This window comes from Paraburkholderia sp. Ac-20336 (genome assembly GCF_017105025.1).
GTDB lineage: Bacteria > Pseudomonadota > Gammaproteobacteria > Burkholderiales > Burkholderiaceae > Paraburkholderia.
Genome location: NZ_JAAGPS010000016.1, coordinates 1 through 57,083, shown reverse-complemented (window position 1 = coordinate 57,083; position 57,083 = coordinate 1). Strand labels below are relative to the sequence as shown.

Here is a 57,083-nt window from a genome sequence, read left to right as displayed (position 1 = left end):
TCGACGCGCCCCCCGGCGACCAGATCGATCGATTCCTCGAAGCCGTGCGTGGGGATCACCTGCGCGCCGTGCGCCGCCGCGATCCGGCCGAGATGGCTCGTCGGCGTATTGGCGGATTTCCGGCCCAGAAGGTCGTCGAAGGATTGGATCGTCGTGTTGTCCGAGGCAACGATCAGCACCGCGTGCGACGTGATGTACGGATCGGAGTAATCGTATTTGAGCTTGCGCTCGTCGGTCACGGCGACTTCGTTGATGACCGCGTCATAGCGGTCGATGTCGAGACCGGCCAGCAGTCCTTCCCATCGGGCCTCGATGAATTGCGGCTTGACGCCGAGACGCTGCGCGATCGCCGTGCCGAGTTCCACGTCGAAACCGGTCAGCCTGCCCGCTTCGTCGTGAAAACTGTACGGCTCATAGGTGCCTTCCGTGCCGATGCGGAACACGCCCGAGGTCCGGATCTGCGCGAGTTTGTCGCCGGCGAATACTGGGTTCGCGACCACCTGCAGCAGCACGGCCAGCACCAGCAAACGAATCGGCTTCATCGAGGGCTCCAACAGATTGGCCATGCCGGTGGCCCGGATTGAAATCCGAGAGCGCCGGCTGGCGAGCGCTATCGGGCGGCATGGGCCGACTGTAGCAAACCGGTCGTTTTTTTCAAGAAGCAGGTCCAGGCGGCAAGCGGTGCCGGGCGGCACGATGGAAAGCCAGATCGGCGAGGAAAGAACGCGTCTCGAGTCCGCGACGCATGAATTCGACGCGATCCCCCGCATTGCCGCGCGTCGCCGGAGAGTTTGATGCGCCGTCCCGGAAGCCATTCCGGGACGTCAGTATGTCTCCAGATGCAGCCGCCCTTCGCGCTTCAACTTCGCCCACAGCGCTTCCCAGTCGAGCTGATGCTGCTCGCCGATATTCTTCAACGCCTGCAGCACGCCGTCTTCCATGCCCTTGAGCCCGCATACGTAGATATAGGTGTTGTCATCCCTCAGCAGGTTTGCGACGTCGGGGCCGCGCTCGCGCATCGCGTCCTGCACATAGCGCTTCGCCTGACCCGGCGTGCGCGAAAACGCGAGCGTGGTGTCGATGAAATCCTTCGGCAGATTCGTCAGCGGTCCAAAGTAAGGCAGCTCTTCCTGGGTGCGCGCGCCGAAGAACAGCATCAGCTTGCCGGTCGCGCCCTTCAGACGCTTGCGCCGCCGATACTCGGTCATCGCGCGCATCGGCGCGGAGCCGGTGCCCGTGCAGATCATCAACAGATGCGAGTTCGGATGATTCGGCATCAGGAACGTGCTGCCGAACGGGCCGATCACGTTGACCACGTCACCCTTCTTCAGATCGCACAGATAGTTCGAGCAGACGCCGTCGATCGTATCGCCATGCTGGCGCGACACGCGCCTGACCGTCAGCGACACGTTGTTATAGCCGGGCCGCTCGCCGTCGCGCGGACTGGCAATCGAATACTGGCGCGCATGATGCGTACGGCCATCGGCGGCGGCGCCCGGCGGCAGAATGCCGATCGACTGCCCTTCGAGCACCGGAAACGGCATAGAGCCGAAATCGAGCACGATGTGATGAATGTCGCTCGACGTCGCACTGTCGGTGAGCCGGTAGTTGCCGACCACGGTCGCGGTGGTCGGCGTCTTGTGCGTGTAGAGATTCACGTACGGCTTCGCGGCCGACCACGGCGGCACGACCGCGCCGCGCACGGTATCGACTTCGATGCCGTCCGCTTCGGCGGCGGCGGCGTCGCTCGCGGCGGGCGCAGCTTCTTCGGCCGGCACCGCCATCGTGTTCTGCTCCAGCAGCACGTCCCATGTGAACTGCTCGTCGATCGAATACGCGTCGGCCTTCAGCACCGTGCGCCAGTTGTCGATCGCGCCGGTCGGGCACGGCGGCACGCAGGCCATGCAGCCGTTGCAGACCTCGGCCTTCACGACGTAGTTGTTGTCGTCGTGCGTGATCGCGTCGACCGGGCAAGTCTCTTCGCAGGTATTGCAGCGAATGCAGATTTCCGGATCGATCAGATGCTGCCGCAACACTTCGATCGACACTGGAGCGTTCATGACTTCCTCCACCTGGTGATACAGCGCGCCTCTCGTGCTTCGCCTGCCGCCATCGCTTCAGTTAAAGCGCACATACTCGAAATCGACGGGCTGACGGTTCACGCCCATCGCGGGCGGTGCGATCCAGTTCGCGAACTTGCCCGACTCGGCGACACGGCCCATCAGCGAGGCAACGAACGCGCGGTCCTCCGGCGTGGCGAGCCACTTCGCTTCGTTGACAGCCCATTCGGCTTCGCCAATCACGCGGCCATCGGGCGACACGCGCGTGCCCGCGAAGGTGCCGATCTGCCGGTTGAATGCCTTGTGCGGCACCGTCATGCGGAAATCGATGCCGGCCTTCTCGAGCACCTTGTTCCAGCGCCCGACGCCCGCGACCGAATCCTTGATGTAATCGTCGCGCAGCACTTCGTTCATCGCGTTGAGCATCGGCACCTCGCGCTCGACGAGCTTGCCGTCCTGCACGTCGAGCAGCTTGTAACCATGCTCGCTCAGGCGATGATCGTCGTCGCGCTTGCCTTCTTCATAGCGGCCCTTCAAGCCCGAGCTATAGAACGTCGCCGCGTTCGACGAATGATCGGCGCCGAACAGGTCGATCGTGACCGAGTAGTGGAAGTTCAGATAACGCTGGATGGTCGGCAGATCGATCACGCCGGCCGCGCGAATCTTCGCGACGTCGTCGGTGCCGAGTTCGTTCATCACCTGCGCAGTGCGCTGGATCACGCGCGAGACGCCCGACTCGCCGACGAACATATGATGCGCTTCCTCGGTCAGCATGAACTTCGTCGTGCGCGCGAGCGGATCGAAGCCCGACTCGGCCAGCGCCGACAACTGGAACTTGCCGTCGCGGTCGGTGAAGTACGTGAACATGTAGAACGCGAGCCAGTCCGGCGTTTTCTCGTTGAACGCGCCGAGAATGCGCGGATTGTCGTCGTCGCCCGAACGGCGGCCGAGCAATGCTTCGGCTTCCTCACGGCCATCGCGGCCGAAGTATCGATGCAGCAGATAGACCATCGCCCACAGGTGGCGCCCCTCTTCGACGTTGACCTGGAACAGGTTGCGCAGGTCGTACATCGAGGGCGCGGTCAAACCGAGGTGACGCTGCTGCTCGACCGAGGCCGGCTCCGTATCGCCCTGCGTGACGATGATGCGGCGCAGGTTCGCGCGATGTTCGCCGGGCACGTCCTGCCATGCGGCTTCGCCCTTGTGCTCGCCGAAGTAAATCTTGCGGTCCTGCTCGCCCGGCGTAAGAAAAATGCCCCAGCGGTACTCGGGCATCTTCACGTAATCGAAATGCGCCCAGCCGCCCGTGTCAACGCTGACAGCCGTGCGCAAATAGACGTCGTAGCCGTGCGAACCTTCCGGGCCCATATCGCCCCACCACGACAGGAAGTTCGGCTGCCATTGTTCGAGCGCGCGCTGCAAGGCGCGATCGTCGGCAAGGTTGACGTTGTTCGGAATCTTTTCGCTGTAGTTGATCGTGGACATGGTCGGTTCCCTGAGTCGGTTCCCTGTTCAGAAGCTGCAATCGCGAGAAGCGCATATCGGCGGACGGCGCGATGAGGTCAATCGGGCGTCACGCGCCTCAAACGCGCGATACGTCGAATTGCGCCTTGCTGCCCTTGCCGTACACCTTGAGCGCACCCTTCTCGCCCACCGCGTTCGGCCGGTTGAAAATCCAGTTCTGCCAGGCGGTGAGCCGGCCGAAGATGCGCGTCTCCATCGTCTCCGGGCCGTTGAAGCGCAGATTCGCTTCGAGGCCCGTCAAGGCATCGGGCGACATCGTTGCGCGTTCTTCGAGCGCAATACGGATTTCGTCGGCCCAGTCGATATCGTCGGGCGAGGCGGTCACGAGACCCAGGCGCTCGGCCTCGACGGCCTTGACCGGCTGGCCGATCAGCGCACGCACCGCGTCGAGCGGTTCGGTTTCCTCATAGAAGCGCCGCGCAAGCCGCGACTGCTGCGTGACCATCGGGTACAGACCGAAGTTGACTTCCGACAGCGTGATGGCCGGCTCCTCGTCTTCGTTGGCCGGCAACGCGGCCATATAGGTGCGGTCGGCCGCGAATGCGAATTCGGCGAAGGTGCCCGCGAAGCACGAGCCCGGTTCGATCAGCGTGAATAGCGAACGCGACGACACATCGATGCGCGCGAACGTGCGGCGCAGCAGGCCGATCGTTTCGCGCACGAGCCAGTGGTCCCTGTGCTGCAGCAGCGTCGCATCGACGGCGAGCAGGTTGCGCGCATCGCCTTCGGTCCTGAACACCCACGTGCCGATACCGAGTTCGTTGGTGCGCATCGACAGGATCGCGTCGTCGAGTTCGCGTGCGAATTGCAGCGGCCACCAGTTCGCACCGGCCGCGACGATCGCATCGAGGTCCGCAGGCTGCACCTCTTGCGGCGCGCGCGCGGTGAAGGTCGCCACGCGTTTCGCGCGATCGATCGTGACGTCGACCGTTTGATAGCCGAGGCCGTCTTCGCGCTCGGTGCGCTCGATACGCGTGAGCGCAACGCCTCGCGCATCGGCTGGGCGATCGCTGTGCGCGGCGAGTTCGAGCGCGCGCGCCTGGATCGCCTGATCGAACCGGTTCGGCTTCACGACTTCATCGACGAGACGCCAGGCCTTCGCGCGCTCGCCGCGCACGCCTTCGACCACCGTGCAGAAAATATCCGCGCGATCGTGGCGCACCTTGCGCTTGTCGGTGACGCGCGTGAGACCGCCCGTGCCCGGCAGCACGCCGAGCAGCGGTACTTCCGGCAGCGACACCGACGAGGAACGATCGTCGATCAGATAGATTTCGTCGCAGGCGAGCGCCAGTTCATAGCCGCCGCCCGCGCAGGCGCCGTTCACCGCGGCGAGAAACTTGAGCCCTGAATGGCGCGACGAATCTTCGAGCCCGTTGCGGGTTTCGTTCGTGAACTTGCAGAAGTTGACCTTCCACGCGTGCGTCGAAAGGCCCAGCATGAAAATGTTCGCGCCCGAGCAGAACACGCGGTCCTTCAGGCTCGTCACCACCACGGTCCTGACTTCGGGATGCTCGAAGCGGATGCGCTGGATCGCGTCGTGCAGTTCGATGTCGACGCCGAGGTCGTACGAATTCAGCTTCAGCTTGTAGCCGTCGCGAATACCGCCGTCTTCAGCGATATCGATGCCGAGCGTCGCAACCGGACCGTTGAAGCTCAGCTTCCAGTGCCGGTACTGCGAGGGATCGGTGCGGTAGTCGACCCGCGCGGCCGGCGCAACGGCGGGGTGTGCTGTGGACATGGGGCGTCTCCTGACTGGACGATGCGAATCTGTTTTTTGAACAATAGTGCATCAACATATCCGAGTAAAGAATTTTAGTGCATTTTTAGGTGCAAACCCTGACGCCCCAGCGACCGCTCAGCCGGCCCGCGCCTCGTCGGGCGCTTCCGCCGCGAGGCGCGCGGCAAGCCGGTCGCGCAATTGCAGATAGGCGTCGGCAAGCGTCTTCTCGCTCGTGTCGAAGCTCATGTCGGCACGCCCGTATAGTTCGGCGCGGCCCGCGAGGATACGTTTCAGGTCGTCCATCGCCTCGTTGTTGCCCGACATCGGCCGCAGATCGCCCTGCGCGACGACGCGGCGCATATGCTCCTCGGGTGTCGCCTGTAGCCATACCGTGAAGCAGTGCGACAGCAGCGCATTGAAGGTGCCCGACTCCGACACGAGCCCGCCCGGCGACGCGATCACCGCGCGCTCGTGCTCCTCGATCACGGCGTCGAGCGCGCGCTGTTCGTAGCGCCGGTAAGCGCTCGCGCCGTACAGCGAATGAATCTCCGACGGCGGACAGCCCGCAAGCTGTTCGATCACGCGCGTCAGCTCGATGAACGGCACCTTGCGCTCCTGGGCAAGCATGCGCCCGAACGTCGATTTGCCCGCGCCGCGCAGGCCGATCAGCGCGATGCGGTGCTTGCGGTGCGGATCGCGCGGCGCCTGCGCGAACATCTCGGCCAGCGCCGCGCGCGCGCGTTGCAGCGCCGCCTGGTCGCGTCCTTGCAGCAACTCGCGAATCAGCAGCCATTCGGCGGACGCGGTGGTTTCGTCGCCGACCACTTCGGCGAGCGAGCAGTTCAGCGTGGCCGCAAGCTGGCGCAGCACGAGCACCGAGGCATTGCCGAGGCCCGATTCCAGATTCGCGAGATGCCGCTCCGAGAGGCCGGTTTCGGCCGCGAGCGTCTTGCGGGTCATGCCACGGCGCGCGCGCAGCAGGCGTACGCGCTCGCCCATCGCGGTCAGAAACGGATCGCGCTCTTCACGCTCGCCGCGCTCGGCGCGGGCCGGGTCGGCGGCGGCTTCATCCAGCGGTGCGGCGGAGTATTTTCGATTCATGTTTTGTGACCTCGATACTTCGATATATGTACTATAGTGCTTGACACGCACTAGATGAACAGTTTAATTTTCATCAAAAGCCGCTTCAACTACAAACGCTCACGAAATATCAGAACACCGCCGGCTGGCCCGGCGGCGTAACGGAGACAGCGCGGCAGCACGCATGCAGCAAAGTTCCGGCGGTGGAACGTCTGCCCTGCGTAAACGCGCTTTTCTGGAGGCTCGCATGTTCCCGCAAGAATTCCAGCACCTGATCGCCGGCGTAACGGCACAACTTGACGGGCGCCCGCTCGACGCGTCGCTCGCGGCCTGGCTGAACGCCACCTGGCCGGCCGGCAGCACGACTTTCCGCGAACTCGCCCAGGCCTGCCGCGACGGCGTCGCCGAAGGCTGGCTGTGCAACCGCGAAGCGGGCGGCATCCGCTACGGGCGCATCTTCAAGGCGCTGCCCGAGACCCACGGCTTTTCCGTCGACGTCGTCGCGATGCAGGACATCGCCGGTCCGCACCATGTGCATCCGCACGGCGAAATCGATCTGATCATGCCGCTCACCGAGGGCGCGACGTTCGACGGCCATCCGGCCGGCTGGTGCGTGTACGGCCCCGGCTCCGCGCATCGTCCGACGGTCGCGAACGGTCGGGCGCTCGTGCTGTATCTGCTGCCGCAAGGCGCGATCGAATTCACCGCGACATAAAACCGCCGGCGCGACGGCACAAGCCATAGCGGCAGCAACGTCAGCGCGGCGCATGGCGACGCGAGCATCAGGCATCGAGCGGATCACGAGCGCCAAACAGCCGGACCGCGCCCACCGATGGAGGAGACAATATGGAACCCCCGCTGGAAACGAGCGCGCGAACGAGTGCGCATCAGGCGGCCGCGCCGCCACCCCCGCTCTTCAATTTCGCGCGCTATCTGTTCGAACTGAACGAGGCGCGCGCGAACAAGCCTGCCTATATCGACGACACGCACACGCTGACCTATGGCGAACTCGAACAACGCGCGCGGCGTTGCGCGAGCGCCCTGCGAACGCTCGGCGTGCATCCCGAGGAACGCGTGCTGCTCGTGATGCTCGATACCGTGTCGCTGCCGGTCGCATTTCTCGGCGCGCTCTACGCCGGCATCGTGCCGGTCGTCGCGAACACGCTGCTGAGCGCCGCCGACTATACGTACATGCTCACGCATAGCCACGCGCGCGCGGTGATCGCGTCGGCGGCCTTGTTGCCGAACGTCGCGCAGGCGCTCGAAAGCATCGATCAAGACGGCTGCCAGTTGATCGTCTCGCAGCCGGAGCCGTCGGCGGATGCGGCGCCCACTACCTCGCTCGACGCGCCCCGCTTCGAAGACCTGCTCGACGCCGCGCCGCCCGCCCTCAAAGGCTGCGCCAACAGTGGCGACGACATCGCCTTCTGGCTCTACTCCTCGGGCTCGACCGGCAAGCCGAAAGGCACGGTCCACACGCATGCGAACCTGTACTGGACCGCCGAGCTGTATGGCAAGCCGGTGCTCGGCATCGTCGAGAGCGACGTGGTGTTTTCGGCAGCCAAGCTGTTCTTCGCCTACGGGCTCGGCAATGCGCTGACCTTTCCGCTGTCGGTCGGCGCGACCGCGATCCTGATGGCCGAGCGCCCCACCGCCGACGCGATCTTCGCGCGCCTCGTCAAGCATCGTCCGACCGTGTTCTGCGGCGTGCCGACGCTCTACGCGAGCATGCTCGTCGCGCCAAATCTGCCCGCGCGCGCCGAGGTCGCGATACGCGTATGCGCGTCGGCGGGCGAGGCGTTGCCGCGCGACGTCGGCGAGCGTTTCACCGCGCACTTCGGCGCCGAGATTCTCGACGGCATCGGCTCGACCGAAATGCTGCACATCTTCCTGTCGAATCGCCCGGGCGAAGTCGAATACGGCACGACGGGACGCCCGGTGCCGGGCTACGAGGTCGAGTTGCGCGACGAAGCCGGGCAGCCGGTGCCCGATGGCGAAGTCGGCGATCTGTACATCAAGGGGCCGAGCGCGGCGCTCATGTACTGGAACAATCGCGAGAAATCGCGCGCGACGTTTCTCGGCGAATGGATTCGCAGCGGCGACAAGTACCGGCGTCTCGCCAACGGCTGCTATGTCTACGCGGGCCGCAGCGACGACATGCTGAAGGTGAGCGGCCAGTACGTGTCGCCGGTCGAAGTGGAGATGGTGCTGGTCGAGCATCCGGCCGTGCTCGAAGCGGCGGTGGTCGGCGTCGATCACGGCGGGCTCGTGAAAACGCGCGCGTTCGTCGTCCTGAAGCGCGAGTTCGCACCGTCTGAGATACTCGCCGACGAACTGAAGGCCTTCGTCAAGGAACGGCTCGCGCCGCACAAGTATCCGCGCGACATCGTGTTCGCCGACGATCTGCCGAAAACCGCCACCGGCAAGATTCAACGCTTCAAGCTGCGCGAACAGTCATAAGTCATAAGGTGATCCATTCATGCCGAACCCCGCAACGGCTGCCACTCCCGCCGCTCCCGCTACGCCCGCCCCCGCCGCCGGCGCGAGCCGCTTTGCCGAACTGCCCGCGAGCGCGGCGCATGACGCGTTGCGCATCGAGTATCGCTGGCTCAACGAACCGGCGGCCCAGCGCGCAGACGACACACCGCTCGCGCTGTTCCTGCACGAAGGACTCGGCTCGGTGTCGATGTGGCGCGACTGGCCGCAACGCTTGTGCGAACGGCTCGGCCTGCGCGGGCTCGTCTATTCGCGGCCGGGCTATGGACTCTCGACGCCGCGCGCGCCCCACGTGAAATGGCCGGTCGATTTCATGACCGAGCAGGCCCGCGACATTCTCCCCGCGCTGCTCGACGCGCTCGGCATCGATGCGCGGCAACGCCGGCGCATGTGGGTGATCGGCCATAGCGACGGCGGCTCGATCGCGCTGCTCTACGCGGCGCTGTATCCCGAGGCACTCGCGGGCGCGGTCGTGATGGCGCCGCATGTGTTCGTCGAAGACCTCTCGGTGGCCAGCATCGCGCAAACGAAGCAGCTCTACGAAACCACCGACCTGCGCGACAAGCTCGCGCGCCACCACGCCGACGTCGATTCGGCCTTCTATGGCTGGAACGATATCTGGCTGAATCCCGCGTTCAGACAGTGGCGCATTGTCGATACGCTCGCCTCGATTCGCCAGCCGCTGCTCGCGATCCAGGGCCACGACGACAACTACGGCACGATGGCGCAGATCGACACGATCGCCGCACGCGTGCCGCATGCGCAGCTCGTCAAGCTCGCCGCCTGCGGGCACTCGCCGCATCGCGACGCACCGGCCCCGCTCGACGACGCGATCGCGGCATTCATCGCAGCACAGCGATAAACCGCGCGACGGAAGCAACCAGAGCAACCGGCGCGGCCATCGACATCAGCACCAGCACAGGGCTGCGCCGCTTCCTTACCAATACTTCATAAAAATTACACGGATCGGCGATTATGCTGCGGCATCGCTGACCTCGGCACATCGATGCCCTGGCGTCCCTTCCTCACACCGGAGAGAGTGACATGCCCTTCGTGCCGAAGCTGAGTCGTGCATTGCCGTGCAAACGTTTGGCTCCCGGTTTGGCTCATGCTTTTGCGATCGTCTCGCTCTGCGCACTCGGCACCGCATGCAGCCACGACGACCCTCCCGCCGACACGAGCACGCTCGGCTCGACGACCGAACAGCGCGCCGCGCAAAGCGATAACAGCGCCGGCACCAGCAGCTTTGCCACCGCGCCGCCGGCCGCACCGGCGACGCTCACGATTCAGACTCCCGCGACCCCCGCTTCCGACGTCGGCACGGCACTGTCCGCCGCCGATGCGTCGCGCGCGCCGCTCGCGAGCCCCGTCATCCACACCGTGGATTGAGTTCCGCGCCGCGCGCGGTGAGCGGCCACTCTTTCCGCGCGCGACGCATCGTCACAGTGCATCTTCGCAGTGCACTTTCCTCCACCGAAGATCAAAGCCAGAACCATGACCTCAAAAAATCGCCGTGATTTTCTGCGCTCGGCCGCGCAAGCCGCCGGTTCCTTCACCGCGTTGAGCATGCTGCCGCCCGGCATCCGCAACGCCCTCGCCATTCCGGCGAACAACTGCACCGGCACGATCCGCGACGTCGAGCACATCGTCGTGCTGATGCAGGAGAACCGCTCGTTCGATCATTACTTCGGCACGCTCAAGGGCGTACGCGGTTTCGGCGACACGCGCGCGATCAACCTCGCGAGCGGCCAGCCGGTCTGGTATCAGCCGCTCACCACCGATGCCGCCGGCGCCAATTACGTGCTGCCGTTCCGTCCCACCGCGCCGAACCTCGGCCTGCAATTCCTGCAGGATCTCGCGCACGACTGGGGCACCACGCACGCGGCCTGGAACAACGGCCGCAACGATCAGTGGGTGCCCGCGAAAGGCGCGACCACGATGGCCTACCTCACGCGCGAGGACATCCCGTTTCACTATCAGCTCGCCGACGCGTTCACGATCTGCGATGCGTATCACTGCTCGCTGATGGGCCCGACCGATCCGAACCGCTACTACATGTGGAGCGGCTGGGTCGGCAACGACGGCAGCGGCGGCGGCCCGGTGATCGACAATTCGGAACTCGGCTACGGCTGGTCGACCTACCCCGAGGTGCTGCAGAACGCCGGCATCTCGTGGAAGATCTATCAGGACATGGGCAACGGGCTCGACGCGAACGGCTCGTGGGGCTGGACGCAGAACGCGTACATCGGCAACTACGGCGACAACTCGCTGCTCTACTTCAACCAGTATCGCAACGCGCAGCCGGGCAACCCGCTCTACGACAACGCGCGCACCGGCACCAACGCGGCGAACGGCGACGGCTATTTCGACATCCTCAAGCGCGACGTGCAGAACAACACGCTGCCGCAAGTCTCGTGGATCGTCGCGCCCGAAGCCTATTCGGAACATCCGAACTGGCCGTCGAACTACGGCGCGTGGTACATCGATCAGGTCCTGCAGATTCTCACGTCGAACCCCGAGGTGTGGAGCAAGACCGTGCTGCTCATCAACTACGACGAGAACGACGGCTTCTTCGATCACCTCGCGCAGCCGTTCCCGGCGGCGTCGAGCGCGAACGGCCTGTCGACCGTCAGCATCACGCACGAAATCTATCCCGGCGATGCGAAGACGCCCGCCGCGCCGTACGGGCTCGGCCCGCGCGTGCCGATGCTGGTGGTCTCGCCGTGGTCGAAAGGCGGCTACGTCTGCTCGGAAACGTTCGACCACACCTCGGTGATCCGCTTCATCGAAAAGCGTTTCGGCGAGCATCACAACCTCGGCGAATCGAACATCACGCCGTGGCGTCGCGCGGTGTGCGGCGATCTGACCTCGGCCTTCAACTTCAGCAATCCGAACGCCAACCTGCCGTCGCTGCCGAGCACGACCTCGTACGTGCCGCCCGATCAGAACCGTCATCCGGATTACATCCCGCAGCCGCCCGCGGCCCAGGCCGTGCCGCAGCAGGAGCCCGGCGTGCGTCCCGCGCGCGCGTTGCCGTATGAACTGTTCGTGCGCGCCGACGAAGGCTCGAACGGCAAGCTGACGATGCGCTTCATCAATACCGGCCGCGCGGGCGCGGTGTTCCTCGTCTACGTGACGAACGGCGCCGCCGCGCCGCTCAGCTATACGGTCGAAGCCGGCAAGCACCTGCAGGACACCTTGCCGCTCAACGCGGACGGCACCTACGACTTCACCGTGCACGGTCCGAACGGCTTCCTGCGCCGCTTCGCGGGCAAGGTCGTCGCGCGCAGCAACTGGTGGGAACGCAAGGAGATCGCGCAACCGGATATCGCCGAGGGTTACGACGTCGCCAACGGCAATCTGCAATTGCGTCTGGAAAACACGGGCAGCGCGCGTTGCCAGTTCACGATCGTCAATGCGTACGATCCGCACAATGCGATCCGGCATTCGGTGCGCGGCGGCGATACCGATCAGCTATACCTCGATCTGCGCAACGCTCACGGCTGGTACGACCTGTCGATCACGGTCGACACCGATGCATCGTTTGCGCGGCGCCTTGCCGGTCACGTGGAAACCGGCAAGAGCAGCATGAGCGATCCGGCTTTGGGTAGCTAAACGGCGGCTCGACGTCACGCGAGTCCCGCGGTAAAAACAACGGCCGCTGCGATCGATGTCGCAGCGGCCGTTGTTTTATTGGGCCTGCCGATTGCCGATTACCGATGCACGCACGCGCCTAACCGGGCGCGTAAATCGGCGCGCCCTGCCTACGATTCGAAATCGAGCCCGCCGAGCAGCGCGACCGGTTCGCCCTGCGTATGCGTGAGGAAATCGAGTTCGCGCGCCTGGGTCCACGCCTTGAGCTTGCGCGGCAGCGCGGCGAGATAACCGGCGAAGCGCGCCGTGCCCTGCTCGCCCATCAGTCGTTCGATTTCGTCGCTGTCCCAGGTCAGGTAAAGATTCAGCGGATGCGCGTAGTGACCGAGTTCATCGAGCGGCGTCGCATGAATCCGCACGCGGGTCGGCTGACCGTGCCCGCCATACGGCAGCACTTCGGTATGCACGGTCTTCGCGAAACATGCGCCGATCGCCTCGGCGATGCGCGGCGCGAACTCCTTGTCGAAACGAACGGCGCTTTCCGGACGCATCCAGGTCTCCGATGTCGTGCGTAGTGGGACTGGGCATCGTAGCACGCGGGTCGGTGCGGACTCGCGTGCAGGCGCTCGTGTTCAGGGGCGTTGGCTACGTCCGGGGAAGCGCGGCCCCCGCGCCCTATCGCATGTACCCCCTCGCACCGCAGCGATCGACTCAACGTTTTGCGACAACTCCTGTGCGATTACGGCCCTTTACGTCAGACCTGTGCCGCGCGCGTCTAACCTCCAGAGAGGCCACCAGGCTGGTCGTGCCAGATGATTTTTCCACGGATGGCTTATGAGCAAGGCAAGGTTCGCATCGTTCTGGCACGGCCCGGAACTCTCCCCTTACGAAGTCGCGTGTCTGCAATCGTTCACCCTCTATGGCAGCGAGGTGGCGCTCTATAGTTACGAGCCGATCGCCAATCTGCCGCCCGGCGTGAGCGCGAAAGACGCGCGCGCGATTCTGCCGCCCGACACGCTGAACGCCTTTCCGATTCAAGGCGTGCCGTCGATGGCGCATTTCACCGACTATTTCCGCTTCGCGATGTTCACGAAGACCGACGAAATCTGGGTCGACACGGACATGCTGCTGCTGCGCGATTTCGATCTCAACGCGAAGGGCGACCTGATCGGCAAGGAAACGCCGTCCAGCATCTGCACGGCGATACTGCGGCTCGATCCCGACTCGCCGCGTCTGTACGAACTGCTCAAGCGCGTCAAGGCGATGCAGGGCACCGAAATCAAATGGGGCGACACCGGCCCGCGCCTGCTGACCGCGGTCTACGGCGTCAAGGCCGGCTTGCCCGAGAGCCTGTTCTACCCGGTCCACTTCGACGATTACTACAAGCCGTTCCTGCCGCGCCATTTCGAGGAATGCGCGGCGCTGTGCTCCGACGCGTACACGCTGCACCTGTGGAACAACCGCGTCGTGAAGATGGCGCTCTTCAAGCGTATCGGTCCGCCTGCCGGTTCGTTCCTGCATCACGTGTTCGAGCAGAGCGGCGCGAACCGCCGGTTTGGCGAATTCTATCCGGCCAACGTGATGCAGACGATGATCGACAACGCGGTGCAGAAAGTCGGCCGCGACGAAGGCGTACGCAAGCTGCTGCGCGTCGGCGTGCCGATGCTCAGGACCGCGCTCGGGCGCAAGCTCGGCGCATAGACGCCCGTCTCACGCGGCGGCACCCCTGCCCGCGCCGTGCGCCTGCGCGAGCATGAACTCGATGAACGTCGCGGCCGCGCGCGTGTGATGCCGGTTCGGCATGTACACCATGTACATGTGCGTGCCGAAGATGCTGAGGCGCCATTCGTCGAGCGCGGTCAGCACCGCGCCGCGTTGCAGATCGTCCTGCACCACGTAGTCGGGCACGATGCCGACGCCGAGCCCCGCGAGCAGCGCCTCGCGTAAAAACAGAAAATTCTCGGAGATGATCGTCGGTTCGAGCAGCACCTCGTGGCGCTCGTCGCGCAGATACGCGGCCAGCCGCAACTGCCTGCCGATCACGGCCGCGCTAATCAGCGGCGCGGCGCGCAGGTCGTCGAGCGTCGCGGGCATGCCGTGCGTGTGCGCGAAGCCGGGCGAGGCGCACGCGACATATCTGACCGGCCCCATGTCGCGCGCGACGAGGTTCTGCGGAGGCTCGGACATGACGCGCACGGCGATGTCGACTTCATCGCGCAGCAGGTCTTCGACGCGGTTCTCGAACATCACGTCGAGCACGATGCCCGGATGCAGACGCTTGAACGCGATCAGCCAGTCGGACATCACGAGTTGGCCGTAGCCGCTCGGCACGCTCAGCCGCACGCGGCCCTGCAGGCTTTGCCCGAGCGTCGCGACCGACTCGCGCGCGGCCAGCAGCGCGTTCTGGATCGTGCGGCCATGCTCGTAGAGGCGCAGACCGATCTCGGTCGGCTCGACGCGGCGCGTCGTGCGCCGCACCAGTTGCACACCGATCGAGCGCTCCAGCTGATTCAGGTGATAGCTGACGTTCGCGCGGCTCATCTTGAGCCGGCGCGCGGCTTCGCTCAGATTGCCGGCGTCGAGAATGTCCACGAGCAGGGTCAGGGAATTGACGTCCATCGCGGCGCCTTTGTCAAAATAATTTTGACAGTCTGTCAATCGGGCATGCCATTGTCAATCAACGTTGACCACTCCAGAATGCGCATCAGCCCCCCACGAACATGGATGGAAGACCCCGCGATGGATCTGAACTTCACCCCCGAAGAAGAAGCGTTTCGCACCGACGTGCTGGCCTTTCTGCGCGAAAAGCTCCCGCAGCGTCTCGCCGATAAAGTGCACGGCGGCCGCCGCCTCACGCGCGACGACATGGCCGAGTGGCACGCGATTCTCAACGCGCAGGGCTGGCTCGCGAACCACTGGCCGCAGGAATATGGCGGCCCGGGCTGGAACGCGGTGCAGAAATTCATCTTCGAGAACGAATGCGCGCTGGCCGGCGCGCCGCGCATCGTGCCGTTCGGCGTCAACATGCTCGGGCCGGTGCTGATCCGATACGGCAGCGAGGCGCAGAAACGGCACTGGCTGCCACGCATTCTCGACGGCTCAGACTGGTGGTGCCAAGGCTATTCGGAGCCGGGCGCGGGCTCCGATCTCGCCTCGGTCAGAACCACGGCCGTGCGCGGCCAGGATGCGCACGGCGAGCATTACGTCGTCAACGGCCAGAAGACGTGGACCACGCTCGGCCACTACGCGAACATGATCTTCTGCCTCGTGCGCACCGCGACCGACGTGCGCAAGCAGGAAGGCATCAGCTTTCTGCTGATCGACATGAACACGCCCGGCGTCGAAGTACGGCCGATCATCACGCTCGACGGCGAGCATGAAGTCAACGAAGTGTTTTTCACCGACGTGCGCGTGCCCGCGGAGAATCTCGTCGGCGAAGAGAACAAGGGCTGGACCTACGCGAAATATCTGCTTACGTACGAGCGCACCAATATCGCGGGTGTCGGCTTCTCGGTGGCCGCCTTCAACCGTCTGCGCCAGATCGCCGCGCAGCAGCGCCGCAATGGCCGCCCGCTCGCCGAAGACCCGGCGTTCGCGGCACGCATGGCGCGCGTCGAGATCGATCTCGAGAACATGAAGACGACCAACCTGCGCGTGATCGCGGCAGTCGCGGGCGGCGGCGTGCCCGGCGCCGAAAGCTCGATGCTGAAGATTCGCGGCACCGAAATTCGCCAGGAGATTTCATCGCTCACGCGCCGCGCGATGGGCGCCTATGCGCAGCCGTTCGTCGAAGAAGCGCTGTACGAAGGTTTCGACGGCGTGCCGGTCGGCCCCGACGAAGCCGCGAGCGCGGCGGCGCTGTACCTCAACAATCGCAAGCTGTCGATCTTCGGCGGCTCGAACGAAATCCAGAAGAACATCATTGCCAAAATGATCTTCGGACTCTGAGAGACCCACGTCATGAATTTTCGGCACACCGAAGACCGCCGCATGCTGGCGGACACGCTGAACCGCTTCGTCAGCGAACAATACGGCTTCGAGACGCGCGACCGCATCGCGCGCTCGGCGCATGGCTTCAGCCCTGAACTGTGGCAACGCTTCGCGGAACTCGGCATCGTCGGCGCGCTGTTCGATGAAGCGAGCGGCGGCTTCGGCGGCGGCGGTTTCGATATCGCCGTCGTGTTCGAGAGCTTGGGGCGCGGGCTCGTCGTCGAGCCGTTTCTCGATACGCTGATCGTCGGCCGCGCGCTCGCGCGCAGCGGCAGCGCGGCGCAGAAAGCGGAGCTGGCCGCATTGATCGACGGCTCGCGTATCGCCGCGCTCGCGCATGGCGAGCCGGACAGTCATTACGAACTCGCTCGCGTAAGCGCGACGCGCGCGCAGCGGCACGGCGATGCCTGGACCCTGAACGGCGCGAAGGCCGTGGTTCAGCATGGCGAGCAGGCGGCGGTCTTTCTGGTGTCGGCGCGCACGAGCGGCGCCGACGATGCCGCAGCGGGCCTCACGCTCTTTCTCGTGCCGCGCGAGGCGGCCGGTGTCAACGTGCGCGGTTATCGCAAGATCGACGGCGGCCGTGCTGCCGAAGTGACGTTCGACCACGTCACGCTCGGCGCGACCGCCCTGCTCGGCCCGGTCGACGCAGGCTTCGCGACGCTCGAATACGCGGTGAGCTGCGGCGTGCTCGCGCTGTGCGCGGAAGCGCTCGGCGCGATGGATGTCGCCAAAGACGACACGCTCGAATACCTGCGCACGCGCAAGCAGTTCGGCGTGCCGATCGGCAGCTTCCAGGCGCTGCAGCACCGCATGGCCGATCTGCTGCTCGAGATCGAGCAGGCACGCTCGGCGGTCATCAACGCGGCCGCCGCTCTCGATGGCGAACGCAAGGCGCGCGAGCGCGCGGTGTCGGCGGCAAAGTACAGCATCGGCCGGATCGGCACGCTGGTCGCGCAGGAGTGCATCCAGCTGCACGGCGGGATCGGCATGACGTGGGAATTGCGGCTCGCTCATTACGCGAAGCGGCTCGTGATGATCGATCATCAGTTGGGCGATGAGGATCATCATCTGGAGCGGTTCGTGGCGTTGGGGGCTTGATAGGCGAAGGCCCAAAATCGTTCGCGAAACGCGCTTCCCTTTGCAAGGTCTGCTAGATTGCTCTCAAACAAAACTCCCAGTGGTGAGCATGTCAGGCTTAATCCATCGCCGCCGCGAAGAAGCCGCACCGTTCATCACGCAACACCAGCGATGAAACCTCTGATCCTCGCGCTGACGTTTATCAGCACTTCCGCATGGGCTGCCGCTCCCGATCCGGTCAGCGAAATCGCGACGCGCAGCGGCCTGCCCGCGAGCGAGGTCGGCGCGGCCTTATCCCATTGCGACGACAACCAGACCAATATGAATTTCTGCGCATGGCGCGATCAGATCGTGGCGGAACAGAAACTGGCGCACATCGTGGATGCGACGGCCGGATCATCGACAGCCTGCAAAGCCGTTCTGGAGAGAAAGATCGCCGCATGGAAAAAACGCCGCGACACGCAATGCGAGAAATCGGCCTCGCATGAATGGGGCGGCGGCTCGATGTTGCCCACCGCCATCGCGATGTGCAAAACAGCCGCGACGGAGCGCATGAGCAAAACCATCCAATCTGAAAAATACAACCGCTAAAACCGGCCATTCAGAAATAAACCCGCCTTCACGCGAAAATGATGCAGAAATAATACAGAAAGAAAAATGAAAGATTATTTCTGTTGAGTTAAGAAACTACATAAGGCATAGTAACGATTCTCATTCAGGTGCTGTTGCAAGCCAGTTGTCCCGTTGCCCCCCGCGACGCCGGACCAGCCAGCAAGACCGGTTGAGTGCCAAGACAACAACGCCGTAAAGCCGCATTGCGCAGCAGCGTCAGCACTCGCCCTTGGGGCGAATCAGAGGGCAGTCTGGAAAGCGTGGGCCAAGGCGTTGGCTAATAAATCCACACTCCAGACATACCAGATGCTGACCAAAACTCCGCTCGCTATCGCGGTGATGGGTCTCTTTTGCGCGCCCATCGCGACTTCCGCCTTCGCGCAGACGAACACCGCCACACCCGCCGCCGCATCGTCCCCGGTTGCCTCGTCCTCTGCCGCCGCTTCAACGGACAGCGCATCGAGCCAGCCGCAGACGCTGCCTACGGTTCAAGTGACGGGGCATGCGGAAAGCACCGGCTTCCAGACCGACCGCACGAACATCACCGGCGTGTCGACCGACGTGCACGATATTCCGCAGGCGGTCACGGTCGTCAACCAGCAGCTGATGCAGTCGCAAGGCGTCACGTCGTTCTCGGACGCGCTGCGCAACGTGCCGGGCGTCACGATCGGCGCGGCCGAAGGCGGCGTGATCGGCAACAACATCAATCTGCGCGGCTTCACCGCCAACAACGACATCTATCTCGACGGCTTTCGCGACCGCGGCCAGTACTATCGCGACACCTTCGACCTGGAATCGATCGACGTCCTGTACGGCCCCTCCTCGCTCTACTTCGGCCGCGGCTCCACGGGCGGCGTCATCAATCAGGTGACGAAGCAGGCCAACCTGACGAAATCGGCCTCGGTCTCGACGACGATCGGCACCGACGACCATTATCGCACCTCGGTCGACTTCAACCAGCCGCTCACCGATACATCCGCGTTCCGCATCAACGCGTTCGGCCAGTCGCTGCACGGCACGCGCGACGTGATGTCGAGCAAGGACTACGGCATCGCGCCGACCGTGAGCTTCGGGATCGGCACGCCGAACGAGTTCACGCTGTCCGCGCTGATCCAGCACAACCGGGACATGGCCGACTACGGCGTGCAGTCGGTCAACGGCGCGCCCGCGCCGGTCGGCCGCTCGACCTTCTACGGCTTCACCGACGACCGGACCCTGCAGGACAATCAGACCGTGACCGGCCGCTACATCCATCGGTTCGAAAACGGCTTCGTGCTGCGCAATCAGGCGCAGCTCAGCCATACCGACACCGACGCCCGCGAAACGAGCCTGAAACGGGGTCTGTTTACCGGCCCGTTCGCCAACTCGCCGGCACTCGGGGCGGGCAACTTCACCGACCTGCCGCTCTCGTCGCTTTACGTCGGCCTCGTGAGCCGCGACCGCGTCATCGACAATCATTCGATCTACAACTCGACCGATATCGAAGGCACGCTCGGCAGCGGCTGGATCAAGCACAAGGTCGTCGCAGGCATCGATCTCGGCCACGAGACCTACACCAATCAGGGTTATCGCGTGACCGGCCCCGGCATGCCGAAGGGCAGCGGCACGATCGCGATCGTGCCGCTGCTCGACCCGCCTTACAATCCTCGCCCGGCCGGCTCCGTGCAGACGCTCGACAACCTCGCGGAGTCGTCGGCGAATTCGTTCGGCGCCTACGTGAACGACACGATCTCGCTCGGCGAGCACTGGAAGGTGGTCGGCGGCGTGCGCTGGGACCGCTTCCAGGCCAGCATCGCCAACACGACGACGGCGCCGGCCTACGCCAGCCAGACGAACTACTTCACCAGCGTGCGCACGGGCCTCATCTATCAGCCCACCGACTGGCAGTCGTACTACTTCTCGTACGGCACGTCGTTCGACCCGTCGCTCGAAGCGCTCACGCTGACCTCGGGCACGCAGAACCTCGCGCCCGAACACAGCAAGTCGTACGAGATCGGCAGCAAGTGGGATCTGCTCGACGGCAATCTGTCGATTTCGCAATCGCTGTTCCAGATCGAGCAGAGCAACACCCGCACGCAGAACGGCGACGGCACCTATACGCTCGACGGCGACACGCGCGTCCGCGGCTACCAGATCGGCGCGACCGGCCGCCTCGGCAGCAAGTGGCAGATCTACGGCGGCTATACCTATCTCGACAGCGAGATCGTCAAGGCGCTCGACGGCACGCAGGGCAATACGCTGCCGAACACACCGCGCCACATGGCGACGCTGTGGGTCACATACCAGCCAGTCGAGCATTGGGAAATCGGCGGCGGGCCGATCTACATGTCGTCGCGCTACCCGGCCACCGACAACGTCGTGAAGGTGCCGAGCTACGTCCGGGTCGATGCGATGGCGGCTTATCATACGAAGCGGTACGACGTTCAGCTCAACCTGCTGAACCTCACCAACAAGCTCTATTACGACCAGCTGATCGCGTCCGACGGCGGACGCTCGGTGCCCGGCATCGGGCGCACGCTGCTCGCTACCTTCAACTACCGGTTCTATTAAGGCCGGAACGCGTCCGGCCGGATGCGCGCGCCGCTGCCGCGCCGCCTGGCCGGGCCAAAGGAATCATCATGCTCATCCGGATTCCCAGCCTGCTCGACGCCGACACCGTGCGCTACATCCGCGGCGCGCTCGAAGCGCCCGACAGCCCGTGGGTCGACGGCCGCGCGACGGCCGGCTATCACGGCGCGGAGGTCAAGCAGAACCAGCAGCTCGACGAAGAAGCGCCCATCACGCGCGAACTCGCCGACCGCGTGCTCGCGGCGACCGAGCGCCATCCGTTCTTCATCAGCGCGGCGCTGCCGAATCGCGCGTACGTGCCGCATTTCAACCGCTACTCGGGCGGCATGACCTTCGGCTCGCACATCGACGGCGCAGTGCGCGTGCTGCGCTCGGGCCTCAAGGTCCGCACCGACGTGTCGATCACGGTGTTCCTGTCCGAGCCGCACGAGTACGACGGCGGCGAACTGCGAATCGAGGACACCTACGGCGCGCACGAAGTCAAGCTGCCGGCCGGCGACGCGATCCTCTATCCGGCGACGAGCATGCATCACGTCGTGCCGGTCACGCGCGGCGTGCGGCTCGCGAGCTTCTTCTGGGTCCAGAGCCTCGTGCGCGACGATAACCAGCGCGCGCTGCTGTTCGAACTCGACAACACGATCCAGCGGCTCAACGCGACGAACGCCGATAACGCGTCGCGCCGCTCGCTCGTCGGCATCTATCACAATCTGCTGCGGGTCTGGAGCGAGACCTGAGTCGGCCCTAAGTCGACCCTAAGCCGGTCATGAGCCGGCGGCATGCATCGGCCCCGCCGACCGGACTACCCGGCCAGTTCCCGATGCAAGGCCGTAAACTCCTGGGTGAGCTTATGACGCGGATCGTAGTGAATCATCGGCCGCGCATACTGATGGGACTCGCGAATCTTCACCGACGCCGACAAGCGCGAGTCCAGCACCGGCAGCCCCTCGCTGACGAGTTCCTCGACGAGCTTCACCGGCAGGCTCGCGCGCGGCTGGAACTGGTTGATCACGATTCCCTCGACTTCGAGCGCGGCATTGTGGTCCTGCTGAATCTCCTTGACGTTGTCGAGCAGCGCGTAGAGCGCGCGGCGCGAAAAATCATCGCAGTCGAACGGAATCAGGCAACGCTCGACCGCGATCAGCGCGGAACGCGTGTAGAAATTCAGCGCCGGCGGCGTGTCGATATAAATCTCGTCGTACGCATCGAGTTCGTTCAGTGCGTCGCGCAGCTTGTAGATCTTGTAGCGCGATTCGAGCTTGCCGTGCAGCGCATCGAGATCGGCATGCGCGGGCATCACGTCGAGATTCTCGAACGGCGTCGGATGGACGAACGTCGAGGCGGGCGTCGGCCGGAAGCTGAAATTCAGGGCCGTTTCGAAGAAATCGGCGACGCCGGGCTTGAGATCCCGCGCCTGTTCGCCGAGCAGATACTGGCTCGAATTGGCCTGCGGATCGAGATCGATCACGAGCGTCCGCTGGCCTTCGTTGGCGCTAATGGCGGCCAGGTTGCAGACGATCGTCGATTTGCCGACCCCACCCTTCTGATTGAATATCACACGCCGCATAAACCCCTGTCCCTTTTGACGAATGCGCAAAGCGCACAGCTTACTCCAGTGGCGTGACAGCGCGAACAGATGGATATGAAAGAAAAGCCCTTGCGTGTGCCCCGGTGGCCACGCCGAGCCTGGCGCCAACGGGCGGCGCTCTTTCCCCGGAGTCGATACGTTCGCCGTTGTGCCGATTGAGCCCTGGGTGCGCCCCGAATGAGCCCCGAATGAGCCTCGATTGAGCCCCGATTGAGCCTTGGGTTGAGCCCCGCCTGAAGGTCTTCAAGGTCCATCGATAGATGCCGCATCCGGGTCGGCCAGCACCTGCTCCGGAAGCGGGAACGCCTCGATGAAATCCTCCGCCGCCATCGGCTTGCCGAGCAGGAAGCCCTGCAGGGCATCGCAGCCGAGCCCGGCCAGAAACGCCTGTTGCTCGACGGTTTCCACGCCCTCCGCGACGATCTTCAGATTGAGCGTTTGCCCCAGCGCGATGATCGCCGAGACGATCGCGGCATCTTCCGTGTCATGCGTGAGATCGCGGACAAAGCCGCGGTCGATCTTGAGTTCGGCCGCGGGCAGGCGCTTCAGATACAGCAGGCTGGAATAGCCCGTGCCGAAATCGTCGATCGAAATCCGCACGCCCATCTTCCTCAATTGCATGAGGATCTCAAGACCCGTCTCCACATCGGACATCGCGGTCGATTCGGTAATTTCCAGCGTCAGGCAGCCGGGATCGAGCGCGTGGCGTGCGAGGGTATTGCGTACCGTCTCCAACAGCCCCGCGTGCCGGAACTGCAAGGCCGAGAGATTGACCGCGATCGACCAGTCCGTTCGACCCAGCCTGTGCCATTCGCTCAGTTGCCGGCAGGCTTCATCGAGAACCCAATCGCCGATTTGCACGATCAGCCCGGTTTTTTCGGCGACGGGAACGAACTGGCCCGGCGCAATCAACCCGCGCGTCGGGTGCATCCAGCGCACCAGCGTCTCGGCGCCGGTCACCTCGCCGCTCGCCGCATCGAATTTGGGCTGATAGTGGAGAATCAGCTCGCCTCGCGTGAGCGCCAGACGCAGGTCCTGCACGAGCTGCATCTGCGCCTCGACGTTGACGTTCATCGAGGCTTCGAAAAAGCAGTAGCGATTGCGCCCCAAGCCCTTCGCGTGATACATCGCCGCATCCGCGTTGCTCAGGAGATCGTCCTGATGCTCGCCGTCGTCGGGATAGATGGCGATGCCGATACTGGTCGAGACCCTCAGTTCCTGGCCCTCGACCTCGAACGGTTCTTCGACCGCCCTGACGAGTTTTTCCGCAATGCTGGCCGCATCCGCGTGATCGCCGATACCGGCCAGCAGCACGAACTCGTCGCCGCCGACGCGCGCCGCCGTATCCTGCACGCGGATGTTGTCGCGAATGCGCTGCGCAAACGCGACGAGCAGCAGGTCGCCCACGTGATGGCCGAACGCGTCGTTGACCGGCTTGAAGCTGTCGAGGTCCATGAACAGCAGAGCAAAGCGGCGCTGGTCCCGGCCCGCCTGCTGAATCGCCTGTTCGAGGCGGTCGTGCAGCAGCACGCGATTCGGCAGCTTGGTCAGCGTATCGTGGAGCGCGAGATAAGTCAGTTCCTCGTTCGCTTCCGCCAGCGAGGTCGCCAGCACGGCGGTCTCGGCTTCCAGCCGCAGGTCGAGCACCAGAATGATCAGCGTGATCGCGAGAATCGCCAACGTCGCGACGATGACGACGACGGCCAGCCAGCCCTTGTTCATGCCGCCGTGCGCCGCGCCGCACAGGCTGCCGAGCGGGAACCGCGCGGCGGCCATGCCCGTGAAGTGCATGCCGACGATCGCGCCGCCCATGAGCAGCGCGGCGCCGGCCCGCAAATACCGGATTCTCGGGGTCTGGCGGCGCAGGTGAAAGGCAATCCAGAGCGCCACCGCGGACGCGAGCACCGCAATGACGAGGGATAGCGCGAACAGCAGCGGGTCGTACTCGATACCCGGCGACATGCGCATCGCCGCCATGCCCGTATAGTGCATGCCGGCGATGGCGATCCCGAGCAGCAACGCGCCCACGCCCAGATGCAGGCGCGGCAGCGATGCATGGGAGACCAGTCGCAGCGCGAACGCCGACGCGGCGATGGCGATCAATAGCGACAAAACGGTGATCGCCGGATCGTAGCCGAGGGGAATCGGCAGGCTGAACGCCAGCATGCCGATGAAATGCATGGACCAGATGCCGACGCCCATGGCGCAGGCGCCGCCTGCCAGCCACCAGCGCGCGGCCCGGCCCCTGGCCGTTGCGATGCGCCGCGTCAGGTCGAGCGCCGTAAACGATGCGAGGCTCGCCACCAGCAACGAGCAAACGACGAGTAGCGGGTCGTAGGTGCCGGCTAGCATCAACGGCTGACCTCTTCTTCTCCATGCTTTTTCCGCGCTGAATCTGCGTTGAGTTCGCGCCGGGGTTTGCCTTGAAAGTTGCCTTGACGGTTGCCCTGGAGCCCGGCGCGAATACGCCGTGCTTGCGTCTCGTGGGTCTCGTGCGTCGAGCCTGTTCCGGCCGCCCGCGGTAACGCACCGGCCCGAGGTACGGCCATGTCCGGGGTTTCGCCTGTCAAACGCTGCTGCTCAGCCATTCATGTCATCCCCATTACGTGGTCCAGATGGGCCGCCGATTGTGCGGACAACGCGCTTCGGCGCCGCCGTTCGACGACGATCCCCGCTCAGGCTGCCAAAGCCGCCCCCGACAGTATCGAGGCGAAGGGGATTATCCGTCGTTCCGTGGATTGAATGGTTATTTTCGCTTTTTTGTATGGCTGGCTGATTAACAACCTGGATTACAGACGGTGAACAGATCAACCGTCGCTCGCAACGCCACGTTTGTTTCGCGCGTTGGCATTGGCGTTGGCGTGCCGGAAATTCCAGGCGGAGAATTCAGGCGAAGGAAACCCTCTGATTAGCAGGATAGGTTCGGCAAACCGTTTCGGATAGCATCCGTTCCTGCATACAGGCTAACCGCATCGCGGGCGATGCGGGAAACCCGACCGGTCAGCCACAAAAAACGGCATCGCTAGAGACCTGAGAGAACCCGACAGGAGCCCAGAAAACGCGTGTAAAAGCGGCGGGCTCTGCGCGGCGAATGCCGCTTGACAAGGCTGACTCGCGGATATTGCGGGTAGGGCTTGCCGGCGGCTACTTTTTCCGCGCGAGGAGAACCGCCCTTACCTTTCGTGCGCCTGTGCGATGCTGCTCGAGAGATGCTTGAGCCATAAGCTCATCAAGCCCGCCCGGCCCCGCACGCCGTATTTGCGAAAGATTCCGGTGATATAGGAATGCGTGGTCGAGGCAGCAAGGCCCAGCCGCTCGGCGATCTGTTTCTCCGACGCCTCGGTCAGCAGCAGGTCGAGCACCTTGCGTTCATGCGGCGCAAGAAGCGACAACAGCGCCAGGGGGGAAGCGTCGCGGCGACGCAGCTCGGTCACGTCGCGAGCCACCCCGACGCGCAGGCGCTCGTGCTCCAGCCAGCGCGCCGACCACGTGACGTAGACATCGCGTCCCTCCTTGTGCCGATAACGGTTTTCAAAGCCGACCCGCTTGCGGCCGGCCAGCACCTCGCGCGCCTCTCTGAGCGTTGCGTCCTGATCGGCTGGCACCACGAAGTCGATGATGAACTGATCGACGAAATCGCCCGGTACGTAGCCAAATATATCCTCGCACACCGGACTGACATGCAGGATGCGCCCCCGCTCGTTCACGAGGAAAATCGCGTCAGGCGAACCCGCTGCAGAAGTGGTGACGAGGTCGTCGAAGAGTTCGCTTTTCATAGCCGTGTACAGACTTCCCTTGCATCGCGCTTGTGGAATCACCTCGCTGGTGCGTGGTTGATAAAAACCGACTGGGCTGGCGCCACAGCGTAACGCGATACAAATACACGGTCAATTCGACTTGCCGGATAGGCGGAATCACCACACCACTGCGGTAAAAATGTCTGACGATTGAATTTCATCATCTTGACAAATACCCGCTTACCCCCCGGACGATGCCGCCATACCGGTCGTCAGGTGGCACGCCGCCACGGCAAGGCCGGCTGAGCCGTTACATCGCCTGGTGCAGAACGCCTTGCACCACGCCGGCTGCGATGCAGAAGACAACGACCGCGAGCGGCGGCACTTTCCATCGAGTCAGAAGACAGAACCCGATGCATGCCGTGGCGAAATCGGCCTGTGTGCGAACCGCGCTCGTCCATACCGGTAAGTAAAGTGCGGCGGCCAGCAGACCGACGACGGCGGCATTGACACCCGCGAGTGCTGCCGACATTGCCGGACGGGCACGCAGCGCCTGCCACCACGGCAACGCCGCAAGGACCAGCAGCAGGCCCGGCAGAAAGATACCCAAAGTCGCCAGCAGCGCGCCGCTCCAGTGCCTGGGCGGCGCGGCCATCATCCAGCCAAGGAAGGCCGCAAAGGTGAATAGCGGACCCGGCACAGCCTGGGCCGCACCATATCCGGCAAGAAAGTCGCCCGGCGCGATCCACCCTGTCGAAACCGTCTCATGCTGCAGCAGCGGAAGCACCACGTGTCCACCGCCGAAGACCAGCGCGCCCGAGCGGTAGAACGCCTCGAATACGCGTACGCCCTGCGCGGCTCCGGGCACATTCAGCATCGGCAGTCCGAACAGCAGGACACCAAACGCGATCAATGCGGCAAGACCCGCCCTTCGAGATACATGGAATTCGCCCGGGTGCCGCGTCATGTTACGCGCCGCTTGCACGTCCCCGGTTCGGCACAGTGCAAGGCCAAGCAAGGCACCCATGCCGATTACCGCGAGTTGCGCGTAAGCGGTGGACAGAAGGCTCAGCAGCACCACGCTGGCCAGCGCGATCGCCGCGCGACGCAGATCGGGACACAGGCGCCGCGCCATATCCCAGACGGCCTGGGCCACCACGGCAACCGCCACCAGTTTCAGGCCGTGAATCACCCCCGTGCCGACCCGGCCGCCCAGATTCGGCGCGATGGTCGCAAAGGCCAGCATCGCGAACACCGACGGCAGCGTGAAGCCGCACCAGGCGGCGAGACCGCCGGCCCACCCGGCCCGCAGCAGCCCGATCGAAAAGCCCGCCTGACTGCTCGCCGGTCCAGGCAGAAACTGGCAAAGCCCCACCAGATCGGTGAAAGTCTCGTCGTCCAGCCAGCGGCGTCGCTCGACGAACTCGCGGCGAAAGTAGCCGATGTGGGCAATCGGGCCACCGAAGCTCGTCAGCCCAAGCTTCAGAAAGACCGTGAAAACTTCAAAGGCGCGGCCCAGCCGGGTGGCGCGCGACGGCGACATTTCAGCGTCCATGGCGGTGCGGGTTCGAGCGATCTCGGTGCGAGGCATGAGTGGGTGAGAGAGTCATCGTCGCCATGACCTGCTCCATGGGTATGCGGGCGAAAAAACCGCAGCACGGAAAGGTGCGCGCGCTTCAACCACGGTAGCGAAGCGCATCGGCGATCACGGCAAACGCCGGCGATGTTTGCCGTCGACTCGCATAGTAAAGATGATAGCCGGGCAGCGTCGGACACCATGCGTCGAGCACGCTCGCGAGCCGCCCCTCGGCCAGATACGGAGCAGCCAGATCATGGGGCACGTAGGCAAGTCCGTATCCTTCCAGCGCGGCGTCAAGCATTTGCGATGTCGTATTGAAGATGAATTGACCACTGACGTTCACGTGCAATGCTTCGCGCTTCCTTGCGAATTCCCAGGCGTACAATCCGCCGCGCGTCGGAAGACGAAGATTGATGCAGTGATGAGCCGCCAGATCATGCGGTGTGACCGGCGGCCGATTCGACATCAGATAGTTAGGTGAACCAACGACTGCCATTTTGAAGTCGGGACCGATACGTAGAGCAATCATGTCCTGTGCGATCAGATCGCCGCTCCGCACACCCGCGTCGAACCGCTCCGCCACGATATCGACCATCGCGTAGTTGATGTTGATTTCCACCGAGATGTCGGGATAGCTGCGCAACACCTCCTTCAGCCTGGGCCAGAGAATGGTATCGGCCGCGTGATCGTGAGCCGAAATGCGGATCAACCCTGCCGGCTTTCCCCGCAGCGCGCTCAGCGACATCAGTTCCGCCTCGATCCCCTCGTAGTAGGGTCCGACGTTCGACAACAAGCGCTCACCTGCTTCGGTGGGCGAAACGCCCCGGGTGGTCCGGGTCAGCAATCGCAAGCCTATTTTCTCTTCCAGACCGCGCATCGAATGACTCAGCGCGGATTGCGATACGCCGAGTTGAGCCGCCGCGCGAGTGAAACTGCGCTCGCGCGCGACGACAAAAAACGCCCGCAGGACATTCAGATCAACGTTCGTCATGATGAATTTGGCTCATATCCGTTTGCCAAGTCTAGCAGCTACCGGATGAATCACACGATCAGTACAGTGCCTCCATCAGCCACGTAGCGCATCCGGCTGGCATGAGCAAACCTCGAAACGGGAAGCGAAAAATGGAAATCGAAGTCAAGCGTTGCGGGAGCGTTCCTTCCGCCAGGGGCCCGGCCGACTGGTTCACGGGCAGCGTTCGCGTGGACATGCTGTTTCCACCCCACGAGCCGGCTCGTGCCTCCGGTGGCAGCGTGACGTTCGAACCGGGTGCGCGTACCGCGTGGCATGAGCACCCGCTCGGTCAGACGCTGATCGTCACTGCGGGCTGCGGCTTTGTGCAGCGTTGGGGTGGTTCGCTCGAAACGATACGTCCGGGCGACGTGGTCTGGATTCCCGCGGGCGTCAAGCATTGGCACGGGGCTTGTGCCGATACGTCGATGACGCATATCGCCATCCAGGAAGCGCTCGACGGCAAGGTCGTCGACTGGCTCGAACAGGTCAGCGACGATCAGTATCCCGGCTCCGCCGGTTCACGCTAACGGGAGCCAACGATGCCGCACGTCATCGTCAAGTTATGGCCGGGCAAATCGGAGCAGCAGAAGCAGCAGCTATCCGATGAAATCACGAAGGCCGTGACCCGCATCCTTGGGTATGGAAAGGAGTCCGTTTCCGTGGGTATCGAGGTGGTGCAGCCCTCGGCCTGGGTCAGGGACGTCTATCATCCTGACATTCGCGATAAGTGGGACACGCTTTACCAACAGCCGGGGTATGACCCGTCGAGTTTATAGCTCGGGGAGGATCCGGGCAGGTCTGCATTGCGTCGTCTTTGTCATGCTTATGCCTGCTCATGCCGAGCCGATTATTCAGAGTGCTTGACACTCTCCAGATCGACTCGGGTCGTCACGTGCTTCGCCGCCGGTATTCCTGTGAATGCGCAATGACGGCGCGTGCGTGAGCGAGCGTCGTGACATCGTGCCGATTGGCGGCGTGCGCGGCCAGCCGCTGAGTCGTCCTGGCCGTATCTACGCCGACCGCGGTTACGATCATGCTCTGCTGCTCTGGCATTCAAGCGCTAGAATCGGTGGCGGATACCGATTCGCGCACCAGTCTGGACATCGGATCCAGAGGGCGACCCGAGTGCGGCCTGAACCTGCGCGCCAAACGCATGATCGTGCGCCAATGCCGCGATAACGTAGACGTCTGTGCTCTTCGACAAGCTGTAGTCCGAGACGAGTGTCAGTTGATTTGCGCTTCCCAGTCCATTGTTGCGCTTCTGAAACTGAGCGCCGCCGCCGAGCATAAGTGCTGGCGTCAGTCGATAGGTCATACCCGCTTCGGCAGTCGTTGCCCGGGCCTGATCGCCGCCAGTCAAACGAACATCGGTCAACATCGCAAACATCTTCGCCGCGCCGATCTCGTACGATGCGCCACCCGCAAACTCACGTGAGTTGCCGCCTGTTTTGACATCGTGTTGACCGAAATAGGCAAGTGATGCACTGAATGAGCCTTGCCGATAGTTGACGATATAAGCCTGGGAACTGCTTGCGGCAATCGACCCTGGCGTATTGCCGAATCCGAACATTGCGCCTGCAGAGAAACCGGCGACAACCGGAGACATGTATTTGACAGCGTTGTTCACTTGATCGCCCCATACGCGATTGTCCAAGCTGTAGCCGCCAGCCGCGTAAGCGGGAAGACTCCACGCTAGCAGACCGGCTGGAGTATTCGCACCGATCGCATACGCAAACATTTGATCACCGATGAAGTCGAATTGACGACCCAGCGTCAACGTACCCCATGGTCCTGCGCCACCGACATAGGCTTGTCTTCCGAATTCCAAACCACCCTGTCCCAACGCACCGTTTGAAAGCTGAAAGCCATTCTCGAGCACAAAAATGATTTTTTCCTGGTCGCCTAAATCCTCTGCTCCTCGTAGGCCCCAGCGGTCGCCTTGCGCCGAGCCAGACGTGAACTGCAGATCCGCACCATGCGTCTTGCCACTCTCGACGTTATTGGTATAGGTGATGCCAGCATCCATCAGGCCATACAACGTAACGGATGACTGCCCATAAGATGAGGCAACCCATAGCATCGAGCACAATGCCAAGAGTACATTTTTCAATTTTATCTCCTGATTTATATATATTTTATTCAATCAATGAATGCGCCTACCCGTTTGATATTTAATATCATCAAGCCGCTTGCTTCATCTAATTGAGAGGAACGAACGACTAATTCACCACTACTCTGGGCTCACGGCCGCAGGATCTTCAGATCTTTTTAACAGTATTGCAATTGCTGAAATGAGACCCAGAACCGAGACAATAGAGACAAACAATCCAGGCGCTGCACTATTCCCTGTGATTCTGGTCAATAACGAAGTCAGAAGTGGCGTAAATCCTCCTAGCAGCGCCGCTGCAATGTTGTAGGAGATAGCCAGGCCACTAAATCTCAGTCTGGTGGGAAACAACTCGGACGCGAGTACCCCGAAGGTGCCAGAGATCAACGAGCAGGCGGTCGCAGCCAGACAGAACGCGACATACGGATCTATCGCTTTAGAAGCGATTGACGTATAGAACGGATAGCTACCCAGAGCAATCAACGCCGCGCCTGCAATATAAATCGTCGTCTTTCGGATGATATCGCTTAGATATCCTACCAGGACAATCGCGACAGACATGATGGCAACGGAGAACATCACAAGCGAGCTTGCGGCTTGTGCAGAATAGGACGCCACCTGAGTCAGATAGGGAACCATAGCCACGTTGAGCACTGCGATGAGTGCCTGATTCAGGCCTACGATACCGATTCCCATCAGAATCTGCGGAAGGTGTGCCTGAACGACTTCGAGCGCAGGTACCTTGGCCCGCTTTTTCTCCTTAACGGACAGAAAAAGCTCCGTCTCGCGCAAGCTCCTCCTCATCAATGCGCCAATGGCGCCGAGCACGCCACCGATCAGGAACGCTATTCTCCAGCCTATCGACAACATATCGGGCTCGGTCAACGTCGCATGGAGCACAATGCTGACGATCGCGGCAACCAGACTTCCTGTATTCACGCATGCGAACATGAGGCCGCACGCGAGCCCACTTTTCCCTGGCGCAGTCTCAACGACGTAAGCGATGGCACCGGGTAGCTCCCCCCCAATACATGCACCTTGCAGAAAACGCAGGACCACGAATGCGGCACTCGCCGATGCCCCAACAATTGCATAGGTGGGCATAAAAGCCATTCCGGCGGTAGTGACCGTCATCGTCACCAGCGAAAGCTGAAACGCCGAGCGACGACCGAACTTGTCTCCGATATGGCTCAGGACCAACCCGCCCAGCGGTCGAGCCATGTAACCCACAGCAAATGTGGCGAAGGTTGCAATCATTGAGACGACGACGCTGCCGGAAGGAAAGAAAGACCTGGCGATATACGGCGCAAAAATGCCGTACACGATGAAGTCATAGAACTCCAGTCCTCCGCCGACGCTAGCGATGAAGATTGTGCGCCATTCGACGGACTTTCCCGACGTGTGCTGTGAGCTGCTCGAAATATCTGGCATATTTGCCGCGTTGCCCAGATTCATGGTGTCCCTCCTCTTCATTGCCTGTCACTCGGTACGTCTCTGCGATTCAGTCGGGACAAATCTGATTCATCCTTGCGCAAGCGGACAGAACGGCTTCCCGTCGATTAGCCTTGCGCTGGGTGCTTGCGACTTCAAGCCGCTCGACTACGTCCACGGGTGCGGTTTCTGGTGTGCCGGCGTCAAACGGCGGCTCCGGGTCGTATTCCAGGAGCAGTTGAATGCCCTCCGCCACCTGTTTGCCCGCGAGCTCGCCCACGACCTTTAATGCCATGTCGATGCCGGCTGTGACGCCTCCGGAAGTAAACATTCGTCCGTCTATCGTCATGCGGTTGCGACTAGGCGTCGCACCGAAATGGGTCAGCAGATCCACCGCCTGCCAATGACAACTCGCCCGGCGTCCGTTGAGACATCCTGCTGCGCCAAGAAGCAGGGAGCCCGTACAGATTCCAAAAACATATTGAGCATGCTTCGCCTGGTTCCGGACAAATTCCACGACGACAGGGTTCAGCATGGCGTCGTCAACGCCCGGCCCTCCCGGCACGACAAGCAAGTCGTACAGGGGCGCGTCGGAAAACCGGACGGTCGGTACGAGTCGAAATCCACGGCCGCACGGCACAGGATCCGTGGTTTCGCTAACGAGATCGACCGACCAACCCGCAACGGCGCTCAAAACCTCGAGAGGCCCCGTCAAATCCAACTGGGTAATGCCTGGGAACATCACCATTCCCACACGAAAGCCCGCGTTCGTCATACCATCATTCCTTGCCGTTAAATGTGTTGAAACGATTCTAGGAGGAGGAGAGTGGCAAAAAACTCAAATCGCCCCCCTTTCCTGCCAAACGAGCCACGCCTTGTGACTTTTGTCGTGTACGACGAGTACCAGCCACTGGACATCGCAGGGCCTATGCAGGTCTTCGCCCTGGCAAATCGAGAAATGTCCTCGCCTGCCTACACGCTCATAACGGTTTCAGAGGTGCCTGGCAGGGTTCGCGCCAGCGCCGGACCTGATATCGTCGTCGACGCGGATCTAAAAACATTGGATCAGGCAGACACGATCGTCGTCCCTGGCGGCACCGGTGTGGAAAGAGCTTGTGCAAGTCGCACACTCACGAGTTCGATCTCAGGTAGCCAGGCAACGGCGCGACGGCTTTGCTCCGTGTGTACAGGGGCATTCCTGCTGGCGGCCGCGGGTGTTCTTGACGACAGACGGGCAACGACGCACTGGGAGAAATGCGACGCACTGCGCTCCAGGTATCCGAAGATCCGTGTGGAGGAGTCGCCGATCTTCGTGAACGACGGCAACGTCTGGACATCGGCGGGTGTAACCGCCGGTATCGACATGGCCCTTGCGTTGGTGGAAGAAGACCATGGTTACCGCGTGGCGGCATCTGTGGCCAAGAAGCTCGTTGTTTATTTGCGGCGCCCTGGCGGACAGGCCCAATTCAGCGAGACACTTGTCATGCAGGAAAAGGCCGGAGCAGCTGAATTTTCCCCCCTGATGGCCAAGGTATCGGCCGCGCTTCACAAAACGTGGAGTGTCGAGGAACTTGCCTCAGCGGCCGGTCAGACATCGAGAACGTTCCAGCGACGCTTCAGGCTGGCTATGGGGTGCTCACCTTTCGTCGCTGTCCAGGAACTGCGGCTATCGAGAGCTCGAATCATGTTGGAGACAACCACAAGCGGAACTGCGATTATCGCGGACCGCTGCGGCTTCGCCTCGGAGGAGCAAATGCGCAGAGCCTTTCAACGCAAGTTCGGCCTGCCGCCCTCCGCGTTCCGCAGCTTTTTCGGAAAGCATGGCTGAATTGCGTCATCGGGAAGGTCGACGGTTCTCCTCAAGAGGTGATACAAAACTTTTCCCCGCCTCGGTATTGCTCTACGCGGCAGTCCCGCGAAGCGTACTGAGGGCGAGAAAAATCAGTCTATTTCAGCCTCACCATGGCTTGGCCAACGGCGCTTCGAAACTGAGCGGGTACCATGCCACGCCAAAGATCGGTGTCGACATAAAAGGCGTCACGGTTCTGCTTCTTGACGGCCACGAAGTCCATCTCGCTGGTTGGGTAAAGATGGAGTCGATGGTCACCTCGCAAAGCATCGACAAACTCTTCGAGGGCGACGGTACCGAACTCGAGTGCGATCACGGTCGTCTCCGTATGGGGGCACGCTTCGTATACGAGGCCCGAAATTGTCCCCGTGACGACGGCGGACACAGAGTCGGCGGCAAACGGTGCAGCGACATCGATGCCCCACCAAGATCTGGCGCGTGCCAACTCTATTGGGTCGGGCCGGCCTACAGACAGTTTCTCGCCATGACCTGACGGTCCCCGCCGACAATTCACGGCACAGGATCAGTTCAATCCGCTCGCGCTGCGCGAAGGCAATAAACGCAACGGATTGCCGACATCGCCATGCTCGTTTTTCAGCTCTGTCTGTGCCAGGCGGCGATCTTCCGTTGGCGGCAAGCCAAAAAAATCCTTATAGCTTTGACTGAAATGGGCCAGAGAATGAAATCCGCTCGCAATCGATATATCTGAAATATTCATATTTGATTGAACAATCCGTTCTCGCGCGCGTCGTAGCCTGATGGCAATATAGCATCTTTTAATCCCGCCTCCTGAATTTCTCCCAAAAATGCGCTGTAGCTGTCTGGTTGAAATTCCGATCCGTCGCGATAGCTCCTCACATGAAAGTGGTTCTTCTACGTTATTTTCCATTATTTCAATGGCAGATCGCAGAATATCCTGGTGAAAACCGTATCCATCGATTTTCGGAGTTGGCTTCAAAGATTCCCCGCCTCTTATCGATTCAATAACGAGAAATTCCAATATATTTTTCTTTAAATCACTTCCAACTTCCCCATCAATTAAATGCAACATCATGTCCAAAGACGCGGTGCCACCGATACACGTAATTCTGTCCCGATCAACGACAAAAATCCGTTTCTCAAATTTCACTCTATGAAACATCTCCTTCTGCATTGTTAGATACTCCCAATGAATCGTGCACGAGTACCCATCAAGGAGCCCCGCTTTAGCCAGAACGAATGAACCTGTGCACATCCCTCCAAGGAGAACTCCTGAGGCTGCAAATTTCCTCACGAGTGACAGACACGAAGCAAGTCTTAACCGATGTACATCGTTTCCAGCACATATAAACAAGATATCCGGTAATGGAGCATCTTGAATCACCTTTGTTTGAAATGAAATTCCATTGCTTGATTCAATTGCTCCGCCGCCTTCTGAATAGAGTGTCCATTTGAACAGATCCTTCCGTCCGAGCTGATTTGCCAATCGCAATACTTCTATCGCATTTACGAGCGGATTCATCGTAAAATTCGGGATCAGTAAAAATGAGAAATTCCTCACTCCACTAATCATTTTTTTGAATTTATCATGCGATTTCATTGGGCCACAAATTTCTTCCATTTTCCGCCCCTCGGAGAACGGTCGCCCGGTTAAATTCAACGCGATTTAGAATGAAAAATTTCAATAAAACGAAAATTTTTTTCATATCAAGGCGATGACATAAGTCCTTTTCATTCTCCGGTTTGGATGCATGGGCCGGTTCGAATCTGTCACACAGTTATTGGTCTTTAGCCGCCGCCAACGAGATGGCTTCAATTTTCAGATGACGTACGGCTAGCGTTGGCCACGCCGCGGTCCGATTTTCGACGAGTTATGCTGAGCTAGTCTTCCTGTCGACCGCAGCGGGTTTGCTCACATTTGTGGATGAGGGAGATCAGGGTGGAAACTGCTTTGTCGCAGGAGTTCCTGCACCTCGCCTTCGCTCACGATACCTTCGTCAACGAGTACCTTTAACAACGTCTTTCCCGATGCCACTGCTTGACGTACTAGAGATGACGTCCGCGCATATCCTATTTTTTCTTTGACTACAGGTGCTATCGCCATCGAGTCAGCGAGATGTCGCATGCTCAACTCATGATCGGCCTTGAGCGGGCGCACCACGTGGGTATCAAACAGAAATACCGCTCGCTCCACGAGCCTCAGTGCCTTGAATAAACATGTCGCGATCAATGGCTTGTAGTTGTTATTTTCCAATTGTCCACCGGCGCATGCGAGCATCACGCTGTGCTCAGCGCCGGATATCATGAAGGCCGCCTGCGTTAGTCCTATCGCATGCACCGGGTTTATCTTGCCAGGCATCATTGACGACCCGGCTTGATGCGGCGCCAAAGCGAGTTCTGCAATGCCGCCACGCGGTCCTGAACTGAGAAGTAAGATATCGTTGGCAATCTTCGAGAGTGAAAGGGCCACTGTTTTTATCGTGGCAGCGAGTGTGGCGAAACCGTCCATGTTCTGCACGGCGTCGAATAGATCGTCGACCTGCGTGAGTTGCATACCGGCAAGTTCCGATAACTCAGCGGTGACCGCCTCACGATAACCACAATAGCTGCCAAGCCCTGTACCGACCGCCGTCGCTCCCAGACATATTGCGCGCAGAGCCGGCAACTGCGCGACCAGCGCAGAGGCACTGCGCTCAGCTAGCGATGCGTAACCACCGAACGCCTGATCCAACCGCATTGGCAGAGCATCCTGCAAGCAGGTTCGCCCGAGACGTAAGATTCCCCCGAATTCGCTTTGCTTGTCGCGTAGCGATAGCGCAAGCTGCCTGACCACGTTCCCGACAGTCTGAGTCTCCTCGTGTAACGCAAGTTTCATTGCACTAAGAAGTGCATCACTCGTCGATTGGCCAAGATTCACGTGGTCAATGGGATGCAAAAAACGGTATTCGCCAGGTGCATGTCCCATTAACTGCAGAGCCCTATTTGCGATCACCTCGTTGATGTTCATGTTGATGGACGTACCGCAAGCCCCTTCGAGCGGATCGACGATCAGGGCTTCTGTGTGGTGCCCCTGAACGAGTTCCAGACAGGCCGCGCTGATACATTCACCCTGCTCCCGGGTGAGCTTGCCATGACGCACGTGCACTCGCGCAATCGCGCGCTTCGTTCGCGCCAGCCAACCAACGAGGCGCGGGTACTGGGCCAGAACTTCATCGGAATACTGGAAATTCTGCTTTGCACGTAGAGTGTTAATGCCGTAAAGCGCGTCGACGGGCAATTCGCAATCGCCGAGCGAGTCACTTTCAGTTCGGTACCCTTTCATAGCTCTCTTCATCATGTATGGTTACCCAACCAACGATTCATGCCGCGTCTCGGGTGCCAGGAACGCGCAAGTTACGCCGCCCACCACCAGGACTGCAATGCAAAGAAGCACCGCTGTCGGGCCACCGTACGCTGTAACGATCGTGGGGAGTGCAAATGTGGCAGATGCGGAGCCAAGCCGGCTCGCAGCGACGGCGAAGCCCAGTCCAGTCGCCCGCACGTTCGTCGGAAACAATTCTTGCGGATAGAGAAATACCAGATTATTAGTTCCACTTAGTACACAGGCGAATATGGCAAACAACGCAACGATGAGTGTGTCGGGAAGACTGTTGCCAAGCGACAGTGCGGCAAGCGAAGATGCTGCGAGAAAAAAACCCGTCAAGAGAAACGTTCGCCTGCCGACACGATCCACCAGTAACGTACCGCCGATTGCTCCGATCAGAAGAAACAGGTTGTATATCAAGCCAGCAATGAACTTGTTTGCGATATGCATTGAATCAAAAACCATGGGCGAAAACGTGCCTAACGAAAAATATGGAATCACAAGGCACATATAGGAGAAACAGGCGACAAAAAGTCGGACTCGCCATTTTTTGGAGAACAGACTTGCGACACCTGCCATCCCGGAGGGTACGGCCGATGGTCCGATCGGACTGAGAATTACGTTGACTCCAATGCGGGTCCGAACGATCGCCTGCGCTTCCGTGAGACGACCTTTGCGCTGAAGCCACAGGGGGGATTCCGGTACACGCACACGAAGGAGGAAAGCCACCGCCGATGGAATTGCACTCGACAACAGCATCAGCCGCCAAACATCTACACCGTGGTCTTTCAATACGTAACCGACGATATACGCACCTGTGTAGCCCAAGGTCCACGCTATAGCGAGCCAACTTAACAGGCGTCCGCGCATACGACGTGGGGAATACTCGATCAACATCGCCTTGCTTACCACATAGTCGAATCCGAGTATTACTCCAAGCAAAAGACGTAGGACTAGTAGTTGTCCGGGATTCGTCACCCAGTACTGTGCTAACGAAATAATCGAAAACAGCGCCATATCGTAGTTGAATACAGCGCGGCGCCCAGCGCGATCGACGAGCGGACCAGCTACCAGGCTGCCCACAAATAGGCCAGCCAAGGACGCCGCTCCCAGAAGCCCCAGCCAGTATGCGTTGAGGTGCAACTGCGGAGCTGCGACGGCCAGTGCAATACCAATAATACCCAGGATGAAACCATCGCTGAATTGACCGCCAGTGCCAGCCAGCGTGACTAGCAAGTGAAACTGCGTTAGTGGTGCATCCTCAAGATTGACCTGTTCACGCGATTCTGCCGTGGGGCCTATCGCAGTCGCATCGGTGTATGGGATCATGCTGACTGTCTCCTGTCTAATATGTGTTGTCGTCTGACAGCAACCATTCTAGGAGGCAGGGCGACTCTATATTTCGCAAAAACACTACAATAAAGAATTCTTATAACCGTTATGAAAGCATTCGATAGGCCTCAATCCGAAGCTTCATCGGGACGGCGATTTCGCTGACTCCACCCTGCGTCACCAGTGCTGCAAGGACCAATATGATTCAGCTTTCGGACCGGCCGATTGATCTCTACCAGATCGACATCTTCTTAACGGTCGCGGCGACCGGTAGCATGTCGAGCGCCGCAACTGTGCTCGGGGTTAGCCAACCAGCGGTGTCACACGCGCTGGCACAACTTGAGCAATCACTTGGACTCGTACTGGTGGACCGGTCGCGGCGTCCACTAATGCTAACGTCGGCCGGCTTTTATATCGCGAATAATGCGGGCCCGGTGATTGCCATGGCGCGTCAGTTGAAAGCGCAGGCCATAGAGGCTTCAAAGCATGAAAGTGTCTATGTTCGGATAGGCGTGATTGATTCAGTGGCCAACGCGATCGGACCGGAGTTAATCCGGTGGCTGCTGGAACGGACCAGCGGACTGTCAGTTCAAATCGGTATGGCGGTTGATCAGGAAGATGCGCTTGCGAACCGTGACGTAGACCTCATTATCTCCACCAATCCATTGGTAGATCGAAAAGAATTCAGCCATCACTTTTTGTATCGAGAGAACTTCGTAGCAATCATGTGCCGCGCTAATCGTTGTAGCACACCTGCAACACTGCAATCGCTCGCGGCGTCACAGGCATTCATTCGGTATCGGCATGTTTCCACTCTGGGTATTCGTGTCGAGCGCATCCTGCGGTACAACGCTGTCGACCCTCCAAGAAAACTTGAGGTCGATCATGCCGAGACGCTAACGCTGTTGGTTTCGCAAGGGCTAGGTTGGGCGATTACGACGCCGACCTGTTTGCTTCAAACAGGAGAGCGATTCATTGATGCGATTGACCTGGTTCCAATTGATCGAGGCAACTCAATGCGATCTATTTTTCTTGTAACGCGCAATGGTGAATTTTCAACGCTCGCAGACGGGCTTGCAAATAAGGCCCGAGAGGCCCTAACGAGTTTGCTTGCGAATTTTCCGCGATTACGAACATATGCCCCGGAAGGCTCCATCGAATTCACCGAGTCGTCAATGGAGTAGATCTCAGTGAAGGTCTGGTGCGCCAGATTCAAACCGGATCTCATCGTACTTGGCAAGAAATGCCGTTGGCGGTCAATAAATGTTCCGCCCAACCACTTCCCGACAACGGATCGCCCGCGGCGAAATGGTCCAGATGTACCCGAGAATGATGAACATGAAAAAGACCAGCTCGCCCATCTCTATGGCCTGGCAGTTTAGCGCGCATGCGTGGTTAATGAGCGCGCGCTGTTGCCGCTGCTGCCGCCGACGACCTGCCGATTCGAAAGAATCCGAAGACGAAGGTGCGTCCTGTCTCGAATCGATGACGGGCGGTCGCGTGGCGCCAACTGGTCACTTCGCCTACGCACTCGGTGAGCCGCTCGCTTGCCACAGCTGCGCTCTACCGCCCAGCGACGCTGGCAACAATACGAAGCTCTTTTTGTTTCGGCTAAATTGGCCGCCTACTGGCGAAGACGGGGAGAGTCGAACAACCACAGGTTGCGAAATCAGCCTGTACTATGCGCTGCGCGGAGATAGGCGATTCCTTGCTCATGGCCAACGGCGAGCAATGAGGTCGACTTGCCTTATCCGTGATCGGTAGCGCCGTCGCTAACACGCCTTTGCCCTCTCCGTAATGCAAAAAGAAGGTAAAGATGGTGGGGTAAAAAGTGGGGGTAAAAATTGAGGCAAAGAAAAACGGCTTACAGACAATCGTCTGTAAGCCGTTGATTTTTTGGTCGGGGCGAGAGGATTTGAACCTCCGACCACCTGCACCCCATGCAGGTACGCTACCAGGCTGCGCTACGCCCCGAACAGAAGAAAAATTATAACAGACACTTGATTCGATTAGAACTGCCCCGCACGAACAAAGCAAGGAAGAACCGTCCGAACTAGTGGCCTAGCAGATCGATCACGTTCTGCAGTTCCTTGCGCAACTGCTCGACATCGACCACTGCCGTCACCGTAGTTGATGAAGCCGCCTGCGCTACCGCCCCCTCGCCCTCGGCAGTCGCCGCGCCCTCTTCATCCTGCGGTGCATGACCGCCATGCGCATCGAGCCGGTTGCGCGCCCCGTTGATCGTGAACCCCTGCTCGTACAGCAACTCGCGGATCCGACGGATCAGCAGCACTTCATGATGCTGGTAATAGCGGCGATTGCCGCGCCGCTTGACCGGCTTCAACTGGGTGAATTCCTGCTCCCAGTAACGCAGCACATGAGGCTTCACGCCACATAGTTCGCTGACCTCACCAATCGTGAAGTAGCGCTTCGCCGGAATCGGAGGCAAGACGACTTTTTCGATCGTCGCGGTCATCTTCGGTCAGCCGTGATGGGTTGCGCGGAAAGCGCGCCAGGCGATCAGCGCGCGAAGCTCGCCTCGGCGCCGTTCTCCACCAGCGCTTTCAGCTTTTGACTTGCATGAAACGTCACAACGCGGCGCGCGGCGATCGGAATCGCCTCGCCCGTCTTCGGGTTTCTGCCGGGACGCTGGGGCTTGTCGCGCAACTGGAAGTTGCCGAACCCGGACAGCTTTACGCTGTCGCCGCTCTCGAGTGCATCGCGAATCACCTCGAAGAACGCTTCGACCATGTCCTTGGCTTCCCGCTTGTTGAGCCCGACATTGTCGAACAGCAACTCGGCAAGTTCCGCCTTGGTCAGTGTCGGCGTTTCAGCGGAAACGGCGGCGGGTGATGTCGGAATATCTCGAATCATGGCGCTACGCTGCGCCGTAAGAAGGGCTTCGAAATCACTCGAGTTCATTTCATTCATATCTATCAAATGGCGCGCCAAACATAAAACAATGGATGCGGAAACAGCCGTGCAATTGTTAAATGCGGGTTATCCGCGCAACCGTGCGCCATATACTCGAGCAAGACGTTCCACCAGAGTTTGAATGGCCAGATCGACCGTTTCATCCTGAAGGGTTCCGCCAGTATCTTGCAAGGTCACCCGGAACGCAAGGCTTTTCTCGTGCGCGGCCAGACCACCGGAAGTATTTGATTTTGGACGGAATTCGTCGAAAAGCGCAACCTTCTGGACAGCCTTGCAGGCCGGTTCGGACTGGGCCTTCTGAAGCTCGTCGAGCAGCGCCTGAACCTCGATTTTCTGATCGACGACCACCGCAATATCACGTCGAACCGGCGGGAATTTTGAAACTTCCGACGGAATCGGCAATATCCGCTGCATTAATGCTTCCGCTTCGATTTCAAACAGAATCGGCGCATGCGGCAAATCATATTTTTGCATCCAGCGCGGATGCAATTCACCGACCCAACCCACCGCGCGGCCATTCAATTCGATACGCGCGCTGCGTCCCGGATGCAGCGCCGGATGCTCGGTCTTCACGAAACGCGCAACCGCGGGTGCGACCAGCGCTTCGAGATCGCCCTTCACATCGAAAAAGTCGACCGCGCGTGCCGGCGTGCCCCACTGCTCTTCGAGCGCGGCACCATAGGCAAGCGCGCCGATCATCTTCGGCTGCGCAAAGCCTTCGACGGTCAGCTCGCCGGCCTTGATCGACGGATCGTGCAGGAACACGCGACCGGCTTCGAACACGCGCACGCGGTCCGCGGCGCGACGGTTCAGGTTCGTGCGCAATACGTGGATCAGGCTGCCGAACAGCGTCGTGCGCATCACCGACAACTGGCTCGCGATCGGATTGAGCAGACGCACCGGATTGCTATTGCCCGCGAAGTCCTGCTCCCATTCGGCGTCGACGAAACTGAAGTTCACCGTTTCCGCGTAATCGCGCGCGGCAAGCGCGTGGCGGATCACATGGATCGAGCGCTGCGTCTCGTGGGTCGCGCGCATTTCGCTCGTCGCGACCGGCGGGTGAGCCGGAATCTTTTCGAAGCCGTAGATGCGCGCGACTTCCTCGATCAGGTCCTCTTCGATCTCGATATCGAAGCGGTACGACGGCGGCATCACCGAGAACGTATCGCCGTCGCGTTCGAACGAGAGGCCGAGGCGCGTGAAAATCTGCGCGATGTCCTCTGCGCCGATCGCCACGCCGATGATGCGGTTCGCGCGCGCGACACGCATCTTCACGGGTTCGCGCTTCGGCACGTTGACGGTCTGGTCATCCACCGGACCCGCTTCGCCGCCGCAGATGTCGAGGATCAGTTGCGTGATGCGCTCGATATGCTCGACGGTCGTCGCGTAGTCGACGCCGCGCTCGAAGCGATGGCCCGCATCGGTCGAGAAGTTGTACTTGCGCGAGCGGCCGCGAATGCTATCGGGCCACCAGAACGCGGCTTCGAGATAGATGTTGGTGGTGTCGAGCGTGACCGCGGTGCTGTCGCCGCCCATGATGCCCGCGAGGCTTTCGATATGCTGCTCGTCGGCAATCACGCCGACCGTTTCGTCGAGTTCGACCGTGTTGCCGTTCAGCAGCTTCAGCGTTTCGCCCTTGCGGCCCCAGCGCACGTCCATGCCGCCGTGAATCTTGTCGAGATCGAACACGTGCGACGGCCGCCCCAGTTCGAGCATCACGTAGTTCGAGATATCGACGAGCGCGGAGATGCTGCGCTGGCCCGAGCGTTCGAGACGCTCGACCATCCATTGCGGCGACTTCGCGCGCGCATTGACGCCGCGGATCACACGGCCCGAGAAACGGCCGCACAGATCGGGCGCCGAGATTTTCACGGGCAGCGTTTCGCTGAGCTTGATCGGAGCCGGCTTGATATCGAGCAGGCGCAGCGGTGCGCCGGTAATCGCCGACGTTTCGCGCGCGACGCCGAAGACCGACAGGCAGTCGGCCTTGTTCGGCGTGAGCTTGATTTCGAAAACGGTGTCGTCGAGATTGAGCGTCTCGCGGATGTCCTGGCCGATCGGCGTATCTTCCGGCAGGATCATGAGGCCGCTATGATCTTCCGAGAGCTTCAGCTCGCGCGCCGAGCACAGCATGCCCTGGCTTTCCACGCCGCGCAGCTTCGACAGCTTGATCGCAAACGGCGCGCCGCCCTCTTCGACCGGCGGCAGTTGTGCGCCCACCAGCGCGACCGGCACCTTGATGCCCGGCGCAACATTCGGCGCGCCGCACACGATGTTCAGCGTCGCGCCGGTGCCGGCGTTGACCTGACACACGTTGAGCTTGTCCGCATCCGGGTGCTTGACGACTTCCAGCACCTGGCCGACGACGATCTTCGAGGTCGGCGGCGCGGCCGGCCGCAGGTCTTCGACTTCGAGACCCGCCATCGTCAACGCGTGCGACAGCTCGTCGGTGGTCAGTTGCGGATCGACAAAAGTTCTGAGCCAGGATTCCGGAAATTGCATGGTTCTGTGTACGTTCTGATCAGGTTGGGTCCACGTCCGGCAGATGCTTCGTGTAACTCGGCGGTCGTGCGCCGGTTCGGCAGGCACTGCCGGAGACGCTCGCGGCGCACACCGGGTGCGCTGCCGCGTTCTATGCGTTGTCGCGCTCGCGCGCGCCGGTTCATGCGAATTGACGCAGGAAACGCAGGTCGTTTTCGAAGAACAGGCGCAGGTCCTGCACACCGTAACGCAGCATCGTGAGACGCTCGAGGCCGCTGCCGAAAGCAAAGCCGATGTAGCGCTCCGGGTCGAGCCCCATGTTGCGGATCACGGTCGGGTGAACCTGGCCCGAGCCCGAAATTTCGAGCCACTTGCCGGCGTTCTTGCCCGTTTCGAACAGCATATCGATCTCGGCCGACGGTTCGGTGAACGGGAAATACGACGGACGGAAGCGCACGAGAATGTCGTCGCGCTCGAAGAATTTCTTCAGGAAATCGGTGTAGACGCCCTTCAGGTCCGCGAAGCTGATGTTCTCGTCGATCCACAGGCCTTCGACCTGGTTGAACATCGGCGAATGCGTCGCGTCGCTGTCCACGCGATACGTGCGGCCCGGCACGATCACCTTGATCGGCGGCGTGTTGGTGCGTGCGTAACGCACCTGCATCGGGCTCGTATGCGTGCGCAGCAGCAGCTGGCGGCCGTCGGCGTCCTTGCCGTCGACGTAGAAGGTGTCCTGCATCGAACGCGCCGGATGGTTTTCCGGGCTGTTCAGCGAGGTGAAGTTGTACCAGTCGGTTTCGATCTCGGGGCCGTCGGCCACATCGAATCCGATCGTACGGAAAATCTGTTCAACGCGCTCCCAGGTGCGCATCACCGGGTGCAGGCTACCCGCGCCGGCACCGCGGCCCGGCAGCGTGACGTCGATCGCTTCGGCGGCGAGGCGCTGGTTCAGCAGCGCCTCGGCAAGCGCCTGACGGCGTGCCGTCAGCGCGGCTTCGACCTGTTGCTTGACGAGGTTGATCCGTGCGCCTTCGGTCTTGCGCGTTTCGGGATCGAGTTTGCCAAGCCCTTTCAACAGATCGGTCAACGCACCCGACTTACCGAGAAAGCGCGCTTTCTCGTTTTCGAGGGTGGTGACGTCGGAGGCTTCTGCGAAGGCTTTTTGCGCGTCGGCGACAATCTGGTCCAGATCCATTGATCCCATCATTTCAACGTCAGTGTTCTATCGAAACAAAACTGGTTCTACCAACAAAAACGGGGCTCGGTGAGGAGCCCCGTTTTTGTTGCAGCGTCACCGGGACTACCGGATGTTCGCTGCAACGAACCACGCAGTTTTAATTGCCAGAAGCGCAATCAGGCTGCAACGGCGGCTTTCACCTGCTGAACGATCGCAGCAAAAGCAGCCTTGTCGAACACAGCCATGTCGGCCAGCACCTTGCGATCCAGTTCGATCGACGCCTTCTTCAGGCCGTTGATGAACACGCTGTACGTCATGTCGTGCTGACGCACCGCCGCGTTGATACGCGTGATCCACAGTGCGCGGAACACACGCTTCTTGTTGCGGCGATCGCGGTAGGCGTACTGGCCTGCACGCATGACCGCCTGCTTGGCGATGCGATAGACGTTATTGCGACGGCCGCGGTAACCCTTGGCCAGCTTGATGATCTTCTTGTGACGGGCCCGTGCGGTAACCCCACGTTTTACTCGAGGCATGTTTCGCTCCTATGAGTGTCGGTTAAGGGTTAAGCGAACGGCAGCATTGCGCGAACGGAGTTCAGATTGGAATCATGAACTGCCGTGGAGCCGCGCAGATGGCGTTTGTTCTTGGTGGTCTTCTTGGTAAGAATGTGACGCTTGAAGGCCTGACCGCGCTTGACGGTACCGCCCGGACGCACCACGAAACGCTTTGCAGCGCTCTTCTTGGTCTTCATCTTCGGCATGACAACTCCATTATTAGATGGATATGGGTGTGCGGTCGGCCAGTTGGCCATTTCCCGCCCTTCGAAACCCATTCCACTTGGTATGCAGACCGCCGATACCGCCAGCGGCCGCTTTTCGGGAACCATCGCACACTACTTGCATGTGCGCCGTTCCGAAACCTTCCGATACCGTGACAGACACCCGGCACGGCACCTTACAAATTTTTGCCACCGAAGCGCGCACCACATGGTGCGCCGCCGCTCCGGCCAACTGCCTTGCGCTTACTTCTTTTTCTTCGGCGCGAGCACCATGATCATCTGGCGCCCTTCCATTTTCGGCATCTGCTCGACCTGACCGACTTCGTCGAGGTCGGTGCGCAGGCGTTCGAGCATGCGCATGCCGATTTCCTGGTGAGCCATTTCGCGGCCACGGAAACGCAACGTGATTTTCGTCTTGTCGCCGTCTTCGAGGAAGCGAACGAGGTTGCGCAGCTTGACGTTGTAGTCACCGTCGTCGGTACCCGGGCGGAATTTGACTTCCTTGACCTGGATCACCTTCTGCTTAAGCTTGGCCTCGTGTTGCTTCTTCGCTTCCTGGTACTTGAACTTGCCGTAGTCCATCAAACGGCAAACCGGCGGAACCGCTTGCGGCGCGATTTCAACCAGATCCACGTCCTGCTGCTCCGACATACGGAACGCATCAGCGAGTTTCACGATGCCGAGCGGTTCGTTCTCGACCCCGACCAGTCGCACCTCGGGTGCTGTAATTTCACCGTTGATGCGGTGCGCAGACTTATCAGTAGCGATGTTACGTTTCCTCTAAAAATTAAAAAAAACGAGCCGGGCTGCCAAGTGGCTCAATTGAACGACTGCACGTCCTGGCGCAGACGCTCAATGAAGGTATCGACAGGCATCACACCCAGATCGACACCGCCACGGGCACGCACGGCTACCGTTTGTGCTTCACGCTCTTTGTCGCCGACCACGAGCAGGTACGGGACCTTTTCCAGCGTGTGCTCGCGTATTTTATAGCTAATCTTCTCGTTGCGCAAATCAGCCTCAACTCTAACCCCTTGTTTTTGCAACGATTGGGCTAGAGACTGCGCATATTCGGCCTGACTTTCCGCGATATTCATGACGACGACCTGCATCGGCGCGAGCCACGCGGGCATTGCACCAGCATGGTGCTCGATCAGAATCCCGAGGAAACGTTCCATTGATCCGACGATTGCCCTGTGCAGCATGATCGGGCGGCGGCGGCTGTTGTCCTCGGCGACATATTCGGCGCCAAGACGCTCCGGCAACACCATGTCGAGCTGCAACGTGCCGCACTGCCACGAGCGGCCAAGCGCGTCCTTGATGTGATATTCGACCTTCGGGCCGTAGAACGCGCCCTCGCCCGGCAGCTCTTCCCAGGTCACGCCGCAGGCCGTCAGCGCCTCGCGCAAACCCTGCTCCGCGCGATCCCAGGTTTCGTCGGTGCCGGCGCGCGCGTCGGGGCGCAACGAAAGCTTGATCTCGACATTGTCGAAGCCGAAGTCACGATAGACGCTCATCGCCAGCGTGTTGAACGCGATCGATTCGCTGATGAACTGGTCTTCGGTACAGAAAATATGCGCGTCGTCCTGCACGAAGCCGCGCACGCGCATCAGGCCATGCAGCGCGCCCGACGACTCGTTGCGATGGCACGAACCGAACTCCGCATAACGCAGCGGCAGATCGCGATACGAGCGCAAACCGTGATTGAACACCTGCACGTGACCGGGGCAGTTCATCGGCTTGATCGCGTAGTCGCGCTTTTCCGATTCCGTCGTGAACATGTTTTCACGATAGTTCTGCCAGTGACCCGACGCCTCCCACAGCGAGCGGTCCATGATCATCGGCGTCTTGATTTCGAGGTAGCCCGCGTCGTTCACGCGACGGCGCATGTACTGCTCGACCTGCTGCCACAGCGTCCAGCCGCGCGGATGCCAGAACACCATGCCCGGCGACTCGTCCTGCATGTGGAACAGGTCGAGCTGCTTGCCGAGCTTGCGGTGGTCGCGCTTCTCGGCTTCTTCGAGCATGTGCAGATACGCTTCCTGATCTTCCTTCTTCGTCCAGGCCGTACCGTAAATGCGCTGCAGTTGCTCGTTCTTCGAGTCGCCGCGCCAGTACGCACCCGCGACCTTCATCAGCTTGAAGACCTTCAGCTTGCCCGTGGACGGCACGTGCGGGCCACGGCACAGGTCCGTGAAGCCGCCGTGCGAGTACAGCTTGATTTCGTCGCTGGCGGGAATCGCCTCGATGAGCTCGGCCTTGTATTTTTCGCCGATGCTCTTGAAATACTCGACCGCCTCGTCGCGCGACACCACGCGGCGCGACACCGGCTCGTCCTTCTTCGCGAGCTCCTGCATGCGCTTCTCGATCTTGTCGAGATCTTCCGGCGTGAAGGGACGGTTGTAGGAAAAGTCGTAATAGAAGCCGTTGTCGATGACCGGCCCGATCGTGACCTGCGCTTCCGGGTACAGATCCTTCACCGCGTACGCAAGCAGGTGCGCCGTCGAGTGGCGGATGATATCAAGACCGTCTGCGTCCTTTTCGGTGACGATGGCAAGCGCCACGTCGCGATCGATCAGCGCGGACGTGTCGACGAGCTCGCCGTCGATTTTTCCGCCGAGCGCGGCTTTCGCGAGGCCGGGGCCGATCGAGGCGGCCACTTCGGCGACGGTCACCGGATGCTCGTACTGTCGAACAGAACCGTCAGGCAAACGTATCGAAACCATTGCGTTCTCCGTGGTGCCGACCGGCGCGGCACATACAAGCAGGTCAAAAAAGAAAAAGACAAAAAAAATGCGGCCCCGCTTTCGAGGGGCCGCATTCACACTTCTTGCAAACTACATTGGCGAAAGTGGTCCTCGACTAGCGTCGCTCCGAAGTAGTTTCGGTCAACGTTCGCGGTGCCATAACCGTTTCGCCCTCAGCCGTATCCGGCCTTTTTGCGCCAAGGCGCTTACTGCAGTTTGCGAAACCCCGGCCAAGCCGGAATTTCTTTTTCGTTGGTAGGCTCGATTGGACTCGAACCAACGACCCCCACCATGTCAAGGTGGTGCTCTAACCAGCTGAGCTACGAGCCTGAAGAAACGAGAGTATATGGGGTCCAGAAAAACTTGGCAAGTACTTTTATGCGGAGACTTTAAATTTCACGTTGAGGTCGCGAGCAGTATTTCCGTTCATCGAACGGACGCGCGAGCGCTTGCCCTGCAAACCCTCGCAACGCATCACGCGCCTCAGTTCTTGCGCGACGCCCGCACCACGCCCGTCACTTCGCCGAGCAGCGTGCACGCGCGCTGAATCTGCGCGGAACTCGACACCTCGACGGTAAATTGCATGAACGCGGCGTTGCGGCGCGATTGCGTCTTCACGCCGATCACGTTCATCTTTTCCCGCGCAAACACTTCGGAAATGTCGCGCAGCAGTCCTTGCCGATCCGTCGCTTCGATGCTGAGATCGACCGGATAGACCGAGTGGCCGCGCCCGCTCATCACATCCGCCGACCATGCCGTTTGCAGCACGCGCTCCGGCGCGCGCTCGGCCATACGGCGGAACGTCGCGCAGTCGCTGCGGTGTACCGACATGCCCTTGCCGCGCGTGACGAAGCCGCTGATATCGTCGGGCGGCGCCGGCCGGCAGCAACGCGCGAGCTGCGTGAGCAACGCGTCGACGCCGACCACGAGCACGCCCGTGGACGCGCCGCGCGCGACGCTCGCACCGCTGCTGCGCTTCTCGAATTTCTCCGGTGCATCGACCTCGGGCGCGGGCGGCGGCGCATCGTGCAGCGCCTGCTCGACGAGCCGCAGGCTGAACTCTTCCTTGCCGACCACGGAGAACAGATCGTCGGTGGTCTTGAAGCCGAGCCGCGCCGCCAGCTGATCGAGATTGACCGAGGTCTTGCCCTCGCGCTGCAAGGTCTTTTCGACCATCGCGCGCCCGTTCGCGATGTGCTCCTGCAAATCGACCGCGTTGAACCACGCGCGCACTTTCTGCCGCGCGCGCGAACTCTGCAGATAGCCGAGCTGCGGGTTGAGCCAGTCGCGCGACGGACCACCCTCCTTCACCGCGACGATCTCGACCGTCTGCCCGTTCTGCAATGCCGTGTTGAGCGGCACCATCGCGCCGTCGACGCGTGCGCCGCGGCAGCGATGCCCGAGCTCGCTGTGCAGGTGATACGCGAAGTCGAGCGGCGTCGCGCCGTGCGGCAACGGGATCACGCGCGCCTGCGGCGTCAATACGTAGATATGGTCGTCATCGAGCGTGGCCTGACGCAGTTGCTCCCACGGCTGCGCCGCGCGCTCCGCGCCATGCTCGCCCTCGGACACTTCGTCCTTCCACGCAAGCAGTTGGCGCAACCATGCGATCTTCTCGTCATACTTCTCGTTCGCCGCGAAGGTGCCGCCGTAACCGCGCGCGCCCGCTTCCTTGTAGCGCCAGTGCGCGGCCACGCCATATTCGGCGAAGCGATGCATTTCCTGCGTGCGGATCTGCACTTCGAACGCGCGGCCGTCGTCGCCGATCACGACCGTGTGCAGCGACTTGTAGCCGTTCGGCTTCGGCCGCGAGATGTAGTCGTCGAACTCTCTCGGCACCGGCTGCCACAGGTTGTGCACGATACCGAGCACGGTGTAGCAGTCCTTGATATCCGGCACGATCACACGGAATGCGCGCACATCGTAAAGCTCGGCGAAATCGAGTTCCTTGCCGCGCATCTTGCGCCAGATGCTGTAGATATGCTTCGGCCGGCCACTCACTTCGGCATGAATATGCGCGGCGGCCAGCTCCTGCTGCAATCGTTCGATCGCCTGCGCGACATAGCTCTCGCGCTCGACACGCTTCTCGTCGAGCAGCTTCGCGATGCGCTTGTACGTGGCCGGCTCTTCGAAGCGGAACGCAAGATCTTCGAGTTCCCACTTCAGTTGCCAGATGCCGAGACGGTTCGCGAGCGGCGCGTAGATATCGAGCGTCTCGCGCGCCACGTCGGGCGACGGCGTGACTTTTGCCGCCGCGTAATAGCGCAGCGACTGCAGGCGCGAGGCGAGCCGAATCAGCACCACGCGGATGTCCTGTGCGAACGCGAGCAGCATCTTGCGCAGCGCCTCGACCTGGGCACGGCGCGCGGCCTGCGCATCGCGCCCGGCTTCGGGCATCGCATTCTGCGCCGCGCGCAGGCTGACCGTGCCGAGACGCAGCAGCTTGCGCACGTCGCCGACCAGTTGCGCGACTTCCTCGCCGAAGTTGTCGGCGATCACGCGCTCGGGATCGCGCAGATGCGGCGTCAGCGCAAACAGCGCCGCGGCCAGCACGGCCGGCGGATCGACGTTGAGCGTGCGCATGATCGACGCCGTGCCCGCCGCGTGATCCGCGAGCAGTTCGCCCGACGACAGCCGCACCTCGCCCGCATGCTCGCGTACGAACGCCATCGCTTCGTCGAAGGACGGATGGGGATGTGGCGCGTTCGTAACGGTTTCGGTATTCATGGTGCGACGGCCCGCCGGGCCAGACGAATCAACGGGATTGCAACAACGGTACTGCGTAACGGGCATGCAGCGTTGGGCGTGGCCTAGCCGTGCTGCGCCGCGACCACGACGATTTCGACGAGGCACTTCGGGTTCGCGAGCTTCGCCTCGACGGTGGCGCGCGGCGGCGTGTCGCCCTGCGCGACCCACTCGTCCCACACTGCGTTCATGCCGGCGAAGTGCACCATGTCCGAGATGTAGATCTGCACCGACAACAGTTGCGACTTGTCGCTGTTCACCTCAGCCAGCAGACGGTCGATGTGGCCGAGTACCTCGCGCGTCTGACCCGTGATGTCCTGATCCGTGTCTTCGGCGATCTGCCCCGCGAGATACACGGTGCCGTTATGCACGGCGATTTCGGAAAGACGCTTGCCGACGTGATGACGAATGACTGCCATAAAAAATCCTGAACGGGGTGGGTTGGTCGAAATGCATTCCGCGCGCCACGGGCCACGAACGGTCCATGCCACGCGGAGCCTAATATTATGACGCGTTCGCGCCGTCACCGATGAAGAACCGCCGCGCGATCGCGATCTGGTCTGCCGCGAGAAATGCCGGCGCGTGTCCGACGCCGGGAATCTCCACGCTCGATACGGCGGGGCCGCTCGCCACCATCTTCGCGACGGTTTCACGCGAGAGCAGATCGGACTGCTCGCCACGCACCACGAGCACCGGTCCCTGGAACGCTGCGAGCGAATGCCAGAGCGCGGCCTCGCCGAGCTTCGCGGCGTCTTCGGTCACCGCGGCAAACGGCTGCGCGATGCGCGGGTCGTAGCGCAGCACCCACGCACCGTCCTGTTCGCGCAAAAGCGGCGTATTGATTTCGCGCCATTCGTCCGGCGTGAGCGGACCGAAGCTTTGCGCAAGTTCAGCGGCGTAATCGATACCTTGCTGCAGCGTTTCGAAACGCACCGGTTTGCCGAGGTAGTCGCCGATACGCTTCACGGCCGCCGGTTCGAGGTGCGGCCCGACGTCGTTCAGCAGCATCTTGCGGATCGGCGTTGCGGGCAGACCGGCGAGCCCCATGCCGATCAAACCGCCCATCGACGTGCCGAACCAGTCGACACTCTCGACGTCGAGCCGCGCGATCAGCGTGACCATGTCGGCGACGAACTGCGGCACTCCGTATAAGCTGGGGTTCGCGAGCCACGACGACAAGCCCCGGCCGACCACGTCCGGGCAAACCACGCGATAGGTCTCGGCGAAGTCGGCGGCGAGGCGGTCGAAATCGCGCCCCGATCGCGTAAGTCCATGCACGCACACCAGCACGCGCGGATTGTCCGGGTCGCCCCATTCGGTATAGGCGACGCGATGCAGCCCGGCGGCGCTCGCGCACTGCACGTAACGTTGACGCGGCTCGGGCCGCCCGGCGGTGGAAGCGGAAGTCGTTGCGGTCATCTGAGGTCCTTGCAAAGGCGCGGCTGATGGGTCTTGAACACGGGATCCTGAACGCGGGATCTTGAACACAGCTCGCTACGGCAGCGATATGACTGACATCACAACGAAAATCATCATGTGCTCGATCTGCCGACGATTGTAAACCGCTTCGCCGCGCGACAAGGATTAGCCGGAAGGCGTAGGACGGCATGCAAGATTCGAATGCACAAAAACAGAACGGGCGAGACTCGCGTCTCGCCCGCCCCAAAAACCGCCTATCACCGCCCCGCCTGTCTCAAGCGAAGCGGCAATGTCACCACAAGCTCAGCTCACCGCGCTCACGTCGAGCGACGCGCCGGTCTTCGCCTTGATCTCGTCGACCGTCACGCCCGGCGCCAGTTCGATCACCTTCAGGCCGGCATCGGTCACTTCGATCACGCCGAGGTCGGTAATGATCTCGTCGACCACACCCACGCCCGTCAGCGGCAACGTGCACTCTTCGAGAATCTTGTGCTGGTCGCCCTTCGCGACATGCTCCATCAGCACGACCACGCGCTTGACGCCCGCGACCAGGTCCATCGCGCCGCCCATGCCCTTGATCATCTTGCCCGGGATCATCCAGTTCGCGAGATCGCCCTTCTTGCTGATCTGCATCGCGCCGAGAATCGCCAGATTGATGTGGCCGCCGCGAATCATCGCGAACGAGTCGGCCGACGAGAAAATCGACGAACCCGGCAACGTGGTCACGGTCTGCTTGCCCGCGTTGATGAGATCCGCGTCGACTTCTTCCTCGGTCGGCGACGGGCCGATGCCGAGCAGGCCGTTCTCCGACTGCAGCCACACTTCGACGCCCGGCGGCACGTGGTTCGCGACCAGCGTCGGCAGACCGATGCCGAGGTTCACGTAGAAGCCGTCCTGCAATTCCTGCGCCGCGCGCGCGGCCATTTCGTCACGAGTCCATGCCATGATCAGTCTCCTTTCGCGCGGACGATACGTTGTTCGATGCGTTTTTCCGGATGCGCATTTAGCACGATGCGCTGCACGAAGATGCCCGGCGTATGGATCGCGTCCGGATCGAACTCGCCCACCTCGACGATCTCCTCGACTTCCGCGACGGTGATGCGGCCCGCCATCGCGCACATCGGATTGAAGTTGCGCGCGGTGCGGCGGTAGATCAGGTTGCCCGACTTGTCGGCCTTCCATGCCTTGACGAGCGCGACGTCGGCGGTCAGCGAATGTTCGAGCACGTACTGCCTGTCGCCGAACTGGCGGGTTTCCTTGCCCTCGGCGATCAGCGTGCCGTAGCCCGTGTTCGTGAAAAACGCCGGGATGCCCGAGCCGCCCGCGCGCAGCTTTTCGGCGAGCGTGCCCTGCGGCGTGAATTCGAGTTCGAGTTCGCCGGCCAGGTACTGGCGCTCGAACTCCTTGTTCTCGCCGACGTACGACGAGATCATCTTCCTGATCTGGCGCGTTTCGAGCAGCAGGCCGAGGCCGAAACCGTCGACGCCCGCGTTGTTGCTGATGCAGGTGATGTCCCGCACCTTCGAATCGCGCAATGCCGCGATCAGCGCCTCGGGAATGCCGCACAGCCCGAAGCCGCCGACGGCGAACGTCTGCCCGTCCTTGACGATGTCTTTCAGCGCCTCGGCGGCGCCCGGATAGACCTTGTTCATCAGTTTGTCCCTTCCTCTATGGAAACCCGAAACCGGAGCGCCGGCCGCCCGATCGTTGCGGCTCGCATCGCTGACGGCGAATCTGGCATCGCCATGATGCCGCTACCTCATTCTAGCCATCCGCGGCGACCCGTGCGCCGGGCCCGACCGGTATGCATCGCGCCGCGCCGTTATTTGCCCGAAAGAGTACGCTGGCCCCGCCATACGGCACAATACGCAAAAATACATAAGTACTTGCCGCCCGCCCATGCCCGCCCTCGATTACCGCGCCGCGTTTCACCTTGCCCCGATCGGACTCGTGCTGTCGCGCGAAAGGATTATCGACGACTGCAATGACGAACTCGCGTCGATTTTCGGCTACGCGCGCGAGGCGCTGATCAGCCAGTCGTTCCAGGTGCTGTATCCGTCGGCCGATGAATTCGAGCGCATAGGCGCGCGCATTCCGCCGATCATGACCGCCTACGGCAGCTACGCGGACGACCGCATCATGAAGCGCGCGAACGGCGAACTGTTCTGGTGCCACGTAACGGGCCGCGCGCAGCAGCGCTCCGACCCGCACGCGGCGGGCGTCTGGACGTTCGAGGATCTGAGCGCGACACGGCGCGTCGCCGTGGAACTCACGCCACGCGAGCGCGAAATCGCCGCGCAACTCGTGACCGGCAAGACCAGCAAGCAGATCGGCCGTGTGCTCGACATTAGCCCGCGCACGGTCGACGTGTACCGCGCGCGGCTCATGCGTAAATACGAAACGGGGAACGCGACCGAGCTGTTGCAGCGGCTGCTCGGGAATTGAGCGAAAGAACCGGATCGCCGCGCGTAGCGTGCGCTGTCAGGCCGCCTTCACGAGCGCCGCACGCTCGATCGCCGCACGCAGCGAATCGGGCACCGGCACCGACTTGCCCGCCGCATAGTCGATCCACACGCAGCGCGCGGCGCCGCGCGCATACAGCGTATCGGGTTCGTCGGCGCGCACGAGTTCGAACGCGGTATCGAAGCTGCTGCGCCCCGGCGTCGCCACCGACATCCGGCCGATCACGTCGCCCGGATAGTGCAACTGCTTCAGAAACTCCATCGACGCATTGACGATGACCGGCCCCTGCCCCTCGGTGCCGCCGAGAAAACCCATCTGCTCGAACCACGAAATCCGCACCTGCTCCATGTAGCGGAAGTAAACCGTGTTGTTCACGTGGCCGAACGCGTCCATGTCGCCCCAGCGAATCGGCATTGCCATTTCGAAAACTGCGTGAAAATCGCTCATTCTGTACTTCCGTTCTTCCCTGCTGTCTTGAAGCATTGAAACGTTGAAAAAACTCGCGCCCGGACGCGCTCAGGCGAGCCCGAAGCCGTCGTCGGCCGCGATTACCGAACCGTTGATGAACTGCGATTCGTCCGCCGCGAGCAGCAACAGCAGCCCGTCGAGATCTTCCGGCTTGCCGACGCGATGACGCGGCAGCATCGACACGAGCTTCTGCCCCTGCTCGGTCGACCAGTGGTGATGGTTGATCTCCGTGTCGATATAACCCGGGCAGATCGCGTTCACGTTGATGCCGTGCTTGCCCCATTCGAGCGCCATCGCCTTCGTCATATGGACGACCGCGGCCTTGCTCATCGAATAGAGGCCGATTTGCGGCAGCACGCGCAACCCCGCCATCGACGCGATGTTGATGATCCGGTACGACGGTTTCTGCGCATTGTTGCCGCGCATGATCATGCGCTTGGCGACTTCCTGCGCGACGAAAAACGCGCCGCGCGTGTTCGTGTCGAACACGTATTCGAAGTCGGCGGGCGTGACCTCGGAGAGCTTCTGCGTGGTCGACACGCCCGAGTTGTTGACGAGAATATCGATCGTGCCGGCCTCGGTCTCCGCATGCGCGACGGCCGCCTTGATGCTCTGGTAGTCGGTCACGTCGAGCGACACGACGTGCGCCGCGCCGCCGGACGCCTCGATCTCCGCGCGCAACTCCTTCAGACGCTCGGTACGCCGGCTCGCCAGTACGACCTTGGCGCCCGCCTGCGACAACACCTGAGCGAAGCGCTTGCCCAACCCGCTCGAGGCGCCGGTGATCAGCGCGACCTTGCCTTCCAGATTGATCGAACGGCCCATTGTCGTTCCTTGTTCGGTTGTGGTGACAACTGCGGTTGACGGGGTGCGGCCGGACCGTCGCGACGGTTCGATACCGCATCACGAAATAGAACGATCGTGCTAATCTACGTTCATCGGGTTGCAGTGCGGGGATCGATCGCCCACAATACGAACCCGAAAAAAGCATTCTAACGGTAAGAGGAGCATCAATGACCCCCGCAAGTCTCATTGAGCAGTACGGCCCGCGCGAGTCGATGGAATACGACGTGGTGATCGTCGGCGGCGGCCCGGCCGGGCTGTCGGCGGCGATCCGCCTGAAGCAGCGCGCCGCCGCGCAGGGCGTCGAGCTTGGCGTGTGCGTACTC

Annotated in this window: 52 protein-coding genes, 2 tRNA genes and 1 pseudogene (1 of these 55 running past the window's edge); 17 read left to right on the top strand and 38 right to left on the bottom strand. The window is 61.6% G+C overall.

Annotated elements, in window-relative coordinates:
• The 5 genes from GXB81_RS08705 to GXB81_RS08685 form a co-directional block, all read right to left on the bottom strand.
• Positions 1-542 carry the 5' portion of an amino acid ABC transporter substrate-binding protein gene (locus GXB81_RS08705; protein ID WP_205988902.1) on the bottom strand. It extends 238 nt beyond the left edge of the window, so the window shows 542 of its 780 coding nt (coding positions 1-542); the start codon lies at positions 540-542; the stop codon falls past the left edge of the window.
• A 282-nt stretch (positions 543-824) separates the two neighbouring features.
• Positions 825-2,060 carry a benzoyl-CoA 2,3-epoxidase subunit BoxA gene (boxA, locus tag GXB81_RS08700; protein WP_205988901.1) on the bottom strand — a complete coding sequence of 412 codons (1,236 nt, stop codon included), beginning with the start codon at positions 2,058-2,060 and terminating at the stop codon, positions 825-827.
• Positions 2,061-2,117: 57 nt separating this feature from the next.
• Positions 2,118-3,545: a benzoyl-CoA 2,3-epoxidase subunit BoxB gene (gene boxB, locus GXB81_RS08695; protein WP_205988900.1), complete on the bottom strand. Its 1,428-nt coding sequence runs from the start codon at positions 3,543-3,545 to the stop codon at positions 2,118-2,120.
• Between the two features lie 97 nt (positions 3,546-3,642).
• Positions 3,643-5,322 (bottom strand): 2,3-epoxybenzoyl-CoA dihydrolase, encoded by a 1,680-nt coding sequence (boxC, locus tag GXB81_RS08690; protein ID WP_205988899.1) that lies wholly within the window; start codon positions 5,320-5,322, stop codon positions 3,643-3,645.
• 117 nt (positions 5,323-5,439) lie between these two features.
• Positions 5,440-6,405: a helix-turn-helix transcriptional regulator gene (locus GXB81_RS08685; RefSeq protein WP_167043474.1), complete on the bottom strand. Its 966-nt coding sequence runs from the start codon at positions 6,403-6,405 to the stop codon at positions 5,440-5,442.
• Positions 6,406-6,631: 226 nt separating this feature from the next.
• Here GXB81_RS08685 and GXB81_RS08680 point away from each other — a divergent pair, with 226 nt between their 5' ends.
• The 5 genes from GXB81_RS08680 to GXB81_RS08660 all read left to right on the top strand — a co-directional run bounded on the left by GXB81_RS08680 (position 6,632) and on the right by GXB81_RS08660 (position 12,495).
• On the top strand, positions 6,632-7,099 hold the full coding sequence (locus GXB81_RS08680) for a DUF4863 family protein (RefSeq protein WP_205988898.1): 468 nt from the start codon (positions 6,632-6,634) through the stop codon (positions 7,097-7,099).
• Positions 7,100-7,230: 131 nt separating this feature from the next.
• Positions 7,231-8,844: a benzoate-CoA ligase family protein gene (locus GXB81_RS08675; protein WP_205988897.1), complete on the top strand. Its 1,614-nt coding sequence runs from the start codon at positions 7,231-7,233 to the stop codon at positions 8,842-8,844.
• 19 nt (positions 8,845-8,863) lie between these two features.
• Positions 8,864-9,742, top strand: coding sequence for an alpha/beta fold hydrolase (locus GXB81_RS08670; RefSeq protein WP_205988896.1), 879 nt, complete (start codon positions 8,864-8,866; stop codon positions 9,740-9,742).
• Between the two features lie 239 nt (positions 9,743-9,981).
• A complete protein-coding gene (locus GXB81_RS08665; protein ID WP_241016289.1) occupies positions 9,982-10,269 on the top strand; it encodes a hypothetical protein in 288 nt (95 codons plus the stop codon).
• Between the two features lie 105 nt (positions 10,270-10,374).
• On the top strand, positions 10,375-12,495 hold the full coding sequence (locus tag GXB81_RS08660; RefSeq protein ID WP_205988894.1) for a phospholipase C, phosphocholine-specific: 2,121 nt from the start codon (positions 10,375-10,377) through the stop codon (positions 12,493-12,495).
• Positions 12,496-12,644: 149 nt separating this feature from the next.
• Here the strand turns inward: GXB81_RS08660 and GXB81_RS08655 are convergent, their stop codons facing one another.
• Positions 12,645-13,025, bottom strand: coding sequence for a DUF5594 family protein (locus tag GXB81_RS08655; RefSeq protein ID WP_205988893.1), 381 nt, complete (start codon positions 13,023-13,025; stop codon positions 12,645-12,647).
• A gap of 283 nt (positions 13,026-13,308) precedes the next feature.
• On the opposite strand from GXB81_RS08655, the gene GXB81_RS08650 reads away from it, so the two are divergent.
• A complete protein-coding gene (locus GXB81_RS08650; protein ID WP_167043488.1) occupies positions 13,309-14,175 on the top strand; it encodes a hypothetical protein in 867 nt (288 codons plus the stop codon).
• A gap of 9 nt (positions 14,176-14,184) precedes the next feature.
• Here GXB81_RS08650 and GXB81_RS08645 read toward each other — a convergent pair whose 3' ends face one another.
• The gene (locus GXB81_RS08645; protein WP_167283266.1) at positions 14,185-15,093 is read right to left on the bottom strand and encodes a LysR family transcriptional regulator; all 909 of its coding nucleotides are present in this window, start codon (positions 15,091-15,093) and stop codon (positions 14,185-14,187) included.
• A 120-nt stretch (positions 15,094-15,213) separates the two neighbouring features.
• On the opposite strand from GXB81_RS08645, the gene GXB81_RS08640 reads away from it, so the two are divergent.
• The 5 genes from GXB81_RS08640 to GXB81_RS08620 all read left to right on the top strand — a co-directional run bounded on the left by GXB81_RS08640 (position 15,214) and on the right by GXB81_RS08620 (position 21,458).
• Positions 15,214-16,422, top strand: coding sequence for an acyl-CoA dehydrogenase family protein (locus tag GXB81_RS08640; RefSeq protein WP_205988910.1), 1,209 nt, complete (start codon positions 15,214-15,216; stop codon positions 16,420-16,422).
• A 12-nt stretch (positions 16,423-16,434) separates the two neighbouring features.
• The gene (locus tag GXB81_RS08635; protein WP_205988892.1) at positions 16,435-17,565 is read left to right on the top strand and encodes an acyl-CoA dehydrogenase; all 1,131 of its coding nucleotides are present in this window, start codon (positions 16,435-16,437) and stop codon (positions 17,563-17,565) included.
• Between the two features lie 150 nt (positions 17,566-17,715).
• Positions 17,716-18,135, top strand: coding sequence for a lysozyme inhibitor LprI family protein (locus GXB81_RS08630; RefSeq protein WP_205988891.1), 420 nt, complete (start codon positions 17,716-17,718; stop codon positions 18,133-18,135).
• A gap of 327 nt (positions 18,136-18,462) precedes the next feature.
• Positions 18,463-20,706, top strand: coding sequence for a TonB-dependent siderophore receptor (locus GXB81_RS08625; RefSeq protein ID WP_167283270.1), 2,244 nt, complete (start codon positions 18,463-18,465; stop codon positions 20,704-20,706).
• Between the two features lie 68 nt (positions 20,707-20,774).
• Positions 20,775-21,458 (top strand): Fe2+-dependent dioxygenase, encoded by a 684-nt coding sequence (locus GXB81_RS08620; RefSeq protein ID WP_167043497.1) that lies wholly within the window; start codon positions 20,775-20,777, stop codon positions 21,456-21,458.
• A 65-nt stretch (positions 21,459-21,523) separates the two neighbouring features.
• On the opposite strand, the gene GXB81_RS08615 is transcribed toward GXB81_RS08620, so the two are convergent.
• The 6 genes from GXB81_RS08615 to GXB81_RS08590 all read right to left on the bottom strand — a co-directional run bounded on the left by GXB81_RS08615 (position 21,524) and on the right by GXB81_RS08590 (position 28,616).
• Positions 21,524-22,288 (bottom strand): ParA family protein, encoded by a 765-nt coding sequence (locus GXB81_RS08615; RefSeq protein WP_167043499.1) that lies wholly within the window; start codon positions 22,286-22,288, stop codon positions 21,524-21,526.
• A gap of 264 nt (positions 22,289-22,552) precedes the next feature.
• Complete coding sequence (locus tag GXB81_RS08610; protein WP_205988890.1) at positions 22,553-24,661, bottom strand: bifunctional diguanylate cyclase/phosphodiesterase; 2,109 nt, start codon at positions 24,659-24,661, stop codon at positions 22,553-22,555.
• Positions 24,661-24,897 (bottom strand): hypothetical protein, encoded by a 237-nt coding sequence (locus GXB81_RS08605; protein ID WP_205988889.1) that lies wholly within the window; start codon positions 24,895-24,897, stop codon positions 24,661-24,663. The genes GXB81_RS08610 and GXB81_RS08605 overlap by 1 nt, the downstream gene beginning before the upstream one ends.
• A 585-nt stretch (positions 24,898-25,482) precedes the next feature.
• Positions 25,483-26,085 (bottom strand): PAS domain S-box protein, encoded by a 603-nt coding sequence (locus GXB81_RS08600; protein ID WP_205988888.1) that lies wholly within the window; start codon positions 26,083-26,085, stop codon positions 25,483-25,485.
• Positions 26,086-26,356: 271 nt separating this feature from the next.
• Positions 26,357-27,601: a chromate efflux transporter gene (gene chrA / locus GXB81_RS08595; protein WP_167043505.1), complete on the bottom strand. Its 1,245-nt coding sequence runs from the start codon at positions 27,599-27,601 to the stop codon at positions 26,357-26,359.
• A gap of 121 nt (positions 27,602-27,722) precedes the next feature.
• On the bottom strand, positions 27,723-28,616 hold the full coding sequence (locus GXB81_RS08590; protein ID WP_205988887.1) for a LysR family transcriptional regulator: 894 nt from the start codon (positions 28,614-28,616) through the stop codon (positions 27,723-27,725).
• 137 nt (positions 28,617-28,753) lie between these two features.
• Between GXB81_RS08590 and GXB81_RS08585 the strand changes: the two genes are divergently transcribed.
• Together GXB81_RS08585 and GXB81_RS08580 are read left to right on the top strand one after the other, a co-directional pair.
• Entirely contained in the window at positions 28,754-29,164 is a 411-nt protein-coding gene (locus GXB81_RS08585; protein ID WP_167283287.1) for a cupin domain-containing protein, read from the top strand.
• Between the two features lie 12 nt (positions 29,165-29,176).
• Positions 29,177-29,413 (top strand): tautomerase family protein, encoded by a 237-nt coding sequence (locus tag GXB81_RS08580; RefSeq protein WP_167043510.1) that lies wholly within the window; start codon positions 29,177-29,179, stop codon positions 29,411-29,413.
• Between the two features lie 284 nt (positions 29,414-29,697).
• Here GXB81_RS08580 and GXB81_RS08575 read toward each other — a convergent pair whose 3' ends face one another.
• The 3 genes from GXB81_RS08575 to GXB81_RS08565 all read right to left on the bottom strand — a co-directional run bounded on the left by GXB81_RS08575 (position 29,698) and on the right by GXB81_RS08565 (position 32,950).
• Complete coding sequence (locus GXB81_RS08575) at positions 29,698-30,747, bottom strand: porin (RefSeq protein ID WP_240159021.1); 1,050 nt, start codon at positions 30,745-30,747, stop codon at positions 29,698-29,700.
• Positions 30,748-30,867: 120 nt separating this feature from the next.
• Entirely contained in the window at positions 30,868-32,199 is a 1,332-nt protein-coding gene (locus GXB81_RS08570; RefSeq protein WP_205988886.1) for an MFS transporter, read from the bottom strand.
• Between the two features lie 46 nt (positions 32,200-32,245).
• Entirely contained in the window at positions 32,246-32,950 is a 705-nt protein-coding gene (locus GXB81_RS08565; RefSeq protein ID WP_205192971.1) for a DJ-1/PfpI family protein, read from the bottom strand.
• A 51-nt stretch (positions 32,951-33,001) separates the two neighbouring features.
• Here GXB81_RS08565 and GXB81_RS08560 point away from each other — a divergent pair, with 51 nt between their 5' ends.
• The gene (locus GXB81_RS08560) at positions 33,002-34,003 is read left to right on the top strand and encodes a DJ-1/PfpI family protein (RefSeq protein WP_205988885.1); all 1,002 of its coding nucleotides are present in this window, start codon (positions 33,002-33,004) and stop codon (positions 34,001-34,003) included.
• Positions 34,004-34,121: 118 nt separating this feature from the next.
• On the opposite strand, the gene GXB81_RS08555 is transcribed toward GXB81_RS08560, so the two are convergent.
• The 4 genes from GXB81_RS08555 to GXB81_RS08540 form a co-directional block, all read right to left on the bottom strand.
• A complete protein-coding gene (locus GXB81_RS08555) occupies positions 34,122-34,538 on the bottom strand; it encodes a DUF2817 domain-containing protein (RefSeq protein WP_205988884.1) in 417 nt (138 codons plus the stop codon).
• A 9-nt stretch (positions 34,539-34,547) separates the two neighbouring features.
• Positions 34,548-35,624 carry a GlxA family transcriptional regulator gene (locus GXB81_RS08550; RefSeq protein ID WP_205988883.1) on the bottom strand — a complete coding sequence of 359 codons (1,077 nt, stop codon included), beginning with the start codon at positions 35,622-35,624 and terminating at the stop codon, positions 34,548-34,550.
• 291 nt (positions 35,625-35,915) lie between these two features.
• Positions 35,916-37,325, bottom strand: coding sequence for a lyase family protein (locus GXB81_RS08545; RefSeq protein ID WP_205988882.1), 1,410 nt, complete (start codon positions 37,323-37,325; stop codon positions 35,916-35,918).
• 21 nt (positions 37,326-37,346) lie between these two features.
• Complete coding sequence (locus GXB81_RS08540) at positions 37,347-38,696, bottom strand: MFS transporter (protein ID WP_167043522.1); 1,350 nt, start codon at positions 38,694-38,696, stop codon at positions 37,347-37,349.
• A 203-nt stretch (positions 38,697-38,899) separates the two neighbouring features.
• Between GXB81_RS08540 and GXB81_RS08535 the strand changes: the two genes are divergently transcribed.
• Entirely contained in the window at positions 38,900-39,883 is a 984-nt protein-coding gene (locus tag GXB81_RS08535) for a LysR family transcriptional regulator (protein ID WP_167043524.1), read from the top strand.
• Between the two features lie 159 nt (positions 39,884-40,042).
• Here the strand turns inward: GXB81_RS08535 and GXB81_RS31370 are convergent.
• From GXB81_RS31370 to GXB81_RS08460, 16 genes and pseudogenes are all read right to left on the bottom strand, one after another.
• Positions 40,043-40,253: pseudogene (locus GXB81_RS31370) on the bottom strand (SET domain-containing protein-lysine N-methyltransferase); the annotation flags it as partial.
• A 343-nt stretch (positions 40,254-40,596) separates the two neighbouring features.
• Positions 40,597-40,673 (bottom strand) — tRNA-Pro (locus GXB81_RS08530).
• A gap of 79 nt (positions 40,674-40,752) precedes the next feature.
• Positions 40,753-41,175 carry a MerR family transcriptional regulator gene (locus GXB81_RS08525; RefSeq protein WP_167283276.1) on the bottom strand — a complete coding sequence of 141 codons (423 nt, stop codon included), beginning with the start codon at positions 41,173-41,175 and terminating at the stop codon, positions 40,753-40,755.
• A gap of 44 nt (positions 41,176-41,219) precedes the next feature.
• Positions 41,220-41,630 (bottom strand): integration host factor subunit alpha, encoded by a 411-nt coding sequence (locus GXB81_RS08520; RefSeq protein WP_205192979.1) that lies wholly within the window; start codon positions 41,628-41,630, stop codon positions 41,220-41,222.
• Positions 41,631-41,699: 69 nt separating this feature from the next.
• On the bottom strand, positions 41,700-44,135 hold the full coding sequence (gene pheT / locus GXB81_RS08515; RefSeq protein ID WP_205988881.1) for a phenylalanine--tRNA ligase subunit beta: 2,436 nt from the start codon (positions 44,133-44,135) through the stop codon (positions 41,700-41,702).
• 160 nt (positions 44,136-44,295) lie between these two features.
• Positions 44,296-45,309 (bottom strand): phenylalanine--tRNA ligase subunit alpha, encoded by a 1,014-nt coding sequence (pheS, locus tag GXB81_RS08510; RefSeq protein WP_205988880.1) that lies wholly within the window; start codon positions 45,307-45,309, stop codon positions 44,296-44,298.
• 158 nt (positions 45,310-45,467) lie between these two features.
• Positions 45,468-45,827 (bottom strand): 50S ribosomal protein L20, encoded by a 360-nt coding sequence (gene rplT, locus GXB81_RS08505; RefSeq protein WP_006052502.1) that lies wholly within the window; start codon positions 45,825-45,827, stop codon positions 45,468-45,470.
• A 29-nt stretch (positions 45,828-45,856) separates the two neighbouring features.
• Positions 45,857-46,054 (bottom strand): 50S ribosomal protein L35, encoded by a 198-nt coding sequence (gene rpmI, locus GXB81_RS08500; protein WP_167043545.1) that lies wholly within the window; start codon positions 46,052-46,054, stop codon positions 45,857-45,859.
• A 261-nt stretch (positions 46,055-46,315) separates the two neighbouring features.
• A complete protein-coding gene (gene infC / locus GXB81_RS08495) occupies positions 46,316-46,840 on the bottom strand; it encodes a translation initiation factor IF-3 (protein WP_075643713.1) in 525 nt (174 codons plus the stop codon).
• 50 nt (positions 46,841-46,890) lie between these two features.
• Positions 46,891-48,798, bottom strand: coding sequence for a threonine--tRNA ligase (gene thrS / locus GXB81_RS08490; protein WP_205988879.1), 1,908 nt, complete (start codon positions 48,796-48,798; stop codon positions 46,891-46,893).
• Between the two features lie 274 nt (positions 48,799-49,072).
• A tRNA-Val gene (locus GXB81_RS08485) sits at positions 49,073-49,149 on the bottom strand.
• A gap of 153 nt (positions 49,150-49,302) precedes the next feature.
• Positions 49,303-51,546, bottom strand: coding sequence for a bifunctional (p)ppGpp synthetase/guanosine-3',5'-bis(diphosphate) 3'-pyrophosphohydrolase (locus GXB81_RS08480; RefSeq protein WP_167283280.1), 2,244 nt, complete (start codon positions 51,544-51,546; stop codon positions 49,303-49,305).
• A gap of 83 nt (positions 51,547-51,629) precedes the next feature.
• Entirely contained in the window at positions 51,630-51,983 is a 354-nt protein-coding gene (locus tag GXB81_RS08475; protein WP_167043551.1) for a RidA family protein, read from the bottom strand.
• Positions 51,984-52,068: 85 nt separating this feature from the next.
• Complete coding sequence (locus GXB81_RS08470) at positions 52,069-52,983, bottom strand: alpha/beta hydrolase (RefSeq protein WP_167043553.1); 915 nt, start codon at positions 52,981-52,983, stop codon at positions 52,069-52,071.
• A gap of 303 nt (positions 52,984-53,286) precedes the next feature.
• Positions 53,287-53,928: a CoA transferase subunit B gene (locus tag GXB81_RS08465; protein WP_167043555.1), complete on the bottom strand. Its 642-nt coding sequence runs from the start codon at positions 53,926-53,928 to the stop codon at positions 53,287-53,289.
• Positions 53,929-53,930: 2 nt separating this feature from the next.
• Positions 53,931-54,635 carry a CoA transferase subunit A gene (locus GXB81_RS08460; protein WP_205988877.1) on the bottom strand — a complete coding sequence of 235 codons (705 nt, stop codon included), beginning with the start codon at positions 54,633-54,635 and terminating at the stop codon, positions 53,931-53,933.
• Between the two features lie 247 nt (positions 54,636-54,882).
• On the opposite strand from GXB81_RS08460, the gene GXB81_RS08455 reads away from it, so the two are divergent.
• A complete protein-coding gene (locus GXB81_RS08455) occupies positions 54,883-55,428 on the top strand; it encodes a LuxR C-terminal-related transcriptional regulator (RefSeq protein WP_205988875.1) in 546 nt (181 codons plus the stop codon).
• 36 nt (positions 55,429-55,464) lie between these two features.
• On the opposite strand, the gene GXB81_RS08450 is transcribed toward GXB81_RS08455, so the two are convergent.
• Positions 55,465-55,893, bottom strand: a complete 429-nt coding sequence (locus tag GXB81_RS08450; protein WP_240159026.1) for a thioesterase family protein — start codon at positions 55,891-55,893, stop codon at positions 55,465-55,467.
• Between the two features lie 69 nt (positions 55,894-55,962).
• The gene (locus GXB81_RS08445) at positions 55,963-56,739 is read right to left on the bottom strand and encodes an SDR family oxidoreductase (RefSeq protein WP_167043563.1); all 777 of its coding nucleotides are present in this window, start codon (positions 56,737-56,739) and stop codon (positions 55,963-55,965) included.
• A 188-nt stretch (positions 56,740-56,927) separates the two neighbouring features.
• Between GXB81_RS08445 and GXB81_RS08440 the strand changes: the two genes are divergently transcribed.
• The coding region (locus tag GXB81_RS08440; RefSeq protein ID WP_167043565.1) for an FAD-dependent oxidoreductase at positions 56,928-57,083 on the top strand (156 nt) is incomplete at its 3' end.

What these genes read in the sequence shown, in the direction of transcription:
- thrS (WP_205988879.1), bottom strand. Translation starts at nt 48,798, where the DNA reads ATGGTTTCGATACGTTTGCCTGACGGTTCTGTTCGACAGTACGAGCAT.
- GXB81_RS08445 (WP_167043563.1), bottom strand. Translation starts at nt 56,739, where the DNA reads ATGGGCCGTTCGATCAATCTGGAAGGCAAGGTCGCGCTGATCACCGGC.
- GXB81_RS08480 (WP_167283280.1), bottom strand. Translation starts at nt 51,546, where the DNA reads ATGAATACCGAAACCGTTACGAACGCGCCACATCCCCATCCGTCCTTC.
- GXB81_RS08685 (WP_167043474.1), bottom strand. Translation starts at nt 6,405, where the DNA reads ATGAATCGAAAATACTCCGCCGCACCGCTGGATGAAGCCGCCGCCGAC.
- GXB81_RS08455 (WP_205988875.1), top strand. Translation starts at nt 54,883, where the DNA reads ATGCCCGCCCTCGATTACCGCGCCGCGTTTCACCTTGCCCCGATCGGA.
- GXB81_RS08460 (WP_205988877.1), bottom strand. Translation starts at nt 54,635, where the DNA reads ATGAACAAGGTCTATCCGGGCGCCGCCGAGGCGCTGAAAGACATCGTC.
- GXB81_RS08605 (WP_205988889.1), bottom strand. Translation starts at nt 24,897, where the DNA reads ATGGCTGAGCAGCAGCGTTTGACAGGCGAAACCCCGGACATGGCCGTA.
- GXB81_RS08600 (WP_205988888.1), bottom strand. Translation starts at nt 26,085, where the DNA reads ATGAAAAGCGAACTCTTCGACGACCTCGTCACCACTTCTGCAGCGGGT.
- GXB81_RS08550 (WP_205988883.1), bottom strand. Translation starts at nt 35,624, where the DNA reads ATGGAAGAAATTTGTGGCCCAATGAAATCGCATGATAAATTCAAAAAA.
- GXB81_RS08610 (WP_205988890.1), bottom strand. Translation starts at nt 24,661, where the DNA reads ATGCTAGCCGGCACCTACGACCCGCTACTCGTCGTTTGCTCGTTGCTG.
- GXB81_RS08465 (WP_167043555.1), bottom strand. Translation starts at nt 53,928, where the DNA reads ATGGCATGGACTCGTGACGAAATGGCCGCGCGCGCGGCGCAGGAATTG.
- GXB81_RS08470 (WP_167043553.1), bottom strand. Translation starts at nt 52,983, where the DNA reads ATGACCGCAACGACTTCCGCTTCCACCGCCGGGCGGCCCGAGCCGCGT.
- boxA (WP_205988901.1), bottom strand. Translation starts at nt 2,060, where the DNA reads ATGAACGCTCCAGTGTCGATCGAAGTGTTGCGGCAGCATCTGATCGAT.
- GXB81_RS08630 (WP_205988891.1), top strand. Translation starts at nt 17,716, where the DNA reads ATGAAACCTCTGATCCTCGCGCTGACGTTTATCAGCACTTCCGCATGG.
- GXB81_RS08660 (WP_205988894.1), top strand. Translation starts at nt 10,375, where the DNA reads ATGACCTCAAAAAATCGCCGTGATTTTCTGCGCTCGGCCGCGCAAGCC.
- GXB81_RS08650 (WP_167043488.1), top strand. Translation starts at nt 13,309, where the DNA reads ATGAGCAAGGCAAGGTTCGCATCGTTCTGGCACGGCCCGGAACTCTCC.
- GXB81_RS08565 (WP_205192971.1), bottom strand. Translation starts at nt 32,950, where the DNA reads ATGACGAACGCGGGCTTTCGTGTGGGAATGGTGATGTTCCCAGGCATT.
- GXB81_RS08590 (WP_205988887.1), bottom strand. Translation starts at nt 28,616, where the DNA reads ATGACGAACGTTGATCTGAATGTCCTGCGGGCGTTTTTTGTCGTCGCG.
- GXB81_RS08525 (WP_167283276.1), bottom strand. Translation starts at nt 41,175, where the DNA reads ATGACCGCGACGATCGAAAAAGTCGTCTTGCCTCCGATTCCGGCGAAG.
- GXB81_RS08655 (WP_205988893.1), bottom strand. Translation starts at nt 13,025, where the DNA reads ATGCGTCCGGAAAGCGCCGTTCGTTTCGACAAGGAGTTCGCGCCGCGC.
- rpmI (WP_167043545.1), bottom strand. Translation starts at nt 46,054, where the DNA reads ATGCCGAAGATGAAGACCAAGAAGAGCGCTGCAAAGCGTTTCGTGGTG.
- GXB81_RS08615 (WP_167043499.1), bottom strand. Translation starts at nt 22,288, where the DNA reads ATGCGGCGTGTGATATTCAATCAGAAGGGTGGGGTCGGCAAATCGACG.
- GXB81_RS08675 (WP_205988897.1), top strand. Translation starts at nt 7,231, where the DNA reads ATGGAACCCCCGCTGGAAACGAGCGCGCGAACGAGTGCGCATCAGGCG.
- pheS (WP_205988880.1), bottom strand. Translation starts at nt 45,309, where the DNA reads ATGGATCTGGACCAGATTGTCGCCGACGCGCAAAAAGCCTTCGCAGAA.
- GXB81_RS08580 (WP_167043510.1), top strand. Translation starts at nt 29,177, where the DNA reads ATGCCGCACGTCATCGTCAAGTTATGGCCGGGCAAATCGGAGCAGCAG.
- GXB81_RS08640 (WP_205988910.1), top strand. Translation starts at nt 15,214, where the DNA reads ATGGATCTGAACTTCACCCCCGAAGAAGAAGCGTTTCGCACCGACGTG.
- GXB81_RS08620 (WP_167043497.1), top strand. Translation starts at nt 20,775, where the DNA reads ATGCTCATCCGGATTCCCAGCCTGCTCGACGCCGACACCGTGCGCTAC.
- GXB81_RS08540 (WP_167043522.1), bottom strand. Translation starts at nt 38,696, where the DNA reads ATGATCCCATACACCGATGCGACTGCGATAGGCCCCACGGCAGAATCG.
- boxC (WP_205988899.1), bottom strand. Translation starts at nt 5,322, where the DNA reads ATGTCCACAGCACACCCCGCCGTTGCGCCGGCCGCGCGGGTCGACTAC.
- GXB81_RS08545 (WP_205988882.1), bottom strand. Translation starts at nt 37,325, where the DNA reads ATGAAAGGGTACCGAACTGAAAGTGACTCGCTCGGCGATTGCGAATTG.
- chrA (WP_167043505.1), bottom strand. Translation starts at nt 27,601, where the DNA reads ATGGACGCTGAAATGTCGCCGTCGCGCGCCACCCGGCTGGGCCGCGCC.
- GXB81_RS08475 (WP_167043551.1), bottom strand. Translation starts at nt 51,983, where the DNA reads ATGGCAGTCATTCGTCATCACGTCGGCAAGCGTCTTTCCGAAATCGCC.
- pheT (WP_205988881.1), bottom strand. Translation starts at nt 44,135, where the DNA reads ATGCAATTTCCGGAATCCTGGCTCAGAACTTTTGTCGATCCGCAACTG.
- boxB (WP_205988900.1), bottom strand. Translation starts at nt 3,545, where the DNA reads ATGTCCACGATCAACTACAGCGAAAAGATTCCGAACAACGTCAACCTT.
- GXB81_RS08635 (WP_205988892.1), top strand. Translation starts at nt 16,435, where the DNA reads ATGAATTTTCGGCACACCGAAGACCGCCGCATGCTGGCGGACACGCTG.
- GXB81_RS08450 (WP_240159026.1), bottom strand. Translation starts at nt 55,893, where the DNA reads ATGAGCGATTTTCACGCAGTTTTCGAAATGGCAATGCCGATTCGCTGG.
- GXB81_RS08680 (WP_205988898.1), top strand. Translation starts at nt 6,632, where the DNA reads ATGTTCCCGCAAGAATTCCAGCACCTGATCGCCGGCGTAACGGCACAA.
- GXB81_RS08535 (WP_167043524.1), top strand. Translation starts at nt 38,900, where the DNA reads ATGATTCAGCTTTCGGACCGGCCGATTGATCTCTACCAGATCGACATC.
- GXB81_RS08520 (WP_205192979.1), bottom strand. Translation starts at nt 41,630, where the DNA reads ATGAATGAAATGAACTCGAGTGATTTCGAAGCCCTTCTTACGGCGCAG.
- GXB81_RS08645 (WP_167283266.1), bottom strand. Translation starts at nt 15,093, where the DNA reads ATGGACGTCAATTCCCTGACCCTGCTCGTGGACATTCTCGACGCCGGC.
- GXB81_RS08625 (WP_167283270.1), top strand. Translation starts at nt 18,463, where the DNA reads ATGCTGACCAAAACTCCGCTCGCTATCGCGGTGATGGGTCTCTTTTGC.
- rplT (WP_006052502.1), bottom strand. Translation starts at nt 45,827, where the DNA reads ATGCCTCGAGTAAAACGTGGGGTTACCGCACGGGCCCGTCACAAGAAG.
- GXB81_RS08570 (WP_205988886.1), bottom strand. Translation starts at nt 32,199, where the DNA reads ATGAATCTGGGCAACGCGGCAAATATGCCAGATATTTCGAGCAGCTCA.
- GXB81_RS08670 (WP_205988896.1), top strand. Translation starts at nt 8,864, where the DNA reads ATGCCGAACCCCGCAACGGCTGCCACTCCCGCCGCTCCCGCTACGCCC.